The organism is Pantoea sp. B_9 (assembly GCF_008632015.1).
Lineage (GTDB): Bacteria > Pseudomonadota > Gammaproteobacteria > Enterobacterales > Enterobacteriaceae > Pantoea > Pantoea dispersa.
On the sequence record NZ_VWVL01000003.1, the window covers coordinates 565,920 to 623,590 of the forward strand.

A 57,671-nucleotide genomic window follows, 5' to 3' on the forward strand; every position below is an offset into this window, starting at 1 on the left:
CGGAAAAACCAGGTATAGAACCAGCTGACGCCGACCAGCACCGGGTTGGATGACAGGCGCATCAGCGCCAGCACCGTGCCAAAGGCGAAGCCCAGCACCACCGAAATCGCTGTCAGCTGCAGCGTCATCAGCACGCCCTGCAGGATTGACTCGCCAGTGAAGTTTTCCGCAATCACGCCCCATTCGAAGCGCGGATTGTTGATCATCGAATGCGCCATCGCCACCACGCACAACAGTACCACCAGCGCACTGAGCCAGCGTCCATAGTAGCGTTTGCCGACGATTTTCAGATCGTCGGTGTGGTCGTGAAAGTCACTCATTGAAAGATATCCTGATTACGTTTTGACTCTTTAACCGCGCCAAAGCCGATGCCCCAGTTATCCAGGATCTTCTGGTAGCTGCCATCTTTAATCAGCGAGTTCAGCGCTGCCTGTACCGCAGGTTCAAGCGCGGAATCTTTCGGGAAGGCGACCGATACCGGCGCATCATGCACGGTGATTTCGCCGCTCATGGTCAGCGGTTTGATCACTTTCACCTGCCACAGCAGGCCTTCGTACGGACCGAGGAACATCGGCACACGCCCGCTGACCACGGCCTGAACACCCGCCGGGCGATCCGGGAACACTGACACTTTAATCGGTTTTTTCCCGGCCGCTTCACAGGCTTTGCTGGCCTCTTCCAGACGGGTCACCTGAGTGGTGCCGGAACCGGCGCCGACTTCTTTACCGCACACCTCGTCGAGGGTTTTGAACGGCGCGACGTTGGCGTCTTTCCGCGAAATAATGCCGAGACGGCTGGCGTCGTAGTAACTCACGAAGTCGATAATTTTGGCGCGCGCCGGCGTGGCGTTGATGTTGGACAAGGCCACATCGTAGCGGCCGGTTTTCAGTCCCGGAATGATGTTGTCGAAGCCGCCGGTGTCACGCCACTGCACCTGAATGCCGAGACGCTCACCGACCGCGTTCATGATGTCAATTTCACGGCCGGCCAGCGTTTTATTGTCTTCTTTATAGAAGGTGGTGGGCGGCGTGTTGGGGTTGGTTCCTGCCACAATATAGCCGCGCTTCGCCACGTCGGCGGGCACCAGGCTTTTCAGCGCGGCATCAGCCTGAACATGCAGTGAGCTGTCGGTTGGGACGGATTGTTCGGCGGCAAACGCGGTGTGCGCACTGAGAGCGAGTGCGAAAAGGGTGATACCTTTTGCGAATTTCACTGGAACCTTTCTCCTGATATTTAAAATGTTTCCCGGCAGGGAAAAGGCGTCGAGGTAGCGATGTATTTTTCCCTTTGCCCATGTCGCGTAAAGCCGCGCGGCGCAAAGGATTGTCATCCTCTAAACGTCCCGCAGCCATTCTCTGGAAGATAGGCAGCGATCACAAATGCGAAAAACAGATATCTATTGCCGAAATCCGGCAATAGGGTTCTTTGCTGGCCTGAACGCGGCCCTGTCGTCGCGCAAAAATCAGATTGTTACCGCAAATCAGGCACCTGCTTATCCTGCCACGCTGGATGATTTGCTTATTAGCCATAACGTTACCGTCTAAGCATCTACGTTGCCCTCCTGACAAAAACTGACAAAAAAGCGGCCCGTCGAGGCGATTTGCGCAGGAATGTAAAGAAGTTGCACACCAATATACAATGCAAACCATTCTCATTATCATGCGCATTTGCTTACAAATGTTAACGCATCAGGGAGATGATATAAGTGAATGTAACTGTATGTGGCAAAAAACGTCCGGTCGCACTGTGCCTGGCGGGCCTGTTAACCTCACCGGTGTTTGCCGCTGAACCCACGGAGAAGCTGGCCGACGATGAGTCGATGATTGTGACGGCAGAGCAGGAGCTGAAGCAGCAGCCGGGAGTTTCCACCATTACCGCTGAAGACATCAAAAAAAGTCCGCCCGTTAACGACCTCGCGGACATCATCCGCAAAATGCCCGGCGTTAACCTCACCGGTAACGGCGCCAGCGGCAGCCGCGGTAACAACCGCCAGATCGACATTCGCGGCATGGGCCCGGAAAACACTTTGGTGCTGATCGATGGCGTGCCGGTCACCTCCCGTAACTCGGTGCGCTACAGCTGGCGCGGTGAGCGCGACTCACGCGGAGATACCAACTGGGTGCCGCCGGAAATGGTGGAACGCATTGAGGTGATACGCGGTCCGGCCGCTGCCCGTTATGGCTCCGGTGCCGCTGGCGGTGTGGTCAACATTATTACCAAACGCCCCACCAATGACTGGCACGGCTCGCTGTCGCTGTTCACCAACCAGCCAGAAGATGACAAGGAAGGCGCCACCCGCCGCGCGAACTTCAACCTCAGCGGTCCGCTGGCCGGTGAGGCACTCACCATGCGGCTGTACGGCAACCTGAACAAAACGGATGCCGACGCCTTCGACATCAATACCGCGCAAAATGGCGCTTACGCCGCCGGACGCGAAGGGGTGCGTAACAAAGACATTAATGGCGTGCTGTCGTGGAAAATCACCCCGACGCAGATTGTCGATTTCAGCTATGGCTACAGTCGCCAGGGCAATATTTATGCCGGCGACACGCAAAACAGCAACAGCAATGCCAGCGCCAACGGACTGGTTGAAGCGCTGTACGGCAGCGAAACCAACCGCCTGTATCGCCAGAACTACGGAGTGGTGCACAACGGCATCTGGGACTGGGGCACCTCTAAGCTTAACTTTAGCTATGAGAAAACCAACAACACCCGCCTGAAAGAAGGCTCCGGCGGCAGCACCGAAGGGATGATCAACAGCGATACGTACGCTACCAGCCGGCTGGAGAGCTATCGCGCCGGCGGCGAGATCAATTTCCCGCTGCAGCTGCTGGTCGATCAAACCGTTACGCTGGGCGCTGAGTGGAATCGCGATGAGCTTAACGATCCGGCATCGGTACAGGCCACCAGCGCACCGGGCGTCGATTTCGGCGGCGTTTCCAGCGACGGTTCGCAGCGTGACAGTAAAAACAGCGCCACCATCAGCTCGCTCTATTTCGAAGACAACATCGCCGCCACCGACTCCACCGAAGTGATCCCCGGCCTGCGCTTCGACTATCACGATCAGTTTGGCGCTAACTGGAGCCCGAGCCTCAACCTGTCGCAGGGCCTCGGTGATTACTTCACGCTGAAAGCCGGTATTGCGCGTGCCTTTAAAGCGCCAAACCTGTATCAGTCCACTGAGGGCTACATCCTGTCGACGCGCGGCAACGGTTGTCCGATTGGCCTGTCACGCTGTTACCTGCTGGGCAGCAAAGACCTTGATCCCGAGATCAGTGTGAATAAAGAAGTGGGCATTGAATTCAGTCATCAGGGCTATGTCGCGGGCATCACCTGGTTCCGCAATGATTACAAAAACAAAATCATCTCCGGCACCACGCCGGTGGCTTCAACCGGCTCGTATAACCTGCTGCGCTGGGAAAACGGCGGCAAAGCGATCGTCGAAGGGCTGGAAGGCAATCTGAGCATCCCGCTGATCGCCGACACGCTGGAGTGGCGCACCAATGCCACCTATATGTTCCGCTCGGAGAGCAAAAAAACCGGCAACCCGCTGACGGTAATTCCGGAATTCACCATCAATTCGCAGCTGGAATGGCAGGCGACCGAGGCGCTCAGCGCCAACATCAACTGGACGCAATACGGGCGGCAGAAGCCACGTCAGTATGCGGAAACCAGCCTCGAGGCCAGCCGTGGACTGTCGCAGCGTGAAATCAGCCCGTATTCCATTGTCGGACTGAACCTCAACTACGACATCACTAAAAACCTGAGCGCCAACGCCGGTATCAACAACCTGTTTGACAAGCGCGTTTATCGCGAAAATGCCGGGGCATCGACCTATAACGAACCGGGCCGCGCCTGGTACGCCGGTGTCACGATGTCGTTCTGAGGAATGGACGCCATCGGGTAAAGTGATGGGGGTGATCACACCCAGTCTTCAACCATCAGTCCCGCAACGCGTTGGAACTCCCGCGTGTTTTAAGCACCGCCGTCTGTGCGGCAGGCCTGCGCGCTAGCCGGATGCTCAGCAGCGCGCCGGCCGCCAGGCAGAACGACATACACACTATCGCCACGATGAAGGCATGGGTAATCTCTCCCGGCCCCTTGCCCGTGCCCAGCACGGCATAAAAGATCCCGCCGATAATGGCCACGCTCAGCGCCGTGCTCAGTTGCAAGGTGGAGCTGGCGATACCGGCAATCATCCCGGCCCAGGCGGGTGCCACGCGTCCGGTGACGATGTGCATCAGCGTCGGCAGCGCCAGCCCCTGGCCAAACCCCACCACAAACAGTCCCAGAGCCAGCGGCAGCGCCGCTGGTGACATCCCAACCGGCGTGCTGGCCATCAGCCACGCCAGGCCCAGCAGGCCAGCCACTTCCAGCACCATCCCAGTGGCGTTAACGTAAGGCCCAATCAGCCGTCGCGCAGCGGGCGTGGACAACGGCCCCAGCAGAAAACCCGCACCAAAGGGCAGAAAGATCAGCCCGGCGCTCAGTACGCCCTGATGCAGCGCGCCCTGTAAATAGATCGAGAACAGCAGGAAGAATACGCCAATCGAGTAGAACAGCAGCGCCAGCAGCAGGGACAGCCCCAGCCCCGGCACGCTGAAAATCGCCGGATCGATCAGCGGATCGCCGCCCTGCTTTGCCAGCCGGCTTTCATAGCGCCAGAACAGAGTGCCCAGCACCGGCACCAGCAGCAGCGATAGCCACGCCCACAGCGGCCAGCCCGCTTCCCGTCCTTCAATCAGCGGGACGATCAGCAGACCCAGCGTCATCATCGACAGTCCCATTCCGCCAAAATCCAGCTTGCGCGCGTGCTGAGCTCGCGTCTCTTTAATCAACGGGATGCCAAACAGCACCACCAGCAGCGCCACCGGCAGATTGACCAGGAAAATGGCGCGCCAGCCGCTATTAAACAGGTTGAGTGAGATCAGGATGCCGCCCAGCGCCTGGCCAATCACCGAGGCCAGACCAAATACCGCGCCGTACAGGCTCAGCGCGCGCGATTTCTCCGCCTCCGGGAAAATCGCCTGAATCGAGGCCAGCGCCTGCGGTGCCATAATCGCTGCAGTGATGCCCTGCAGCACGCGGCCAGCGATCAGCGCACCCGGTGACCAGGCAAAGCCACACAGCGCAGAAGCCGCCGCAAAACCGGTCAGGCCAACGAAGAACATGCGCCCGCGGCCAAACAGATCGCCGAGGCGGCCACCGGTGATCAGCGTGACGGCATAAAACCCGGCATAGGACGAGATGACAAATTGCTCCGCCGAGCCGGACGTGGCCAAATCGCTCTGAATCGACGGCAGCGCCACATTGACAATAAAGAAGTCCAGCGGGGGTAAAAATGCGCCTGTCAGCAGGACGATAAACATCGCCCAGCGGCGTGGCTCGGGATTTAACGCGTGCGGATCGGACATCACAACACCTCACTAAGGAACCAATTGGTTCCAATATGGATAAAAAAATTAGTCGAGCAGACGCATTGTGCAGTCCACTACGGCGTTCATTTCTGCTTCCGTTGCCCCGGTTTTACCGAGGATGCGCATCCCTTCAATCTGGCAAACCAGTAAGCGGGCCAGCACCTGCTCATCACGCTCGGGCAGTTCTCCGCTCAGCTGACCGCGCACCAGCGTTGCCGCATACAGTTGCTGCAAACGCCGGAACATGCGCCCCGTGCGTTCGGCAATCTGTTCATCATGCGCGGCCATCTCGGTGGTGAGCGACACCACCAGACAACCGCGCCGCCCTTTCTCACCGCTGGACAGCGCGGCATAACGCAGCAGCGAGGCGCGAATCGCCGCTTTAACCGCGCCGGGCTGCGCCAGAATATCCGAGGTGGCTTTCAGGCCTTCGGTCATGTAGATATCCAGCGCGGCCAGCAGCAGCCCTTTTTTATCGCCGAACGCCTTGTAGAGACTGCCGCGCGATAAACCGGTCCCGGCGATCAAATCCGGTAGCGACGCCGCTTCATAGCCGCGATCCCAGAAAACGTGCATGGCGCTGCGGGCGGCCTCTTCCAGCTCGAACTCGCGCGGGCGACCGATGACGGTCAGGTTCTTCATCACTGCCCTCCCCTGTAATTATAAACCAACTGGTTCCTATCTTAGCCGCAATGCAGTGACTATTGCAAGTCAGCCGCAGCCCCTTCACGGCGCGGTCGCTTACGCATGGATAATCAGGGTTAAGTGATGCGTTACACAAAAAACTGACGTAACGCGTCGGCCAGCGCCTGCGGTTGCTCATCCGGGATAAAGTGACCACAGTGCGCGAGGCGAATCCCGCTGACGTCGGCCGCAAAAGTGCGCAGCGGCTGGGCCATATCGGCAATCGAACCCTGATCGGCGCTCACCGCCAGCAGCGGGATCGCCAGTTTGCCCCGGGTTTGCAACAACTGACGATTCTGCTCCGCCGAGGTGCTGACCTCACGATACGCCGCCATGCCGGCGCGCAGCGCGCCGTTTTGCTGCAGCAGCCGCACATATTCCGCCATCTCTTCGTCACCAAACACCATCGGGCTGGCTGCTTTGCGCTGCAAAAACCACTGTAGATAGAGCGCTTCACGACCGGCGATCAGCGCTTCCGGCAGATCCGGCAACAGGTGAAAAGCAAAGTGCCAGGTTTTCCAGGCTTTGTCCGGCGTCGCAGGCAGCGCATCCGGCAGCGTCACGCCGGGAATGCCGGCATCCAGCAGCGCCAGCTTGCTGATGGCATCACCGTGCAGCATCGCCAGCGGCCAGGCAACCCAGGCACCCACGTCATGCGCGGCCAGGTAGTAACGCTCAACCCCCAACTGCTGCAACAATCCCTGCACGCTGTGCGCCAGTGAGGTGGTGTCATAACCGCTGGCAGGCTTGTCGGAGTCGCCCTGGCCGGGCAGATCCGGCGCAATGATGAAATAGTCTGCCGCCAGCTGCGCCATCACCTTACGCCAGGCAAACCAGCTCTGCGGAAAGCCCGCCAGCAGAACCAGCGTTGGCCCCTGCACATTGCCGCCGCTGACGTAGTGCAGCCGCACGCCCGCGACCGTGGCGTAAGCATGGTTAAATTGCGGCAGGTTATTGACGGGCTGTGACCAGCGCGGCGCGGCGTCCAGGGCAGGCAGTGACATAAGCGTTCTCCGGTTATTTTGGTAAAGAGTGTTTCCTTATTGGATGCGATTCTGCGCTACCGCGCCGTTAACGCGGACTCATTAAGGAAATGTTTATTTCCTTAATATTAACGACAGCCACGCGCGCCTTGCAAGCGAGTCTGTGAAATAGCCCGGAAGCGAACGGCGGAGTGAATCGTCCCGCCGCCGCGCCTGAGTGATGTGCGGTTATCCCGCCTTCTTCGCCGTGGGTTTCAGCGATCGATTGAGATCCTGAATGCGTTTCATGGTTTTAACCGTGCGTGCCGAACTGGCGGAGGCCACCGCCAGAATCAGCATTTCGAGGCACACCAGCACCGTGCCGTGCAGCGGCATGCGGCCATTTTCACCGCCGCGCGGCACGTTAATCACCACATCCGCCTGCTGCGCAAACGCCGAATCCAGCGCGTGGGTCAGCAGAATCACCGGCATACCCAGCCGCTGCGCCTCTTTCAGCGTCGTCATGCCCTCACGGTGCGCCGATTTCTGCGCCATCATGATCAGTACATCGCCGCGCTGTAGCGTTATCAGCTGTTCCGCCAGCGCAATCCCGGCACGGTTAAGCGTTACCGCCGGCAGGCCGATGCGCCGGAACAGTCGCGCGCTGTACTCCGCCAGAATGCCGGAAGCGTTGATGCCAAACAGCGCCACCTGACGCGCTTCCAGCAGCAGTGTCACCGCAGCCGCCACCGCCTGACGGTTGACCGGTTCTGCCAGCACTTCGCAGGCGCGCTGATGGCCGCCCAGCACAAAATCGATGCCGGAGTTGATGTCACACGACAGTTCGCTGATGGTCGCGCTCATCTTCTCTTCCGAGTTTTGCGCCGGACCAAACCACGCGGCCAGCGTGGTTTTCAGATCGCGCAAACCGGCAAAGCCCAGCGCCTGCACGGTGCGTACCACGGTGGCGTCAGAAGTTTGGGTGGCCTGGGCGATATCCAATGCAGTCGCGTCTAATATAGCCTCACGATTTTCGTGGATATATCGCGCCACCGTTTGCAGGCTGGCCGATAATGTCGTGACGCGCGCACGGTAGCGTTCACCGAATACATCCACCCGATTTTTAATGTTATTAGCCGCCATTATGTTGCCTGTTAGTAATATCGCATCGTTGTGAACCGCGTCGGCAGGCCGGCTTGTAGTAAAAATTTGCGCCGCTACCGCTGTCCACTCCCTTCTCGCCTGGCTTAACCCGGCCAGCTTCAAATGCTATAAAATAAATAATAAGCTGATTTAAAATAAGTTTAATGATAATCCCGGTTCAAAAGTTTCTGCCGCGTTCTGCTGTAGTATCCACACCATCATTTACGTTTACTACTACATTTTTTCATGTTTGAATGATTCTCAATTACATCTCAGCCGCCTTTTTCTGCTGACTGATGGCATAACAATGCCGGGCCGCGAATGTCCTGTTCGTCACCGGCAGCATTTTACTGATAGCTTCGTTGCGCGGAATAAATAATCCCGCAATTACACCAGGTTTATATTCGATGCAGAACAACTCACCGCGGGCGGTTAAATTACTGTGCCATCCGGCTATCCTTGCCGCTATTTACGGCGTAACGGCACTCAGCATTACTGACAGCCTTGCCGCTGAACAAAACAGCACCCTCACCGTGACGGCGCAGCAGCAAAACAGTGACGACGGCTTTAGCGCCACCAGCAGTTCGGTCGCCAGTAAAACGCCGGTGTCGCGCCTCAATGAAGCCCAATCGGTGAGCGTGGTGACGCAACAGCAGCTGGAGGATTATCAGGCCGCCAGCCTCGCCGACGCGCTGCGCTTTGTCAGCGGCGTAAGCGAAGGCAATACGCTGGCAGGTACCGAAGATGGCTTTGTACGCCGCGGCTTTGGCAGCAACTCGGATGGTTCCATCTATCGTGATGGCGTGCGCAGCAGCCAGGGGTTGAATTTCGACGCCACCACCGAACGTGTCGAGGTACTGAAGGGCTCGGCTTCGCTGCTGTACGGTATCCAGAATCCCGGTGGCGTGATCAATATTGTGAGCAAAAAGCCGCAATACACCTGGCACACCAAAGTCAGCGGTCGCGCAGCCAGCGAGGGCGGCGGCGCCGGCACGCTGGACGTCACCGGCCCGCTCGGCAACGGTTTTGCTTTCCGCCTGATTGCCGAAAAGCAGAATCAGGATTACTGGCGCAATTTCGGCAGCGATAAACACACCTTAATTGCCCCCTCGCTACAGTGGTATGGCGAGCAGGCCAGCTTCCTCATCAGCTACGAAGATTATCAGTACGATATTCCCTACGATCGCGGCACGGCGTTTGTTAACGGTAAGCCGGTAGCGATTGGCTATAAAGATCGCCTGGACGATAAAGCTAACCATGCGTGGGGCCACAATAAAACCCTGAACGCGCACTACGACTGGCAGTTCAATGAGGCGTGGAGCACGCGCCTGACTTTTGGCTGGAACCAGCGTCAGTACGACAACAACGAAGTGCGGGTTACGGCGATCAACCCCACTACCAGCGTGGTGACGCGCCGCGCCGACGCCAACCGTGGCTTCAACCATAAAACCAAATACGTGGCGTGGGATGTGATCGGTTCGCCGCAGCTGTTTGGCATGACGCATGATGTGGTGTTCGGCACCGATTATGAAATGAATCAGACTTACCGTGCACACCAGTATCAGGGTAAAGCGAACACCGGCTTCAACCTGTACGATCCGCAATACGATATGCTGGCACCGATCACCAACAGCAGCAGTGAAAACAGCGCCAACGCCAACCTGCTTAACCGCCTGCACAGTCGCTCGGTATACGCCAAAGACAGCATTTCGCTCACCGACGACTGGATTGCGGTGCTGGGCGGACGCTATCAGCACTATGAACAGCGCGCATCAAAGGGCTTCGATCCGGTGGTGCAAACGCTGGACAGCGAGGGCAACAAGTTCCTGCCGCAGGCCGGGCTGATTTACAAACTGACGCCGGATGTCTCACTGTATAGCAGCGTGAGCAAATCCTTCACGCCGTCGACTGACGTCGACGATGACGGCAACGTCGGCAAGCCAGAACAGGGCACCACATGGGAAGTGGGCAGCAAGTGGCAGATTTCGCCCCGGCTGTTTGCCAGCGTAGCGCTGTACCGTATCGACGAACGCGATATGTCGCTTAATATCAACGGCACCACGCGCGCCATTAATAAAGCGCGTTCGAGCGGCGCTGAATTTGAGCTCAATGGGGAAGTGCTGCCGGGCTGGGATCTGAGCGCCAACTACAGCTACGATAAGGCCGAAATCGTCGACGATGGCGTCAATCCGGCGAACAATGGCAACCGCCTGCAGAACGCACCGCGTCACGCCGGGGCACTTTACCTGAGCCATAATCTGACGCTGAACGGTATTCCCGGTAACTTCCGCGTCGGCGGCGGTGCGCGCTACGTTGGCTCACGTGCCGGCGATCCGGAGAACAGCTTTACGCTGCCGGATTATGTGGTCGCCGACAGCTTTATCGCCTGGAATAATCAGCTGTTTGGCGAGAAAACCCAGCTGAAGCTTAACCTGAATAACCTGTTCAATAAGCACTACTACACCTCCAGCGGCGGCAACCTGCGCGTGCGCGAAGGGGAAACCCGCAACCTGATGGTCGAGGCCAGCGTTGAATTCTGATCGAGCGAAAAAGCCGCTGACATGGCGTGCCTGGCTGGCTGCCCTCCTGCTGCTGGCGTTCAGCACCAGCACGCTGGCCAGGATGATCATCGATATTGACGGCAATCGGGTAGAGATTCCCGATAATCCGCAGCGCATCGTGCTGGGTGAGAGCCGCATGTTGTATACCCTGGCGCTGCTGGCGCCGGATGACCCGTTCCGCCACATCGTCGGCTGGCCGCGCGATCTGCAAAAGTATGACAGCCAGACGTGGAACAGTTTTGCGCAGCGGTTTCCGCAGATGCTGAACATCCCGACGCTCGGATCGGGCGGCCCTCAGGCGATCAATCCGGAGCAGATTCTCGCCCTGCGGCCGGACGTGGTGATTCTGCCCAGCCTGGCGCGCTACGATGATGCCGATCTGAGGCTGGTCAGCATCCTTAATGCTGCGCATATTCCGGTAGTGAAGATCGATCTGCGCGTACATTTGTTAAAGAACACCCGGCGCAGCGTAGAGATTTTTGGTGAGGTGCTGAATCAGCAGGCGCGCGCGGCGGCGTTCAACCGCTTTTACAGCGCGCATCTGCAGGTGATTGAGGAACGGCTGGCGCGCTATCACGGGCCGAAACCCACGGTGCTGTTGCAGTTGCATCTGGGACGGCGCAACGAGTGCTGCGTGACGGCGATTAACGGCAGTCTGGGCGAGCTGCTCAACGCCGCCGGCGGCGACAATATTGCTGGCAAAACCCAGCACGGCGTGTTTGGCCGTTTGAGTGAGGAGCAGGTGATCGCAGCCCAGCCTGAGTATTACTTTGCCACCGGCTTTGGCGATAACGCCAGCGCAGGCCTGCTGCGCCTCGGGCCGGACGTCGCGCCCGACGCGGTGCTAAGCAGTTTCCGCCAGCTCACCGCGCAGCAGAACGGTTTGCGTGAGCTGAAGGCGATTCGCAACGGTCATGCAGCGGCAATCTGGATGAATTTTTACCTCAGCCCGTGGCATATTGCGGTGACCGAGTTCATGGCAAAAACGCTGTATCCGCAGCTGTTCGCCGACATCGATCCGCAGCAGACGCTGGAAACCCTGTTCCGTGATTTCCTGCCGATCCCCTATCGCGGCACGCTGTTTATGCGCATTTCGGCGGTGGATTCATCCACCCAGCACAAGCCATAGCGGCGCAGCGGTTGGATCAGCGCGATAAATCGCGCCGCTACAAAGCGTGCCAGCGAATAATTCCGTTATTACATACTGCACCAATCGTAGCGGCGCAATTTATTGCGCAAAAACACAGCGGCGCAGAGGTTTGATCAGCGTGATAAATCGCGCCGCTACGAAACGTGCCAGCGACCAGTACCGTCATCACATTCTGCACCAATCGTAGCGGCGCAATTTATTGCGCGAAAACACAGCGGCGCAGAGGTTTGATCAGCGTGATAAATCGCGCCGCTACGAAACGCGCCAGCGAATAATACCGTTATAAACACTTATTTATGCCTGCGGCTGGCGCTTAAACACCCAGAACGCCCAACTGTGATACAGCAGCGTCAGCGGCAACACAATCAGCAAACCCGTCACCACGAACCCCTGCGTCACCGGCGAGGAGGCCTGCTGGTGCATCTCCAGCTGCCATGGCAGCAACCACGGATAAAGCCCGCACGCCAGCGCCGCGACCACCACGCCCGTCTGCACCAGCGTGATCATCAATAACGCCACCATCGCTTCCCGCCACAGCGTAAGCAGCTGCAACAGCCACAGCGCAGGCAACAGGCTCAGCAACACTTTTCCCGGCCAGCGCTGCCAGCTCTGCTGCCACAGCGCCGGCTCCAGCAGCAGCACGGCAATAAAGCAGGCCAGCGTCACCACCCACCACAGCATGGCCAGCGCCCGCGCCCGCTCCACCACCGGCTCGCCAATGCGCCAGCACAGCCAGCAGCAGCCCAGCAGCAGATCAACCGCCACCAGCCCGAGGCCGCACAGCAGCGGCACCAGCGAAAAATCAAACACAATCCCGCTGGGCGGACGCGACACCAGCATCAATCCGCTCATCCAGCCTGGCAGAAACGCCGCCAGCAGCGAGCTGACCATCAGCAGCCGGTCCAGCCAGCGTCGCCCGGTCTCGCCAGGCTGACCGCGATACGCCAGCGCCAGCCCGCGCAAAAACAGCGCCAGCAGGAAGAGAAACAGCGGCACCTTCAGCGTTTGTAACAGCAGACTGTACAGCGGCGGAAACAGCGCCAGCATGCCGCCTGCCAGCAACACCAGCCAGGTTTCATTGGCATCCCACAGCGGCAACAGGCTGTGCACCATCCACTGCCGTTCTTGTGGCTGGTCGAAACTGTACAGCAGCATCCCCACGCCGCTATCCGTGCCATCCAGCGCCAGATACATCAGCAGGGCAAACAGCAGAAGCACAGCAGAAAGTTCGACCAACATCCTCATCCTCCTCAGGCTGGCGTCTGTATGGTTTCCGCTACCGCCGTCGCCTGCGGATCCGGCAGCGGTGCCGCCAGGTGGCGCAGCAGATAACACAGGCCAAAGGCAAAACTCAGTGCGTAAATCACCACCACCGACGCGAAAATGGCGACGCTGCTGCCGAGGGACATTGGCGCCAGGCTGTCGGCGGTACGCAGCATGCCGTATACCGTCCACGGCTGCCGGCCGGCCTCCGTCACCACCCAGCCCGCCAGCAGTGCAATGAAGCCAGCCGGTGACATCAGCGCCAGCAGACGCAGCACGCGCCGCGACTGATCAAGGCGACCGCGCCAGCGCTGCACATTGCCCGCCAGGCTGCTCAGCAGCATCAGCAGCGCCAGTCCCACCATCAGGCGAAAGGCAAAAAACACCGGCAGCACCGGTGGCAGGCTGTCGCGCGGGAATTCACGCAGGCTTTTGATGTGGCCGTTGAGGTTATGGCGCAGGTAGAGCGAGCCGATAGCCGGGACCGCCAGCTCGGCGTGGTTCCGCTGCTGCGCCTGATCGGGCAGCGCAAACAGCCGCAGCGGCTCGCCCTCCCCTGGCGCAGGCGGCTGCCAGCTGCCCTCGATCGCCGCCAGTTTGGCGGGCTGATAGTCACGGGTATTTTCGCCATGCAGATCGCCCACCACCATCTGCAGCGGCAGGATGCACAGCGACACCGTCAGCGCGCTGCGCAGCATCAGCCGGCTGGCGGCCTCGCCAGCATTACGCAGCAGGCGCCATGCCGCGACGCCACCCAGCAAAAACGCCACGCTGATCCACGAGGCCAGCAGCATGTGCGCCAGACGCCAGCCAAATGAGGGCGCGGAAATCAAACTCCAGGCGCTGTCCGGCGTGAACTGGCCGGCGTCATTGAGCGTAAAACCGCGCGGCGTTTGCATCCATGAGTTAGCGGCGAGGATCCAGAAAGCGCTAAAAATCGCGCCGAGCGCCACCAGACAGGTAATGGCGAAATGCACGCCGGGTTTCACCCGATCAATGCCAAACAGCATCACGCCGGTCAGCGCCGACTCGAGGAAAAAAGCGATCAGCACTTCATACAGCATCAGCGGACCGATAATGCCGCCCGCTTTGCTGGCAAACACCGACCAGTGGGTGCCGAACTGAAACTCCATGATCACGCCGGAAACCGTGCCAATCGCCACGGTGAGCGCGAATACCTTGATCCAAAAGTGCAGCGCCTGATGCGCTTCCGGCCGTCTGCCCCACAGCCAGCGCGCTTCAAACCACACCAGAAACGGGGCCAGCCCCAGCGTCAGCGCTGCCAGGGTAATGTGCATGCCCATCGTCAGGGCAAACTGACCGCGCGCGATCAGCAGCACCCACTCCTGGCTACTCACGGCTCGGCTTACCGCTGTAGCGGGTTATCGGCTTCTCCTCGTCACCCTGCATGGCGCGCGCGAAGGTTTCCAGCGCCGCCAGCAGTGGCCGGATGCCCTGCCACAGCGCCTCATCATTCAGCAGTTTGAGCACGCCACTGACGCCCGGCGCGCTTTTTTCCTGCTGCGCCGTGTCGCTGGCCGGCTTCATCGCCAGCAGGGCATCGCGCAGCGCCAGCAGCAAATGGTTGAAACGCTCCGGCGGTACGGTGCTGAGCGTCATAAACAGCAGCGACAGGTTCTGAACCGCATTCTGCGTGCCGGGCCGGTTAAGCCCGGCGGCGACAATTTTGCCGATGTCATTGTTGGCTTTTACCATGTCATTAGCCAGGCGCAGGAAACCGTGCTGATGCAGATTCTCCAGCAATTCGTTCAGCGCTTCCTGCGCGCTGGATTCGGTGCGCGTCGGAGTGGGTTGATAGTGCAGCGGTTCGGCCATTAGCTTTTCTCCGGATGCGAAACGTGTTCAGGCGGCAGCCGGTATTCAGGCTGCTGCCATTTTTGTTCAACGGGCAGATGATCCAGCGGCGTGCGCTGGCCGTGGCGGAAGTTGTGCAGCGGAATCGGGTGCGGCTGTGGCGCATGCGTCAGTTTACGCATCGTCACCGCAATCTCTTTGTAGGCCGGGGTGTTGACGTCGGGATCGTGGTGTTCACCGGTCAGCCCGTTCACCCCCGGTTTGCCGTGGTGGATAGGAATGAACAGCACATTGCCGGCCATCCGTTCGGTCACCACTACCGGCACCTCTACACTGCCCCGGCGTGAACGCAGCTCCACCCAGTCGCCCTGCTGTAATTGCCGCTCCTGCGCCAGCTGCGGCGAAATCTCAACAAACCAGTTGGGCGACAGCGATTTGATGCGCCCGCCCTGCCCGGTCTGATTGGTCGACTGGAAATGCTCCAGCATGCGGCCATTGTTCAGCAGCAGGTCGTACTGCGCATCGGGCGCTTCCATCGGCGGCTGCCACGTTAGCGGGTACAGACGCGCTTTGCCATCAGGAAAGGCGAACGCCTCGGTATACAGCAGCGGCGTGCTGCTGCCGTCGGCGTTTACCGGCCACAGCTGTGACTGCCAGCCGACGAGGTTCTCATAGCTGACCCCGGCAAACAGCGCGGCGATACCCGCAGCTTCTGCCATGATGGCGCCGGGATTTGGGTAGTGCCAGTGATGACCGAGACGCGCCGCGACATCAGTCAGTATCTGCCAGTCAGGCCGGCTGTCGCCGAGCGGCGCAAACGCAGGCGAGAAGTGCTGAATGCGCCGTTCGGTATTCACGAAGGTGCCCTCTTTCTCCAGGCTGGGACAGCCAGGCAGCACCACATCCGCGAACTGCGCGGTGCGACTCATGAAGATGTCCTGCACCACCATGAAATCCAGCCGGCTGAAGGCTTCGTGCACTTTGGTCGAGTCCGCATCAGAAAAGGCGGTCTCTTCGCCGATGATGTACATGGCGCGCACCCGCTGTTTATGCGCGTCTTCCACCATCATGAAGTTATCCAGCCCGGCTTCATCGGAAAGCGCGTCCGGCGCCACGCCCCAGGCGCGCGCCCACTTTTCCCGTACCTGCGCATCGGTCACTTTTTCGTAGCCGGGATAGACATTGCTTAAGCAGCCAAAATCGCTGGCACCCTGCACATTATTGTGACCGCGCATCGGATAGCCGCCGGTGCCGGGCCGGCCGTAGTTGCCGGTCACCAGCAGCAGATTGGAGAGCGCAGTGCTGGTATCCGCACCGTGGCTGTGCTGCGTAATGCCCATCGCCCACAGCAGGCAGGCGCTGCCCGCGTTGCCGATCATCTCGGCGGCCTCAGTCAGCTGCGCCACGCTCAGGCCGGTGACCTCACTGGCCATCTCAAGGGTGAAAGGCGCCAGCGAGGCGCGGTATTCCGCCACCTGATTCACGCGCTCGCGCAGGAATGCTTCATCAGCATAACCGTGGTCAAACATGTAGCGCGCCATCGCCGACGCCCACACCATGTCGGTGCCGGGGCGGATGCGCAGATAACAATCGGCGCGCTCGGCCATTTCGTGACGGCGCGGATCGACCACCAGCAGCTTCTGTCCGCGATGTTTGTGGCTCTGTTTGATATGTGAAGCGAAAACCGGATGATTTTCCGCCAGGTTGCTGCCAACGGTGATGATCAGGTCGGTCTGCTGCAGATCGCGCAGCGTACCGGCATCGCCGCCGTAGCCCACGGTGCGAAACAGCCCTTCCGTCGCCGGGTTCTGGCAATAGCGCGAGGAGTTGTCCACGTTGTTGGTGCCGAGAATCAGACGGGCGATCTTCTGCGTCAGGTAGGCTTCCTCATTGCTGGCTTTACTGGAACCAATAAAACCAATCGCGTTACCGCCGTGCTGGCGTGCCACCGCGCGCAGGCCATCGGCAACCCGCTGCAGCGCTTCATCCCAGCTGGCCGGGCGGAACTGGCCGTTTTCACGAATCAGCGGCGTGGTCAGCCGGTTCGGGCTGTTCACAAAATCCCAGCCAAATTTGCCTTTGACACAGGTTGAGATGCCGTTAACCGGCGCATCGGCCACCGGCTGGATTTTCAGGATATGGCGATCGCGCGTCCAGACTTCAAAACTGCAGCCGACGCCGCAATAGGTGCAGACAGTTTTGGTTTTTTTGATTTCGACTTTGCGCAGCGCATCATCGATCAGCGAAATTCCGGTGATCGGCTCCATGCCGATGCTGTTTTCCAGCGATTTGACGAAATCAATCAGCGGCCGCTTCAGGTCTTCATCCATCGCGGTGAAGGGACCGGCGTCGGGCTGCATGGTTTTTTCCAGCAGCGCGTTGCACGGGCAGACGGTCACGCAGTGGCCGCAGCTGACGCAGCTGGAACCGGCAATCTGCGTCCCGCCGTCCCACAGCACGCGCGGGTGATCGGCGCTGTAATCAATCGACAGCGTCTCATTTACCTCGACATTCTGGCAGGCTTCCACGCAGCGTCCGCACAGAATGCACTGATCCGGATCGTAGGTATAAAACGGATTACTGTGGTCTTTGCTGTCCGGTTTGCGCTGGTAGGGGTAATACTGAATCGGAATGTGCATGTCCGCGACGGTGTTATGCAACGTGCAGTCGCCGGTGTTGTGCTCACACACCGTGCAATAGAGCTCGTGGCGATTGAGGATGCGGTCCATGCCCTCCTGCTGTGCCGCCTGCAGTACCGCACTCTGGCTGACCACGCGCAAGCCCTCGGCGCTGCGTAACGTGCAGCCGCGCACGGCTTCGCCATCCACCTCCACCCAGCAGACATCACAGGTTTGCAGCGGCGGCAGCGCCGGGTGATAACAGACATGAGGCAGTTTTTTTCCCTGCTCCTGCAGAAAATCAATTAACGGTTGATTTGCGGTTCCGCTTAAGCGTTCACCATTAAATATAATGGTACATTGTGCTTCGCTCATTTAACGCCTCGTTTAAGCCATCGCTCATAAATATTCGGGCCGGACAGCGCCGGTTATTATGTAAAGTTATGCATAGAGCTTAGGAACAAATCTTTATCCCGCAAGCAGACCGATTCGCTTAATAATGCGCACAGCTTACGCAGCGCTAAAATAATCATTACGTTAGTGATTTTGTAACTAAAAATATCATTTCAGCCATTGCCGCCACGCTTTAATAAAACGCGACTGCTTATTTTTTGACGTGACAAATATCACATCTCTGCCAGGCTTAATTTACTCGTTCCACTGTACAAGGAGATAGGTATGACTTCATTTACTAACAAAACGCTGATTACCCAGGAATATCCAAAGCCGCCATTCAAAAAGCAGCATCAGCCCATTCCGGGATTAGCCAGTAAGATGGAACCCCGTCCCGATCACGGTGAAACCAGCTATCGCGGCACTGGCCGTTTAACCGGGCGCAAGGCGCTGATTACCGGTGGCGACTCCGGTATTGGTCGCGCGGTAGCCATTGCGTATGCCCGTGAAGGGGCAGACGTGGCGATCAACTACCTGCCGGAAGAGGAGCAGGACGCCGCTGAAGTGGTGCAATTAATCGAAGCGGAAGGCCGTAAAGCGGTGGCGATTCCGGGTGATATTCGCTCAGAATCTTTTTGCCAGCAGCTGGTAAAAGAGGCAGCAGAAAAACTCGACGGTCTGGATATTCTGGTGAATAACGCCGGTCGCCAGCAATTTAATGAGTCTATCCGTACGCTCTCAACGGAAGATTTTGACGCCACCTTTAAGACCAATGTTTATGCGATGTTCTGGATCACCAAAGCGGCACTGGAATATCTGCCTGCCGGATCATCCATAATTAATACCTCGTCGGTTCAGGCATATGAACCGAGCGCCATTCTGCTGGATTATGCGCAAACCAAAGCCGCAATCGCCGCCTTTACAAAAGCGCTGGCGAAGCAGCTGGGCGAGCAGCAAATTCGCGTCAATGCCGTCGCACCAGGACCGTACTGGACCGCGCTGCAAGTGTGCGGCGGTCAGCCGCAGGAAAAAATCGAGCAGTTTGGTGCCAGCGCGCCACTGGGGCGCCCCGGCCAGCCAGCTGAAATCGCGCCGCTGTATGTGACCTTTGCGGAGACCACCAACAGCTTCACCTCAGGCCAGGTATGGTGCTCTGATGGCGGTACCGGCACCCTCTGACATACGGGTGCTCATCCGGATTACGTGGCTGCCGCGGGCGGCCACGTTGCCGTTTCTGCTGACAGGGAAGATCCATGAATAATCAAACGCTGCAGTCGCCGATGCGCGATCAGGGCTTTGCCCGTCTCGGCGACTACGCGGCCATCGGTGAAGGCCGGTCGGTGGCGCTGATCGCGCCCGACGGCGCCATTGACTGGTGGTGCGCACCCAACCTCGACTCAGCCCCGCTGTTTGACCGCCTGCTCGACCCGGAGATTGGCGGTTTTTTCCAGATTGAACCTGACATCCCTTACCGCATTGAGCGCGCTTATCGCGCCGACAGTAACGTGCTGGAAACCCGCTTTTTTACCGATGACGGCAGCGTGCTGCTGACCGAATCGCTGAACAGCACGCTGGCTGGCCGTCTGCCGTGGAGTGAACTGGCGCGGCGCGTGGAAGGCGTAGATGGCGAAGTGACCCTGCGCCTGACGCTGCGCTTTGGCACCGTTGCCGAAACCCGCTCGCCGTGGCAGGACAGCACCGAACAGGGCGACGTGTACCACATCGGCGATCTGATGGCGATGCTGCGCACCAGCGAGGACTGGCAGATCGAACAGCGTGACGATGAGCAAATCAGCGCTACGCTGCAAACGGCTGCGGACAGTCGCTCGCTGGTGGCGTTGCTGGTCACCGAGCGCGAACCGCTGGCGGTGCCGCCGCTGGAGGCGATCGATACCCGGATTGAAACCAGCCATACCGCCTGGTGCGACTGGACCCGCAGCCTGAGCTATCAGGGGCGCTTTGCTGAGCACGTGCGCCGCTCGGCGCTGTCGCTGAAATTTTTATGGTATTCCCCCACCGGTGCGCTGGCGGCGGCAGCCACTACCTCGCTGCCGGAAGGCATTGGCGGGGAAAAGAATTATGACTACCGCTATGCATGGGTACGCGATGCCTGTCTGATTATCAAAGCCTTTGTTTTTCTCGGTGCGCTGGAAGATTGTAAAGCGGCGTTCTCCTGGCTGTCGAAAACCATTATCCGCCACGGTACCGCGCTGCGCACCTGCTACACGCTGGAGGGCAACGAAGTGCCTGCCGAACGCTTTGTGCCGCTGCGTGGCTATCACCATTCTCAGCCGGTACGCGTGGGTAACAACGCGCGCGACCAGCTGCAGCTCAGTATGTATGGCGACATGCTTGCCACCGCCGAGCTGTTTATTCGCGCCGGGCACGTGCTGGACTTAGCCACCTCGCGCATGCTGGGTGCGCTGGCTAATCACTGTGCCGATTTATGGCGTCAGAAAGACAGCGGCATCTGGGAGCTGCCCGAGCAGCAGCACTATACCCATTCAAAGATGGCCTGCTGGCTGGCGCTGGATCGTGCCGTGGCGCTGGCCGAAGCGCGCCACATTGAACCCACGTGGCTGAAACGCTGGCAGCGCGAGCGCGACCGCATCAGCAGCTGGATTGAAGCGCACTGCTGGAATGAAGAGAAACAGGCGTATGAATTTTATCCCGACAGCAACGGCCGGCTGGATGCCGCGCTGGCGCTGGTGCATGCCTACGGCAGCCGGGTTAACCCGACACGCATGCGCGCCACCTACCTGGCCATTGAGCAGGAACTGGGTCACGGTAGCGCCATGCTGTATCGCTACAGCGGCACGGAACAGGAAGAGAGCACTTTTATCGCCTGCTCGTTCTGGCTGGTGGAAGCCTGGGCGGCGCTGGGAGAATGCACGCGCGCCGAGAACGCCATGCAGCAGATTCTCGGCAAACTGTGCCAGCGCGGCAACGTGGAAACTTTCAACGAAATGTTTGATGTGCGCAGTGACGAATGGCGCGGCAATATGCCGCAGGGCCTCAGTCATCTGGCGTTGATTTGCGCCGCACAGGCGTTGACCGATCATGGCTGAAATGCCCCGCCGGCTGGCGGGGCATGATGTTAACGCGAAGGCTGTGGCGCACGAAACACCAGCAGGATACCCGCCAGAATCGCCGCCATGCCCAGCAGGCTCAGCCACGGCAGTCGGTTACCCAGCAGCAGATAGTCGAGCAGCGCGGTAATCACCGGCACCAGATAAAACAGGCTGGTGACGTTAACGATACTGCCCGCGCTCAGTAAGCGATACAGCAGCAGCTGGGCCACCACGGAGATCATCACGCCGAGGAACAGCGCGGCCAGCCAGAAATGCAGCGTGAAGCTGACATGAAACGGTTTAACCGGCAGCAACAGCAGGCACAGCAGTAAACTCACGCCGTACTGCAGCGGCATTACCTGCGCCGGATGCTGCGTCACCCGCTGCTGCATGATGGCACCGAAGGTCATGCACAGCAGCGCGGCCAGCGCAAACAGCACGCCGCTGAGCGGCAGCTGCGACGCCGCCAGACTGCGCCACACCAGCAGTATCAGCCCCGCCAGCGCGACCGTTAAGCCCAGCAATCGCCTGCCCGGCAGACGCCGCTCCACCAGGCACAGCGTCAGAATTGGCTGGATGCCCATGATGGTGGCGATCAGCCCTGGCGTCACGCCCTCCGCCATCGCCTGGAAATAACACAGCGAATAAGCGCCGATCAACACCAGGCCGGTCAGCATTACGCGCGGGCGCGTACCGGGCTGCGGCAGCCAGCGGCGGCGAAACAGTCCCACCAGCAACAGCGCAACCAGCGCGATGCTAAAACGCACCACCAGCAGTGCCAGCGGTGAGGCATTATCCAGCCCGAGACGCGAGAAAATGGCTGCGCTGCCCCACAGCAGCACAAAGCCTGACGTCGCTGCCTGCGAAGTCAGCGAAGAAGAAGAACGCATAGCATTGCTCCTGAAACAAACGTTGTTAGCGCGCTCGCTTAGCGAGGCGCAGGAAGTTCGATACTTAGCGAATCACAACGCGTGCCGGAGGTGGCGGGCAGCAAGGCGCATACAGGCGAAAGTCAGATGACGATGCGGAATCAGCAGAGAGTGTCATAAACGCGCCTGTAGCATGGGGTTGAGGCCAAACGTTAACAGATTGTTTACACCCTGTCATCCATTTAGCCGTTGCGGAAACACCTCACGCAGCCAGTCGATCAGTACCCGCAGGCGCTGGGTGAGATGGCGGCTTTGCGGATAAACCACGTGGAACGGATAGTCGGACGGACGCCAGTCGGCGAGGATCTCCACCAGCCGTCCGGCCTGCAAATCCGCGGCCGCAGCGTAACGGAACGTCTGAATGATGCCCAGACCCGCCACCGCCGCGGCAAGGTGCGCGTTGCTCTCATTGACGCCAACGCGGTGCGCGGTCTTGACCTCGATTCGCTCTTCGCCGTGGCGGAAGCGCAGCGGAAAGGCGCGCCCGCTCTGCGGCGACAGATAGCTGATGATGCGGTGGCCGTTGTTCAGCTCCTGCGGATACGCCGGAATGCCATAGGTCCGCAGATAGCCGGGCGTGGCACAGGTGATCATTTGCGCATTGCCTAAGTGCCGTGCCACCAGTGACGAATCGCTCAGCGGGCCGCCGCGCACTACGCAGTCCACGTTATCACTGATGAGATCCACGGTGCGATCGGACACGCCAAGGTCCAGGGTGATGTCGGGAAACCTGGCGACAAAATCGGGCAGCGCCGGCAGCAGCACATCACGCGCCGTTGAGCCGCCGATATCCATACGCAGCTGACCGTGCGGTTTCGTCGTGACGCTATTGAACGCACAATCGATATCTTCCAGATCGCGCACGATGCGCAGCGCCCGCTCGTAGTAATCGCGCCCTTCTGCCGTCACCGTGACCCGGCGCGTGGTGCGCAGCAACAGGCGTACGCCGAGATGCGCTTCCAGCTCCTGCACCAGCTTACTCAGGGTAGCGTTAGGCATATCCAGTGAATTGGCGGCCCGGGTAAAGTTGCCTGCCTCAACCACGCGGGCGAACGCCCGGATTGCCAGCAATTGATCCATGGTCGCCCCTTACCTGATTATCCATCCAGAGAAATAGTCCTTTCGATTTTACACCATTTATCCGTAAAAGCGGCAGCGCTACAGTGCACTTCAACGACGGCAAGGCCGTCACCACCTAACCTGATCAACTGTGGAGTACATACTATGAACCTGATTCTGCAAGACAAAATCGCTTTAGTGACCGGCGGCACCTCCGGTATTGGCCTCGCCACCGCCCAGGAACTGGCGGCACAGGGCGCACGCGTGTTTATCACCGGTCGTCGTCAGGCTGAGCTGGATGCGGCCGTCGCCAGCATCGGCGCCACCGCCACCGGCATTCGCGCTGATGCGGCACAGTTAAGCGATCTCGACGCCGTCTATGCGCAGATTGCGCGCCAGGCCGGCCGGCTGGATATTCTGTTTGCCAACGCCGGTGGCGGCGACATGCTGCCGCTGGGGGCCATCACAGAAGAACATTTTGATCGTATCTTCAGCACCAACGTCCGCGGCGTGCTGTTCACCGTGCAGAAAGCGCTGCCGCTGCTGAGCGATAAGGCGTCGGTGATTCTCACCGGCTCCACCGCCGCGATTCAGGGTACGCCGGGCTTCAGCGTCTACAGCGCCAGTAAAGCGGCGGTGCGTAACTTTGCCCGCTCGTGGGCGCTGGATGTGAAAGACCGCGGCATCCGCATTAACGTGGTGAGCCCCGGCCCGGTGCAGACGCCAGGCTTAGGCGGACTGGTGCCGGAAGATCAGCGCCAGGGGCTGTTCGATGCGCTGGCCGCACAGGTGCCGCTCGGTCGTCTGGGTGAGCCAGGAGATATTGGCAAGGTGGTGGCGTTTCTCGCCTCCGACGCCGCCAGCTTTATTAATGCAGCCGAGCTGTTTGTCGATGGCGGTATGGCGCAGGTGTAAGCGGGTGTTGTACCGGTGCGCCGCCTGGCGCACCGGCTTTCTGCCTGAAGCATGGCTGCGGTTACCGCAGCGAATGCTCACCTGCTACCGCAGCCGGCTCGCCTGCGGTGAGCTGCTGCTCCAGCTGCTCCAGCGATATGCCTTTGGTCTCCGGCACGCGACGCAGCACAAAGACAAAGCCCGCCGCACAAATCACGCCATACAGCATAAAGCTGCCCGCTGCACCGAGTCCGGCATTGAGGATGGGAAAGGTGTAGGTCAGTACAAAACAGGCAATCCACAGCGCCAGCGTGGCGACCGACATCGCCAGACCGCGAATCCGGTTGGGGAAAATTTCCGCCAGCAGCACCCAGGTGACCGGCGCCAGCGTCAGCGCATAAACCGCAATCGCCGCCAGTACCAGAATCAGCACCGGCCAGCCGGTGATGCCCAGCGTGTAGGCACCGGCAATCAGTGCATAACACAGCGTCAGTCCTCCGGCGCCGATCAGCATCAGTTTGCGGCGGCCGAGTCGGTCCACCAGCGGCAGTGCCAGCACTGTTGCCAGCAAATTGATCAGGCCGGTGGCCACGATCGACTTCAGCGTACCGTTGATATCGAAACCAGCCGAAGCAAAAATCTCCTGCGCATAGTTGAAAATCACGTTGATACCGCACCACTGCTGGAAAATCGCCAGCACGATGCCGGTGATGACAATCGGCAGCGTGCGCGGAGCCAGCAGCGAACCGGCGCGGGCGCGCGTTTGCTGGCGATCCTGTTCCAGCGCGCGGGCAATCTCGCGCTGCGTCTGCTGCGCATAAGCAGGCGAACCAATTTTATTCAGCATCGCCAGCGCGCGCTGCGGCTGGCCCGCCAGCATCAGCCAGCGCGGTGATTCCGGCACCCACATCATCAGCAGCAGAAACGCCAGCGACGGCACGGCGGCCGAGGCGAACATCCAGCGCCAGCCAACCTGACCGTTCCAGGTTTCACGCAGCGCCGCATGGGTTGATGCGCCGACGACCGGATCAGCAATCATCAGGTTGATCAGCTGCGCCGCCAGCACGCCAATAACGATTGTCAGCTGGTTAACCGCGACAAACTTGCCGCGCTTGTCTGCCGGGCTGATCTCCGCGATGTACATCGGGCTGAGCGCCGAGGCGATACCAATGCCGACGCCGCCGAGAATGCGCCACCAGACAAACAGCGTAAAGCTGCTGGCCAGCGCGGTGCCGATCGCCGACACCACAAACAGCAGTGCGGCGACAATCAGCGGCAGCCGTCGCCCCAGCTTGTCCGCTGACCAGCCGGACACCAGCGCGCCAAACACGCAGCCCACCAGCGCCGAACTCATCGCCCAGCCGGATGCCGCCGGATCGGTGACGTTGAACCAGGCCTCATAGAAGGGTTTGGCCCCGCCAATCACCACCCAGTCATAGCCAAACAGCAAACCGCCGCAGGCTGCCACCAGACAGATGCTCCACACGTAACGCATATTCAGATGTTTATGATTGTTCACGGCCACTCTCCGCACCAGGGTCAAAGTGCGGCTATCTCACCACCGATACCGCAGGGTGAAAGTTCAGGCCCTCACAGATTTTAGTAACAGGAGTTTAGTAAACTACGCCGTACCGGGATCGGCCTCGACATAGAGATAACCGATGCCGAGGACCTGACGCGCGCGGTCAAGCTGGCCGAAATGCACGTTGGTGGCTTTGCTTTTCAGCGCATCGCGCGGATCGAAGGGATTGAAATCAATCTGGTGCACAATGGTCTGCAGCCAGCTCTCACCAAAAGTACAGCTGCGACCGTACAGCCAGATTTGATTGATATTCAGCGTATTAAGGAAATTGTACAGACTCATGCCGATGGCTTCCGCGCTGCGCTGCGCCCACTCGACAATCCACGGCTCGCCGGCCTGCCAGGCGGCCAGCAGCTGACGGCTGGTGGGCTGCACCGCCTGCGGCGCGCGCTGATGCGCCAGCCGCTTAAGCGTGCTGAGCGAGGCGACCGTCTCCAGGCAGCCCTGCCGTCCGCAGTTACAGCGCTCCCCGTGCGGATCAACAATGGTGTGGCCAATCTGCCCGCTGCCGTACAGGTTGCCGCGAAAGATCTCGCCGTTGATGACAAATGATGAGCCGATGCCGTAATCGACATTGATGACGCAGAATTCGGCCAGCGCATTGCGGTTCAGCCACTTTTCCGCCAGCGCCAGCATCACGCAGTCGTTATCGACGCGGACGTCAACCGCCAGCTTCTCCTCCAGCAGAAACTTCAGCTGCAGCGGGCTGCGCCACGCCGCCTGGGGCATATGCTGCGAGACGCCGGTTACCGGATCGACCTGCCCGTGCACCGCCAGCGCCAGATTAATCTGCCGCTTCGGCCAGCGTTTACAGGTCGCGCGCCACACCGTTTCAATCTCCGCCAGCAGCTGCTCTGGCGTCTGCGCGTTGATGCTGATTTGCTGATAGTCGCCCTGCGCCACCAGCTGCGCATCCGCCAGCTGCAGCTCAATGCTGGTCGGCTTGACGCACAGGCACAGCGTCCACGCGCCTTGCGCTGGCAGCTGAAAACTGCCGTTACTGTTGCCGCGCGTGCTCAGCGTGGCGCTGGAGTGCTGCACGTGGCCCTGCTCCAGCAGCTCCTGCAAAATCTTGCTGGCTGCCGGTATGGTCAGGCCGCTGAGCTGCGCCAGCTGCGATTTGCTCAGACGTTTATGACGCCACATCAGCTGCATAAACAGCGCTTTGTTGTGCTTACGCACCTGGAAATTATTCAGTCCGACGGTTTTCACGCGGCCTCCTTTCGCTTCATCCGCGCTCATCTTACTAAACAGTGTTTACTGACTTCTGTGATGGTTGCGCCATCCTGCGCGCCTGCCGTGCTTTAGAGTCCCTGCTCATAACAACCCGTTCGGGCTATCCCGGTAAAAAACGTTCTGATAATGCCGGGCGAACGCTTTATCTGGCTGTGCTAACACCAACCCTACTGAGAAAACATAATGACAACATCACCTGCAACCCATGCGTGGCTGATCCGCCTCGGCATTCCGCCCGCGCTGGCCTGGGGCTATCTGGCAGTCCTGCTGTTTATGATTGGCGACGGCGTCGAGTCCAACTACCTCGCGCCCTATCTGCACGAAAACGGCTTTTCCCTGAATATCGCTGCCTGGGTAATTGCCTTTTACGGCGTCACCGTCACGCTGGGCTCATGGCTGGCCGGTTCGCTGTCAACGCTGATTGGCCCGCGTAAAGTGATGCTGGCGGGCGGCCTGATCTGGATTGTGTTTGAAGTGCTGTTCCTGGCCGTGGCGCTGCCGTCGCACAGCGTGCTGCTGCTGGCACTAACCTATGGCCTGCGCGGCGTGGCTTATCCGATGTTTGCCTACGCCTTTCTGGTGTGGATTCAGTCGGCGGCCCCGGCGGAGATGCGCGGCTCCGCCACCGGCTGGTTCTGGCTGGCATTTACCGGCGGGCTGCCGACGCTCGGTTCGCTGGTAGCGATCTTCTCTATCCGCCTGGTGGGCGAATACGCCACCTTCTGGCTGTCGCTGGGTCTGGTGGCGATCGGTTTGCTGGTGATGCTGCTGGCGCTGAAAGAGCGCAGCGGTTATCAGTCGCTGCTGGATGCCGAACATCGTCAGCAGGGCACGCTGCGCACGCTGATGGGCGGCATCGATATTCTGTGGCGTGAGCCGCGCATCGCTGCCGCGGCAGTGGTGCGCATCATCAACACCACGCCCTATTTCGGCTTCTTTATTTTTCTGCCGGGCTTTTTCACCGAACAGATTGGCTTTTCCCAGACCGAATACCTCAGCCTGATCACCATCATGGGACTGGTGGGTATGAGCTTTAATCCGATCGTCGGCAAGCTGAGCGACCGCATCGGCTGGCGCAAAGTGCTGACGGTGTTCGGCGGCCTGGGTTCCGGCGTCTCGATGCTGCTGATGTACTTTGTGCCGCAGTGGAGTCACGGCAGCTTTGTGCTCAGCGTGATCTGCGCCTGCCTGTACGGCATCACGCTGTGCGGCTACGTGCCCGCCGCCGCGCTGTTCTCCTCGCTGTGCCAGCCGAAGGATAAAGGTAACGCCATGGCGATTTACTGCTTCGCCGCCGGCTTGTCCACTTTCTTTGGACCGGCGCTGTACGGCGCAATCAATGCGCTGCTCGGCACACTCGGGGTGGTTTGGGGCTACGCCTTCCTGTATCTGGTGAGTGCGTTTATCTCGTGGCGTTATCTGCTCAGTCCGCTCGATCCGGGCGAGCAGCACAACCCGGCGGCGCAGCGCCTGCGCCGGTTAGATTCCATCGCATCGGAGTAAACGGAGCGTTATGAAAGAGTACGATTACATTGTGGTGGGCGGCGGGAGCGCGGGCTGTATCGTTGCCGCGCGCCTGGTCAGCGAAGGAAATGCGCGCGTGTTGCTGCTGGAGGCCGGGCGCGACGAATACCATCCGGTGCTGAAAATGCCCGCCGGCTATATGAAGTTTCTCGCCAGCGACCGGTTTCTGACGATGCATCAAACCGAAGCGCAGCCGCAGCTCAACGGACGCGGCGTGATCGTGCCGCAGGCCAAAGTGCTGGGCGGCGGTTCGACTGTCAACGCCATGGTCTACATGCGCGGCCATAAACAGGATTACGCCGACTGGAACCAGGCGCTGGGCGATCAGGGCATCGACTGGTCGTGGGAGGCGCTGCTGCCGCACTTTACCGCCATCGAAGATAACGATCACCTCGGCGCACCGAATCACGGCGTTGGCGGCCCGATGAAAGTGTCGCATCTCGGCCACTTCAGCCCGCTGAGCCGCGCCTATGTCAAAACCCTGCAGGGGCTGGGTATTCCCTACACGGCGGATTTTAACAGCGGCAATCCGTCTGGCGTCGGCTTCATGCAGCACACCATCGACGGTCAGACGCGGCAGCGCTGCAGCGTGGTCGATGCGTTTATCAACCCGCTGCGCCATGACGCACGGCTGACGCTGGTCACTGGTGCACAGGTTGAAGAGGTGCTGTTTGACGGCACCTGTGCCAGCGGCGTGCGCTATCGTCAGGATGGCCAGCCGCAACAGGCGCGCGCCAGCCGCGAAGTGATTCTGGCTGCCGGTGCCTACCAGACGCCAAAACTGCTGATGCTCTCTGGCATCGGTCCGCAGGAGCAGCTGAAACAGCACGGCATAGCCGTGCGCCATGCCTTGCCGGGCGTGGGTAAAAACCTGCAGGACCATTACGAAGTGCCGGTGGTTGCCAGCACGCGCGGTGCGTTTGGCTACTACGGTCAGGATCGCGGCTGGCCGATGGTCAAAGCCGGACTGCAATATCTGTTGTTCAAAAGCGGCCCGGTGACCACCACCGGCGTGGAAACCTGCGCCTTTTTCGATCCGCTCGATTTCACGGCAACGCCCACCATTCAGATGTTCTGCGTGCCGACGGTCTATCTCGATCGCGATGTAATGGGTGCCGATCCCGGTGACGGTGTCACGGTGAATTCCCTGCTGCTGCGCCCTAAAGCCACCGGTGAAGTCACGCTGCGCGATAACAACGCCAGCAGCCTGCCGGTGATCGATACGCAGATTTTCGGCCATCCGGACGATTTAGCCCGCACCCTCGCCGGCTTTCGCTTTGCGCGTCAGGTGCTGGCCGCCGCGCCCATCCGCGAGATGGTCAATCAGGAGATCTTCCCTGGTGCGGAAGTCACCAGTGATGACGCGATAAGCGCCCATTGCCGGCGCATGGTGAAAACCGGCTATCACCCGGTCGGCACCTGCCGCATGGGACACGATGACGATCCGCTGGCGGTGCTGCACGACGACCTGCGCGTGCGCGGCGTACAGCGGCTGCGCGTGGTGGATGCCTCGATGATGCCGAATATTATCAGTGGCAACACCAATGCGGTGGTGATGGCCGTGGCGCATCGCGCTGCGGAGCTGGTTCTGCAGTCGCAGATTGTTGAGCACAAGGAGGCCGTGTATGAGTGACAAACTGGCGCGCCTGCAACAGGCGCTGGCGCACTGGCAGCTGGATGCGGTATTGCTGACGCGTCGCGATAACATCGCCTGGCTGACCGACGGGGCCAGCTATTATGTGGTAGAGCGTGCCGAGACCGGCGTTGCCAGCCTGCTGATTGGCCGCGACAGCGTGCTGCTGCTGGCACCGGACAATGAGCTACCGCGCATTCTGGCCGAAGAGCCGCTGCCGTTCAGCTGTGCGACCCGGCACTATCCGTGGTACAAGTCGCTGAGCAGCGTGCTGCCGGCGGGCAATATCGGCAGCGATACGCCCATGGCAGGATTGAGCGATATCCAGCCGCAGATGATCACGCTGCGCCAGGGGCTGAGCGCAGCGGAACAGCAGCGCTTTCGCACGCTGGGACAGGAGACGGCGCAGGTTGTCGAAACGGTGGCGCGCCAGCTGCGCGCGGGCGTTAGCGAATGGCAGGTCGAAGCCGACATTGCCGCCGGCTGTCTGGCGCGCGGCATTCGCCCGATGTGCACGCTGGTGGCCGCCGATGAGCGCATCGCCGCATTTAAACATCCGGTGCCGACGCACAAAACGCTGCAGCGCATGATGCTGATCACCCTCGGTGCCGAACGGCACGGTTTGCATGTCAGCCTGACGCGCCTGGTGCATCTCGGCGAACCCGACCCGGCGCTGCGCCAGCGCATTTTGACGCTGGCGGAGATCCACGCCGATATGCTGTATGCCACTCAGGCGCAGCGCAGCTGGTCAGCGGTTTTTGCCGACATCACTCAGGCTTATCAACGCCACGGTCACGCTGAGGCGTGGCGCGATCATCATCAGGGCGGTCCGGCCGGTTACGGCTGCCGCGACTGGATTATCACCCCGGAGAGTCGAGGCGAGGTGCAGCCCGACATCGCCGTGGCGTGGAACCCGACGCTGAGCGGCGTGAAAAGCGAAGACACTTTTTTGCTCAGCCGCAGCGGACTGTCGCCGCTCACGCGCAGCGACAGCTGGCCGCTGATTCGCCTGCAGCGCGGTGATAATACCTTAGAGCTGGCCGACTGGCTGATTCTCCCGACATCCTCATAAGGAAGCGACTATGTCCCCACGTTTAGCCAATAAAACCGCCATCATTACCGGTGCCGGCAGCGGCATCGGCAGCGCCATCGCCACCCTGTTTGCACGCGAAGGCGCCCGCCTGGCGCTGTTCGATCGCGACGCACACAGCAGCGAAGCGCTGGCGGCGCAGCTGCAGCAGCAGTCCGGCCAGCGCTGTCTGGCCTGCGCAGCCGATGTCACGCAGCCGCAGCAGGTTAGCCGCGCGGTACAGCAGGCGCAGCAGGCGCTGGGGGATATTGATATCCTGATCAACTGCGCTGGCGTAAACGTTTTTCGCGATCCGCTGACGCTGGACGAGGATGACTGGCAGCGCTGCATGGACACCAATCTGAAAGGACCTTACAACCTGATACGCAGCGTCCTGCCGGCGATGCTGGCCCGTCAGTACGGCAACATCGTTAACGTTGCCTCGGTGCACGGGCACAAAATCATTCCAGGCGCGTTCCCTTATCCGGTGGCTAAACACGGGCTGATCGGCCTGACGCGATCCCTGGGCGTGGAGTACGCCGCGCAGGGCATCCGCGTAAACAGTATTTCGCCCGGTTTGATCATGACGCCAGCCGCTGAAGCCTGGCTGGCGAGCTGTCCGGATCCGCAGGCCGAGCGCGCGCATCAGGCGGCGCTGTTACCGTGTAAACGCATTGGCGAGCCGGATGAAGTGGCCTACACCGCGCTGTTTCTCGCCAGCGACGAGGCGCGTTTTATCAATGCCACCGATATCCTGATCGACGGCGGCCGCAGCCAGATGTATCACGAGTAAAGCGGAAGCACGGGTTACGGATGCACGCGCCGGCAATGATCGGCACCGGCCGCCACCGGATGGGCGGCGATATCAGCGCGGTCGGCGCGGATTGTCGCAGTATCGACGTCAAAGCGCTTGTCGCGGTCAGCCAGCAGCGCCGGATTGAGCTGGCCGTCGGCGGTAAAGCCCATCATCAGCGTCGGCGCGCCCAGCGGCAGCGTTTTATCGCGGTCGGTATGCCAGGTGTGCCAGGTTTTTCCGTAGGTGTTGACGATTTTGCTCATCAGCGCGTGCTCCGCGGCCGGCGGCAGGCCGGGCGCAATCAGCGTACCGGATTTCACTTCATAGCGATGGCTGTGCCAGTACTGCTTTTCCTGCGCCGGCAGCTGCTTAAATAAACGTTCGCTGATGATATATTCCACGCCCATTAATTTGGCGTCTTTTTTGTTACCGTCAAAAATAACCGCCTGCATCACATCATCATTAAGAATGGTGACGTAGTGATGGGCCTCCATCTGCCCCTGCTGATTTCCGCAGTAATAATGAAAACCATCCAGATACGTATTGATCGCCTCAATCGGCGGCCGCGACTGCAACGCCGCCGCCCCGCTCTCCAGCAGCGCGGTTTTCCCCGCTTCCGGCGCACCAGGTGCCGTAACCGGCGAGGCGCTGTTATTCGCGCCACAGCCGGATAATAACAATAACGCCAGCGCGCTAAATACACGGTTTCGCATTTCATCACCCCATTCTTATATTGAGTGATAAACATAGTTAATCAGCGTCAGGACGCGAGCGCAGCGGGAAACATATCAGGCGGCGGATTAAAACCGCCACGCGGTAAATAACCAACCATTCAGCTGGCCGCCGATTCAGTGATAAATGTGTCGGCCACTGTTAGCAAAGTGACAGGCTGTGAGGCGAAGCTGGAGGGTGGGTGAATAAGTTTCGTGAGTGAACAGACGATTCCGCTATCATGAGTGAACGCTCATAAAACAAGGCTGCACCGATGAGAGAGTTACCGCCTACCGCCATGCTGCGCGCGTTTGAAGTGGCGACGCGCCATCCGACCTTTACCGCCGCCGCTGAAGAGCTGTTTATCACCCAAAGCGCCGTCAGCCATCAGCTCAAAAACCTGGAAGAGATCTGGGGCGTGCAGCTCTTTCAGCGCGGCAAAACGCTGAGTCTGACGCCGGCCGGCGCGGCGCTGGCACCGATTGTGCGCGAGTTTTTCAGTAATCTGGAAACCACCTTAGCCGACTTACGCGAGCAGAAAGGCCGCGTGCGGCTGCGCGTGAATACCACCTACTCGTTTGCGCTGAAGTGGCTGTTGCCACGCCTGCCGGGCCTGACGCGCCAGCACCCGGAAATTCTGGTAACGCTGGAAAGCACCGATGATGCCATCACCTTCTCGCGCCAGGATTCTGATGTGGCGATCCGCTTTGGCCATGGCAATTATCCGGCGCTGCACAGCGAATTTATGTTTCGTGAACAGCTGTTTCCGGTTGCCAGTCCGGCGCTGCTGCAGCGCTTTGGCACGCCACAGGAACCGGCAGAACTGCTGCGCTACCCGCTGTTGATGCGTGATGGCGCCGATCTGGTGCCAAAGTGGGAAATCTGGTTCAAACAGGTCGGCCTGACGCTGGATGCCTTACAGGAGAGCGTACGTTTTGCCGATACCAATATGACGCTGGAAGCCGCGCTGCTGGGGCAAGGCGTGGCGCTGGCGCGCAGCGGTCACGTTGAAAAAGAGCTGCGCGACGGCAGCCTGGTGCGGCTGTTCAGCGTCGCGTTTTCCTCGCCCGCCGCCTACTATTTTGTCTGTCCGCAGGGCATCGAAAGCCAGCCGCACATCGTTGATTTTCGTCGCTGGCTGCTCGCCGAATCACGTCAGGCGCAGCAGGATTATCAGTGAAGCATGAGCATTTACTCATAGCGTAATGATAAATCTTCGCTTTCCAATCCATTTGCGGCTGCATAGCATCAGCCTATGCCTGATTACATTATTGTCTTAACGCTGTGCGCCGCGCTGCTGCACGCCAGCTGGAACACCTTACTGCGCGGCGGGTCCGATCGCCTGTGGTCCATGACCATTATGTGCGTGGCGATCGCGCTGGTGTGTGCGCTCAGTACGCTGTTTCTGCCGCTGCCGGCGCGCGCCAGCTGGAAATATGCGCTGCTGTCGGCGCTGCTGCACGTCGGCTATAACCTGTGCCTGGTGCGCAGCTACCAGAGCGGCGATCTCGGCCAGACCTATCCGATTGCGCGCGGATCGTCGCCGCTGCTGGTGACCTGCGCCGCCGCGCTGTTTGCCGGCGAGCACATCGCCTTTACTACGCTGTGCGGCATCGTGCTGGTGTCCGCTGGCATTGTGTCGCTGGCGCTGCGCGGCGGCAAACTGGCGCTGCCGGGCCTGCGCTACACGCTGGCGACCGGTGCCTTTATCGCCGCGTACAGCGTGGTGGACGGCATGGGCGTGCGCGTTGCCGGCAATGCATTTGCGTATACCGCGTGGATGTGCAGCTTGTGGGGCATATTAATGCCGGCGGTCTACATCGCGCTGCGCGACAGCAAAAGCCTGCTGCAGTGGCGACCGGGCGTGCTGAGCGCCGCGGCGGGTGGCCTGGTTTCGCTGCTTGCCTACGGCATCATCATTTACGCCATGACGGCAGCGCCGATGGGCGCGGTGTCGGCGCTGCGTGAAACCAGCGTGCTGTTTGCCGCCGTGCTGGGCGCGCTGTTTCTCGGTGAAGCATTAACGGTAAGAAAAATGCTGGCGTGTGCGGTGATTGCACTCGGCACGCTGATGATCGGTTAAGCGATGAGGAGATGGCAGCATGTCTGAACGTTGTAAAATCGCCCTGCTGGGCCCCGGTGCAATTGGTACCACCGTCGCGGCGGTACTGCATGAAGCCGGGCGCACCCCGCTGCTGTGCGGCCGCACGGCCCATGCCCAGTTAACGCTGCGCCACGATGCGGGCGAAATCAGCGTGCCTGGTCCGGTATTGCATGATGCCTCGCAGGTTACTCAACGCTGCGATTTGCTGTTCGTGGCGGTTAAAACCACCCAGGTCGCGGACAGCGCCGCGTGGCTGGCCACCCTGTGTGATGAAAAAACCGTGGTGTGCGCGCTGCAAAATGGCGTCGAGCAGCAGAGCCAGCTGGCGCCTTATGTCAACGGCGCCACGGTATTACCTTCGGTGGTGTGGTTCCCGGCGCAGCGCGAGCCGGATGCGTCAGTCTGGCTGCGCGCCCAGCCTCGCCTGACCTTGCCGGATGTGCCGCAGGCCGCGCGCGTGGTGGATGCGCTGCGTGACACGCGCTGCGAGGTGGCACTGGCCGCGGATTTTCTCTCCATCGCCTGGCGCAAGCTGTTACAAAATGCCGCCGCCGGTTTGATGGTGCTGGCCAACCGTCGCGCCGGCATGTTTAGCCGCGGCGATATCACGCAGCTGGGATTAGCCTATTTACAGGAGTGCCTGACGGTGGCGCGCGCGGCCGGTGCGGTGCTGGACGACAGCGTGCCGCAGGAAATTATCGATGGCTTTCACCGCGCGCCGCCCGATCTGAGCACCTCGATCCTCGCCGATCGCCAGGCCAACCGCCCGCTGGAGTGGGATACCCGCAATGGTGTGGTACAGCGCTATGGGCGTCAGCATGCTATTGCTACGCCGATTAGCGATGTCGTGGTGCCGCTGCTGGCAGCGGGCAGCGAAGGGCCGGGCTGATAAAATAGGTTGCCTGTCGCGTGTGGAAAAACAGCTATGCTGCGAATTGTTTATACAACGGCCAGGTTTTGATCGCGGCGCAATGTGTTGCGCGATAAATAGGATGCGATGTTTAGCTGATTTAAACCATCGCCTTCCCGGCATAATCACGATGACGGCAACGGGACGCACTTATGACAGATTACGTTTTTTATCGCAAACAACAGGTTATCGCCACGCTGGAACGATCGGATTCGGAACGTGCCCGGCTGTTGATGGCGGACGGTTACAGCAAGATGGATGAAGAAATTAATGCAGCCAGCGCGCAGGCGGCGCTGCGGCGGCTGGCTGATATTCGCCATGAGGAGCACATGACCGAACACGCTTTTGCCACCGGTTCGGTATTCAGCGCGGTGGTCAGCGCCCTGTTCAGACACTGACGTTATGCGCCAAACGCCCCATCAATGGTGTGCATGGCGCCGGTGACGAAACCGGCTTCGGGTCCTGCCAGCCATGCCACCATGCCCGCCACCTCTTCAGAACGGCCATGGCGTTTGATGGCCATGAAGCTGTGCATCAGATCTTTCATCGGACCATTTTCCGGATTGGCATCGGTATCAATCGGGCCCGGTTGCACCACGTTGATGGTGATGCCGCGCGGGCCGAAATCCCGCGCCAGGCCGCGCGCCATCCCCTGTAAAGCGGATTTACTTAGCGCATAAGACGCCATACCGGGAATCGGCATGCGGTCGCCATTGACCGAACCGATGATGATGATGCGGCCGCCGGCTGGCATCTGTCGGGCGGCTTCAACCGCAGCATGATACGGCGCGTGAATGTTAATGCGAAACAGGCGATCGACCGCGTCCGGATCCTGTTCCAGCGCATCGCCAAACAGGGCGATACCAGCATTAACCACCAGCACATCCAGCGGTCCACTGTCGCGCACGGTGGCAATCACCGCATCGCGCTCTGAGCTGTCGGTATGAACGGCAGCCGAACCGGTTTCGTGCGCCAGTTTTTCGGCGGCCTCGGGCGAACCTGAGAAAGTGAAGGTCACGCTGGCCCCCTCATCAGCAAAGCGACGCACGATAGCCGCACCAATACCGCGACTGCCGCCCAGAACCAGAACCTGCTTATCTTTAAATACGCTCATTTGCATCTCCACGTGTGATTTCTTAGTATGCATTACAAAATGAGCCCGATTTAATGTCAATGCAATTTTGTAGCGAGCACTATAAAATATGAAATCACCTGGTCGTCCCCGCAACTTTGACCCCGAACACGCCGTAGCGGTCGCGCAGGGGTTATTCCATGCCAAAGGTTATGACGCCGTCAGCGTCGCCGATGTCACTGACGCGCTGGGCATCAATCCGCCGAGCTTTTACAGCGCCTTCGGTAATAAGGCCGGATTGTATGCCCGCGTTCTCGATCGCTACGCCGCTACCGGCTCGATTCCCCTGGCTGAGATACTGCGCGACGACCGCCCGGTGGCCGAAGCCCTGGATGCATTACTGAAAGCGGCGGCGCTGCATTATGCCCGGGATGAGGTGTGTGCGGGTTGTCTGGTGCTGGAAGGGATTCGCTGTCAGGATCAGCAGGCGCGTGAGGCGGCCAGGGTGTTTCATCGCGCCGCTGAGGATACCATCCGGCGCTATATCGCGGCCCGCTACCCACAGGACGCGCAGCGCCTGACCGATTTTGTCAGTACCGTGATGTCCGGACTTTCTGCCAGAGCGCGTCAGGGCCACAGCGTTGAGCAACTGCTGGCCAGCGCGGAGCTGGCGGGTCTGGCGGTGGTTGCAGCGCTTGAGACTTGATCACTTTTCAGCGATGTTCTGACTGCGAAGTGATGCCGGTTAACTGGCTGAGTCGGTGTCCGCCACCGACCGCTGGAACATGCGCATAATGCCGCCAAGATGCCAGTGCAGAAGTTCCAGCGCCTGTTCATCCTCGTAATTAGTTAACCGCGCCACGATCGCTTCATGATCGTTTTGCGAACCCTGAAACTCATCCGGCGTGCGCGTCAGGTGATTGAGAAAGGCGCGAATGCGGTTGATGCTGGTTTTGTAAAAACCGACCAGCTCGCTGTTCTGGCTGGCTTCAATCAGTGCCATATGAAACGCCGCATCGGTTTCGCGGTAGGTCTCCGGCGCGTTTTGTAATGCATCGCGTCCACGCGCCAGCTGTTCGTTCAGGCGCGCGATCAGCGCCTGACGATCGTGTTGCAGCGCCAGCTTTAATGCGCCTGATTCCAGAATCTGCCGCATCTCACAGGTTTCGCGCATCTCCCGCTCATTAAACGAAAACACAAAAGTGCCGCGCTGCGGGATAATTTGCACCAGACGCTCCATCTCCAGCTTTTGCAGCGCCGCTCTTACCGGCGTCCGGCTCACGTTAAGCTGGGTGGCAATGTCGTTCTCGGAAATTAATGCACCGGGTGCAATCTGGCAATTCACGATCAGGTCCCGAATATGATCGGCCAGAATGCTGCTCAATGACTGCGGGCGGAGAATGTTTTTCGATGACCAGTCAATGATGAGTTTATCGGCGGGCATAGCGTGGCGAGCGTCCTTTAAACAGCGAGCATTTAGGGGGTCAGAATGACGATGAGCACTGTGTTTTGTAGTATACAAGAGACAGATCCCCCAAACAATAACAGGCCTGTTTGAGGGAGCGTTGGGTTATGATGTGAACAAGTATGTCTGCTGCTGGATATGCGCTGGATTAAGTGCCATGCCCATGCCGGGTCCCTGCGGTACCGGGATTAACCCGTTTTGTGGCACCAGCGGATCGCGCAGGAAGTACTGATGAATATCGTTCCATTTCACCAGAAACTCCTGATAAGGCGTGTGGATCGGCGATTGCGTGGTGCTGAAATGGGCCGTTGCGATGCTGGAATGACCGTGCGGAATCACCTGCAGATCGTACAGGGTGGCGATAGCGGCAATTTTTAGCGTTTCTGAAAGCCCACCGCACCAGTAAATATCAGGCTGAATCACATCCAGCGCCCCGGATTCAAAGAAGCGCTTGAAACCCCAGCGCGTGTACTCATGTTCGCCTCCCGCCATCGGGATGGACAGTTTATCTTTGAGTCGTTGCATACTGCTGATTCTGTCGGCCATCACGCACTCTTCCAGCCAGCGCGGGCGATACGGCTCGATGCCCTTTGCCAGTTCGAGCAGATACGTCACATCCATCGACTGCCAGCAATCAAACATCAGATCGTAATCATCCCCCACGGCTTCGCGCAGCGTTTTTGCCAGTTCGATGTTTTTCTTCAGCCCTTCTCTGCCGCTCATCGGGCCGTGGCGGAAAAACCATTTTTGTCCGCGATATCCCAGCGCCTTATACTCCAGCGCCCGCTCGTGCACTCGTGCCATATCCTGCACCGCAAAGCCCAGCATCGATGCGTACGCCGGTATTTCTTCCTGTAGCGAACCGCCCAGCAGGCGAAACACCGGTTGCTGCATCCATTTGGCACGCAAATCCCACAAGGCACAATCCACCGCGCTGATCGCCAGCATGCCATCGCCCTGACGCCCATGAATCTGCGCCCGGTACATCTGATCCCACAAACGCTCAGTGTCGCGCGGATCCTGACCCAGCAACAACGGTCGCAGCTGGCCATGAATGATTGATGCAACGGCATGCGGCACCGGCCCTGCCAGCCCGTCCACGCCCTCATCAGAAACGATCTCAAGAAACACAGTGGTAATGGCAAAACCGTCTTCCAGCTGAACGCCACCGTCATGATTATTCACGGTACGAAACTGCGCATAGACATCGGTGGGACGCGCGAGACGCTCCTCCCAGAAATCACCCTCTCCCGGCATCACACCTTTCACCTGAAGTAACCGGACATCAATAATCTTCATACTACTGCCCCTCACGTTGTTCATTGCTGGCCTGGTAAGCCGGTAAACGCTGGCGACGAAAGATGAGGCTAAGGGTAATGATCGAGAGCATGGCCATCGCCGCCAGCCAGTAAAATCCGCCGTTATAACTGCCGCTGCGGTCGCGTATTACGCCGATGACCCACGGATTCACCACACTGGCAATACTGCCCAGCGCATTGATCAGGGCGAGGCCACCCGCCACCACCGACGCCGGGATAAACTGCGCGGGTAATCCCCAGAACACCGGCATCGCGCCGAAAAAGCCAAATGCCGAACAGCACAAAAACATCATTTTAATCAGCGAGTTATCGAACCATGCGACGCATAACAGCCCGACAAAGGAGAAGATCAGCGCCAGATAATTGGCCAGCAGCCGTGACCCGGGACGATCGGCTATGCGTCCCAGCACCAGCATGCCGGCCAGACCAAATACGTAAGGAATGATGGTGATGAATCCGGTCTGAACATGACTTAAGCCGGTTTCGCTGATGATCAGCGGCAGGAAGGTGCTCACCGCGCCGTTGAGGTTCGCCAGTCCGTAATAGGTGAGGCTGAACAACAACACCAGCGGGCTGAACAGCGCTTTCAGCAGACCGCCGTGGCCGCGCGACGGCAATTTTTGCCGCTCAGCAGCCAGCGTTGTCACCAGCCAGTGCTGCTCATCTGCGCTGAGGAAGCGGGCATCTTCCGGCCGATCGGGCAACGCAAAGGGGACGATCAATCCCAGCACAATCGCCGGAATGGCCTCCAGCAGAAACATCAGCTGCCAGCCGCGCAGCCCCAGCCATCCGTGCAGCTCTAACAACAGGCTGGAAACCGGCGTGCCGATAATCAGCGCAATCGGAATGCCGGTCATAAACGAGGCGATAATGCGTCCGCGCCACGCCACCGGAAACCACAGGGTGAGATAAAACACGATGCCGGGAAAGAAACCGGCTTCAGCGGCACCCAGCAGCGCGCGCATCACATAGAGGCTGTTTTCACTCCACACAAACATATGTGCACCGGAGATGATGCCCCAGGTCACCATAATGCGGGCGATCCACCAGCGCGCGCCCACCCTTTCCATCAGCAGATTGGAGGGCAGTTCAAGGATGGCGTAAGGCAGGAAAAACAGACCGGCGGCGAGGCCAAAACTGGCGGCGCTGATGCCGAGATCGGCATTCATGGTGAGGGCGGCCACGCCGATATTGGCGCGATCGATCACCGCAATCACATAGCAGCCAATCAGGAGCGGAATCAGTCGCCACGACAGTTTACGGATCACCCGCTTTTCAATTTCAGTATCTGTACTTTGCATGGTCTTTCCCGATGTTGGTGTCATGGATAAAAAATGCACTTGTATACAAGTTCTGTTGTATACATTCGCTGACCACTCTTCAATGGGCTGAGTAAGGAAATGAGATATGAAACGTTTCAGCGAGAAGCCGCAAATAAACGTTTATAAGAGGATTGAGCCGGGCGAAGATGAATTAAAAACGTGGTGATTATTCGATGTGAACAGAGTGCGCTGACACACTCCGGGCAGGGTTATTTTATGCGCAGCCATTGTATAAACGCGCGCATGGCAGGTGACATGGCTTTACCTGCTATCCAGCAAAGTGAATAACCTGGGAATTCCATCTCCCAGGGTTGCAGAAGGCGACAAAGCTTGCCGGAGGCCAGCGATGCACTGACCCGTTCCGCCGTTAACTGGGCAATCCCTGCGCCAGCAATAGCAGCCTGCCGCTGCCTTTCGCGATCGTCTACCACCAGATTTCCATGCACGGGAATATCAAAAATTTCCCCCTCATTTAAAAACTGCCAGGGCTCTACCCTGCTACTTCCCGGCCAGCGCCAGCCGATGCAATTGTGATTGAGCAGATCTTCCGGGACTTCAACCGCACCATGCTTTGCCAGATATGCTGGCGCAGCGACCACAATCTGATGGAGCGGCTTGCCTAATGGAATAGCAACAAATCCCGGTTCCAGCACCTCGCCTAAGCGCAGTGATAAATCATAGCCGCCGCGGCTCAGATCGACCGGCGCATCGCTGGTTGTGATATCCAGCTGCACGTTGGGATAATCAGTAAGAAACCCGGCAATATTGTGATCAAGAAACATTTCAGCACCCGACCGAAAAGCATGAACGCGAATCAGCCCCTTAATATCCTGGCTTCTGGCGTGTGCCTGCTGCAGGGTCTCATGCAGATTAGTCATAATGGGTGCAGTCTGAAGAAACAGGGACTTGCCATCATCGGTAAGATATACCGCCCGGGTGGTCCGGTTCAGCAAACGTTGCCCGAGTTGTGCTTCCAGCGCGGTGATTTGCTGACTGACGGCTGACGCGGATACCCCGAGTATTTCCGCAGCGGCTCTGAAATTCAGTTGCTGAGCAACCACGACAAAAGCCCGTAAAGCCAGATACTCCGCGCTGTTAATCATTATTTATGTCCTTTATTAATCGCTACTTAACACACCATTAAGATACAGGAACTTCACGCCTGTAAGTATCTCGTTATAATCACTCAAATCATAATTAATAAATAATATCAGGAGCGCTTTATGCTGCAGGAAAACCTTGAATTAGCGCAGAGATTACAAATTATCGAAGACAAACTGGCTATTTATGAATTGATTGCGTCACATCCTCCCAGCGCAGATACTGCAATGGCGGAATATACATTATCGGTTTATCTGGAAAAGAGTGAATTCAATCGCGGCCCTCATCTTGATGGCGCGGAGGGTGCAGAGGCGATAGCCGCCTTTATTTTGCGGCCTGAGCATGAGGAAGCACTGGCTAGCGGATTAGCACATTTTACCGGATTACCCCTGATTGATCTGCGCGGAGACAGCGCGGTAGTGACCTCTTATTTACAGTTAATTTATCTGGATGATAAAGGCGAATCACGTATGCTGGCCAATCACGGCAGCTCTCCTGGGTATCGCATACACCGTGTTGTCGTGAATCGCTGGGAGTTAAAACGCATTGCGGATCAATGGAAAATTCATCGCAGGACGTTGATTCCTGTGGACGGTAGCGGTTTATCACGCGCATTGCTTTCCCAGGGTCTGAAAGATGTATTCAGCCGACAATCACGATAATTAACGCGACAAGACAGCTATTGAGCCAGACCACGATGTGCAGCTACGTCATGAACGACAATCCGCTACGAGACTGGCGGCGCAGGTTGGTGTCCAGCATGGCAACGGTCTGGCTATTCCTTTCAGCCAAATCCTTTGGTGATGTACTTGCCAGTAACGTATGAAATTTATCAAAGCCGACATTCTTATCCTGTAGCAACGCAGCATATTTCCCTGTAAATCATCGCCTCACCAAAGAATATCATGTGCAGAATGCTATCAGCTTTAAGCATCAGCATAATGGGTTATTTCAGCCGCTGCGCCTTTTGACAGTCTCATACTCTAACGCTACGCTTAATTGCAAGGATATATGTCGCAAACTTGCGTAAAGATAAAATATTTCCTAAGGTGACCGCCTTTCAGCCTCTTATAGCTTTCATTTCCCTTTGTGAAGTGCCGGCTGCGAAAGCTATAAGATCGCTCCAATTTTACTCATGGGGAGTTTATGAGCACCGGAACGATGACCAATAAACCTGATTTGACCGTTGACGATATTACCGTCATTGACAACAAATTATTGAAACGCGCCGTCAGCGCTGCAGCGCTGGGTAATACCATGGAGTGGTTTGATTTCGGCGTTTATAGTTACCTTGCCGTGATTATCGGCCAGGTATTTTTCCCGGATGCCAGTAATACCGCGCAGCTTATTGCGTCGTTTGGTACTTTTGCGGCCGCGTTTTTAGTGCGCCCGATTGGCGGCATGGTATTTGGTCCACTCGGCGATCGCTTTGGCCGGCAGAAAGTGCTGGCCTTTACCATGATTATGATGTCGATTGGCACCTTCTGTATTGGCCTGATTCCCAGCTATGCCAGTATCGGTATTGCCGCGCCGATCCTGCTGTTGCTGGCGCGTCTGGTGCAGGGCTTTTCCACCGGCGGTGAATATGGCGGTGCCGCCACCTTTATTGCGGAATACTCAACCGACAAACGCCGCGGCTTTATGGGCAGCTTCCTGGAGTTTGGTACACTGGCAGGTTATCTGCTGGGTGCCAGCCTGGTGACCGGTATGATTGCGCTGCTGCCGCATCAGGCGATGATGGACTGGGGCTGGCGCATTCCGTTCTTCCTGGCCGCGCCGCTGGGGCTGTTTGGCCTGTATATCCGCCTGAAGCTGGAAGAGACACCCGCGTTTAAAGAGCACATGGATAAGCGTGAAGAGGCCGAACATAACAAGCCGCAGCTCACGCTGTGGCAAATGCTGCGCACGCAGAGTAAGCCGCTATTGAAGTGTATTGGTCTGGTGCTGCTGTTTAACGTGTCTAATTATATGCTGACCGCCTATATGCCAAGTTATTTAACCGGCATTCTGGGGCTGAGCGAAATATCCGGTCTGCTGCTGGTGATGGTAGTGATGTTTATCATGATGCCACTGACCCTAATGTGGGGCCATTTTACCGACCGCATCGGCCGTAAACCGGTGATTGGTTTCGGCGCACTGGGATTATTAGTGCTGGCGATCCCGGCGTTCATGCTGATTGGTTCTGGCAACATGCTATGGGTATTTGCCGGTCTGGCCGTGCTGGGCTTACTGCATACCTGCTTTAGCGGCACCATGCCAGCGACATTACCGGCACTGTTTGTCACCGATATTCGTTACAGCGCGCTGGCTATCGGCTTTAATTTGTCAGTCTCGCTGTTCGGTGGTACCACACCGTTAATTACCGCATGGCTGGTCGACACCACGCACAATACCATGATGCCGGCGTATTACATGATGGGTGCCGGCGTGATTGGTTTGTTAACGGTATTGACGCTGAGTGAGACAGCACGTAAGCCACTGAAAGGTTCATCCCCTGCGGTGGCGACTAAAGCCGAGGCGCATAAACTGATTGATAAACTGCGTAAACAGCGCAGCCGTAAAAAACAGCAGCCAGCATAATCCTCGCTGATATTCACATCAGGTGCGCTCAATGCGCACCTTTTTTTGTGCCCTGCGTCAGACTTATAGCTCAGATAATCGCCCCGGGCTGCGGTAGACTGACCCTCTCTGACTGTTTTTTACTCATTAAGGGATAATGATGTCATCTGCAGAAGCTCCCGCCGTTAATCAAAAGCGCGTACTGATTGCCGGATCCGTCGGCAATTTTATCGAGTGGTATGAATTCGCCGTATACGGTTTCATGGCCACGCTAATCGCTAAACATTTCTTCCAGCTGGAAGGAGAAAGCGCCCTCACCAGCCTGATCCTCACCTATGCGGCCTTTGCGGTGGCGTTCTTTTTTCGCCCGTTAGGGGCGGTGCTGTTTGGCCGCCTGGGCGATCGCTATGGCCGTAAACCGGTGCTGATCGCGGTGCTGGTATTGATGACACTGGCCACCGTCGCCATCGGTCTGGTCCCGGTTTATGCCAGCATTGGCGTGGCTGCGCCGCTGCTGATTACACTGCTACGCATTTTGCAGGGACTGTTTGCCGGCGGAGAATACGGCGGCGCGGTCTCGCTGATGACCGAATCGGCGCCGCCCGGCAAGCGCGGATTTTATGGCGCGTGGCAGTCGCTGACGGTGGCGCTCGGACTGCTGGCGGGCGCGGGCGTGGTGGCAATACTGCCGCTGTTGCTGGGCGATGCCGCCATGAACGCCTGGGGCTGGCGCATTCCCTTCCTGCTGGCGCTGCCGCTCGGCGCAGTGGCGCTGTGGCTGCGCAGCGGACTCGACGAATCACCGCAGTTCAGCCAGACACCGGCGGCACCACAACAGCAGGCATCGCTGGGTGTCACGCTGCGCGCTATCGGGCTGGGCATTGGGCGGTTAATGGTATGGTCGGCCGCCGGTTATACCTACCTGGTGATCATGCCTACCTATCTGCAGGCCGCGCTGCACACCGGCTTCAACCAGGCGCTGCTGATTGCGGTGATCTCTAACCTCGGCTTTGCCGCCACCATCCTGCCGGCCGGCATACTCAGCGATCGCTATGGCCGCCGCACATTAATGCTGCTGGCGACGTTTTTGCTGCTGGTGCTGGCTTTCCCGCTGCTGAAAGTGTTGCAGCATCCGGAAAGCGGTATGGCGATCAAAGCGCTGGTGGTATTTATCGCCGGTGCGCTGGTGGGCATGCTGGCCGGACCGGGACCGGCGATGCTGGCCGAGATGTTCCCTACCCGCGTGCGTTACACCGGGCTGGGGCTGGCCTATTCGCTCTCCAACGCGCTGTTTTCCGGCTGCGCAGGTCTGATCATTACCGGCCTGATGAAGCAAACCGGCAACGCCGACATTCCCGCCTGGTATGTGATGGCCACCGCCGTAGTGAGTTTTGTCGCGCTGCTTTCGCTTAATAAGGACGATCACCGCAGACCCCTTTGAGAAAAAGCGTTTGTGCAGGTAAGTACCTGTCATTGGTCGCCATCAATGGCGACCCTACAGGGGCCGAAAGATTTTTTACAGGAGTGATGAATACATAAGCTTATTTATGTCTTAAATAACATAGAAAATAAAGCAAGATATGCCTGATATTTTATCCGACTCGAAAACAGTGCCATTATAAATAACAAAACCCCGGCACATCAGTGTGCCGGGGATAACCAACACTACCAGTTAAATTTATTACTATCTTCCCACTCTTTGACTTCTTTCTCTGCTTGATCTTTACCGTAGCCGTAGCGCTCCTGAATGCGGCCGACTAATTGATCGCGTTTCCCTTCGGCTACGTCTAAATCGTCATCTGTAAGCTGGCCCCATTTCTCTTTCACTTTTCCTTTGAACTGCTTCCAGTTTCCGCTGATACGATCTTCGTTCATCAGTGTTCTCCTCATTTAGGTGACAGTGCCGCCTGGCATTATTTCGCGCAGCGGTTAACTGCGCAGAGATAAGCGTAGCCTATGACTGAGATTAAAAGGTGCTTAAGCGAACAAATCGGAAAATTTACGTAACGGTACTGTTTAAAGCGCAGCGGGAATTAAATCTGAAAATATAGGCTATGATTTTTCAGGGTACTCAGTGATTTATCTGCGTACCCGTTTGCTACCAGGGCATTTAGTCTTTTGTATTCAGAGAGTAAATGGTTTTAAGAAACGCGAATCGCTTGATGTCGTCCATTCCCCGTGCGGGGCTTAACGAGGCAATAGAATGGAATCCACAACGTTGGAAAAATCCTGGGGTGCTGAAATCCTTGCTGACGGCAGCGTGCGGTTTCGCCTTTGGGCACCCGGTCAGCAGCAAATTACCCTTCACGCCGATGGTCAGCAGCATGCCATGCAGCCGCAGCAGGATGGCTGGTTCAGCCTGACGCTGCGCGGGCCTGGTCACGGCAGCGAATATCACTACGAGCTGGCCGATGGCAGCACGGTGCCCGATCCGGCCGCGCGGGCACAACGCGCCGATGTCAACGGCCCTTCTCTGGTTATCGACCCTCACCATTACGACTGGCAACAGCGCGACTGGCAGGGACGGCCCTGGCATGAAACGGTGGTCTACGAGCTGCACATCGGCACCTTTACCGCCGAAGGCACCTTCCGCGCGGCTATCGAAAAACTCCCCGCGCTGGCCGACCTCGGTATCACCATGATCGAAGTACTGCCGGTGTCGCAGTTTGGCGGCACGCGCGGCTGGGGCTATGACGGCGTTCTGCTGTATGCGCCGCACGCGGCGTATGGCTCACCGGATGATTTCAAAGCCTTTGTCGATGCCGCGCACGCATTGGGACTGTCGATGGTGCTGGATATTGTGCTCAACCACTTTGGTCCGGAAGGCAATTACCTGCCGCTACTGGCGCCGGCCTTTTTCCACGAAGAGCGCATGACGCCGTGGGGCGCCGGGATTGCTTACGATGTCGATGCCGCGCGGCGTTATATCGTCGAAGCGCCGCTCTACTGGCTGAAGGAGTTTAACCTCGACGGCCTGCGCTTCGATGCCATCGACCAGATTGAGGACACGTCCAGCAAGCATGTGCTGATTGAGATTGCCGAACGCATTCGCAGCGAAATCCACTCTCGCCCGATCCATCTCACCACCGAAGACAGCCGCAACGTGATCTTCCTGCATCCGCGCGATGCGGACGGTAACGCGCCACTGTTCAGCGGTGAATGGAACGACGATTTTCATAATGCCATTCACGTCTTTGCCACTGGCGAGACGCACGCGTATTACCAGGATTTCGCCGACGTACCGGAGAAATTAATCGCGCGCATTCTCACCGAGGGCTTTGCTTATCAGGGCGAGCTGTCGCCACAGAGCGGCCAGCGGCGCGGCGTACCCAGCGCAGGCCAGCCGCCGGTCGCGTTTGTCGATTTCATCCAGAATCACGATCAGGTGGGCAATCGCGCCCAGGGCGAACGCCTGATTAGCCTGGCCGGTGTCGATCGCACCAAAGTGCTGCTCGCCACCCTGCTGCTGTCACCGCATATTCCGCTGCTGTTTATGGGCGAAGAGTACGGTGAAACCAACCCGTTCCTGTTCTTTACCGATTTCCACGGCGATCTGGCGAAAGCGGTGCGCGAAGGACGTGCGCGCGAATTTACCGGTCACGCCGGTCATGACGATACGGTACCGGATCCCAATTCTGAAGAGACCTTCACGCGTTCGAAACTGGACTGGAGCAAAGTGGAAAATCCCGCAGGCAAGGCGTGGCTGACGCTTACGCGCCAGTTGCTGGCGTTGCGCCAGCAGCACATCGTGCCGCTGCTGCCGGATGCCCGCAGGCATAACGGCCAGGTGCTGCGCACCGCACCAGGCTTTGTCGCCGTCAGCTGGCAGTTCCCGCAGGGCCAGCTGTCGCTGGCGCTGAATATTGGACAGCAGAGCCAGCCGCTGCCCGCGATGCCCGGCGAGACGCTCTTTGCGTGGCCACAGGAAAGCGGCGAGCTGCCGCAGCACTCCCTCATCGTGCGTCTGGCAAAAGGAGCAGCGCAATGAGCATTCCAACCGCGACTTACCGCATCCAGTTCCGTAACGGCATGACCTTTGACCGTGCGGCGCAGCTGGTGCCCTATCTGCAGCAGCTGGGTATCAGCCATCTTTATGCCTCGCCGATCTTTACCGCCACGCGCGACTCGACGCACGGCTATGACGTCACCGATGCCAATGAGATTGACCCGGCGATTGGCGGACGCGCCGGTTTTGACCGCCTCAGCGCGGCGCTGCAGCAGGCCGGGATTGGCCTGATCCTCGATATTGTGCCTAACCACATGGCGGCGTCGCTGGAAAATGCCTGGTGGCGCGATGTGATTGAACACGGGGAGGCCAGCCGCTTCGCGCGCTACTTTGATATCGACTGGTCGCGCAGGCTGACGCTACCGTTCCTCGGCGATGATTTTGACCGCGTGCTGGCCAATGATGAACTCAGCATCAAGGCCGATCCGCACAGCGGCAATCCGTCGCTGGTCTATTACGACAGTTACTATCCGCTGACGCCCGCCAGCTGGCAGCAGCGTAAAGACGAGGTGCTGGCGTTGCGCGATCGCGCGGCCATCGCGGAACTGCATGCGCAACAGCCGTGGCAGCTGATGAACTGGCGTGAGGCGCGCAGCGCGCTCTCCTACCGCCGCTTCTTTGAAATTACCGGGCTAGTCGGCGTGCGGGTCGAAGATGAAGAGGTGTTCGCGGCGTCGCATCGCCTGATTCTCGAACTGGTACACAGCGGTGTGGTGAGCGGGCTGCGCGTCGATCACGTTGACGGGCTGGCCGATCCGCTCGGCTATCTGCAACAGCTGCGTCAGGCCGCAGGCGACGCGTGCTATATCACGGTGGAGAAGATTCTCGCAGACGGTGAGCAACTGCCCGCCGACTGGCCAGTGTCCGGCACCACCGGTTACGAGTTTATCGCCGCGCTGTCACATGCGCTGATTGATGATAATCAGATCGATATGCTGCATCTGGCCTATGAAGCGGTATCCGCTGAACGTAACGACGTGGCGGCTGGCCTGCGTGCGGCACGTGAACTGATGGTCGATCGCAACTTTGCCGGGGAATTCAGCCGCCTGCTGGCGCTGGCTACCGAGGCAGCCGATCTGGTGCATCGCAACTTCAGCGAGGCTGAGCTGCACGTGGCGCTGCGCGAACTGCTGATCGCCTTCCCGGTGTATCGCACCTACGGCCGCAAAGCCGGTATGCCGCTGGAAGGCGAAGCGTTGCTATTACAGGTGCTGGAGCAGGTTAAACACAGCGCCTCGCCTGCGGCGCTGAGCTTTTTACAGGCATTACTGCTGGGGGCGATCACTGAACAGGGCGAGCAGGATGCGGCGGAATTCCGCGCCCGCTTCCAGCAGCTGACCGGCCCGCTGATGGCGAAATCGGTCGAAGACACGCTGTTTTTCCGCAATCACGTAGCGCTGGCGATCAACGAAGTGGGTGCCGAACCACTGCCACACGCGTTTTCGCTCGAACGCTTCCACAGCGAAATGCAAACCCGACTGCAGCATCAGCCGGATGGGCTGTCCGGCACCTCCACGCACGACACCAAGCGCGGCGAAGATGCGCGCGCGCGGCTGTATACCCTGAGCGAAGCGCCGGCGCTGTGGGCGGAGAACGTGACGCGCTGGCGCCAGATGAATCAGCCGCACGTGGTTGCGCTGGCGGACGGCCCGGCGCCCGAACCGCCGGTCGAGTGGATGCTGTATCAGGCGCTGGCGGGCGTCTGGCCCACCACGCTGCAGCCGGAGGACACGGCGGCACTGGACGCGCTGCGCGAGCGCTTTTTGCCGTTTGTGGAAAAAGCCCTGCGCGAAGCGAAGTTACGCACCGACTGGGCGGACAGCAACGAAGCTTATGAAAATGCCGTGCTGGAGTACGCCCGCCAGTTGCTGTCACCCACCAATCCGGCGTTTCTGCAGGACTTCAGCCACGCACTGCAGCCGTTCATCCGGGCCGGACTGGTTAACAGCCTGAGCCAGACGGTGATCAAACTGACCGCGCCGGGCGTGCCGGATATCTATCAGGGCTGCGAAGCGCTGGATTTCAGCCTGGTCGATCCGGATAACCGACGCGAGCCGGATTTCGCTCAGCTGACGGCGCAGCTGGATGTCCACGCCGCGCCGGACTTCGCCAGCCAGCAGGACTGGCTGAGCGGCCGCCTGAAGCAGCAGATGGTAGCGCGCCTGCTGCATCTGCGCCGCGACCATGCGCAGCTGTTCCGCTTTGGTGATTATCAACCGCTCAGTGCATCGGGCGAACATGCGGAAAAAGTGATCGCCTTTGCCCGTCAGGACAGCGACTACGCGCTGCTGGTGATTACGCCACGGCTGATTTTCAATGGTGCACAGTGGAGTCATACCCGACTGGCACTGCCGGAATCGCTGGCGCATCGCCACTATCGCAATGTGCTGACCGGCGAGACCGTAGTGATTAATGACGATGTTACGCTGGACAATGTGAGCTATAGCGCGCCGCTGGTGCTGATTAGCCAGTAGTGTCCCCGATAAACCTGTTGTTTTACATGACTATCTATTCACTGGATGGAGAGGATTGAATGTCTAACGGTAAACCTTTAGAAATCACCGCTGGATCGGGGCACCAGCTCGGCGCCAACTTTGATGGGGACGGCGTAAATTTTGCGCTGTTTTCAGCACACGCGGAACGGGTCGAACTCTGTCTGTACGATGAGAGCGGTCAGCATGAAATTGCCCGCTTCGATCTGCCGGAATATACCCACGAAATCTGGCACGGCTACGTGCCCGGGCTGAAACCCGGCGCGCTGTATGGTTATCGCGTTCACGGACCGTTCGATCCGGAAAACGGTCACCGTTTTAACCCGAGCAAATTACTGATTGATCCCTACGCCCGCGAGTTGCAGGGCAACATCGACTGGAATGAAGCGCACTTCGCTTACGATTTACTGCACGAAGATAAAGATCTGACGCTGGATACCCGTGACAGCGCGCCGTTTACCCCCAAGTGTCGGGTAATTGATACCAATGAGTTTGACTGGCAGGACCATAACCGCCCCAGCATTCCGTGGTCCAACACGGTGATTTATGAAACCCACGTCAAAGGTTTCACCCAGCTTAATCCGGCCATTCCGGCAGAGATGCGCGGCACCTATGACGGCATGAGCCACAAATCCACCGTCGATTACATCAAAAGCCTTGGCGTGACCTCAGTGGAATTGCTGCCGGTGCACTGGTTCCCGGACGATCAGCATCTGCTGGATCGCGGACTGAAAAACTTCTGGGGCTATAACTCGCTGGCCTTTTTCGCGCCTGCCAGCCGCTATTTTGGCCCGCGCGGTATTCAGGGCTTTCGCGATATGGTGCGTGCTTTCCACGATGCCGGCATCGAAGTGATTCTCGACGTGGTGTATAACCACACCGCAGAAGGCAACGAACTGGGGCCGACGCTGTCGTTTAAAGGGATTGATAACTTCTCTTATTACCGCACGCTGCCAGATCAGCACCGTTATTACATCAACGATACCGGCACTGGCAACACGGTGAATACCTCCCATCCGCGCGTGCTGCAGCTGGTGACGGATTCGCTGCGCTACTGGGCAGAATCGATGCATATCGACGGTTTTCGCTTCGACCTCGGCACTATTCTCGGCCGCGAGCCGGAAGGGTTCGATCAGCGCGGCGGCTTCTTTGATGCCATGACGCAGGATCCGGTGTTGTCAAAGCTGAAGCTGATCGGCGAACCCTGGGACATCGGCCCTGGTGGCTATCAGGTGGGTGGTTTCCCGCCCGGCTGGGCTGAGTGGAACGACAAATATCGCGACACGGTGCGTGAGTACTGGAAAGGCGACAACGTCTCAACCGACTTTGCCGCGCGCCTGCTTGGTTCCGGCGATCTGTACGATCAACGCGGCCGCCGCCCGTGGGCCAGCGTCAATTTTATCACCGCGCACGATGGCTTTACGCTGAACGATCTGGTCTCGTACAACGACAAGCACAACGATGCCAACGGGGAAGATAACAACGACGGCCATAACGATAACCGTTCATACAACTACGGTGCCGAAGGCCCCACCGACGACGAAGGCATCAACGCGGTGCGCGAGCGGCAGAAGCGTAACTTCCTCGCCACGCTGTTTTTCTCTCACGGCACACCGATGCTGCTGGCGGGCGATGAGTTTGGCCGCAGCCAGATGGGCAACAACAACGGCTATTGTCAGGACAGCGAGATTTCCTGGCTGCACTGGGAAGATCTGCCGGCTTCCGCTGATGCGTTACGCGATTTCACCCGTCAAATCATCGCACTGCGCGCGCAGCAGCCGCTGCTGCGACGTGAAAGCTGGCGCGACGGCATGGAGATCAAATGGTTTAACGCCGGCGGCGGTTTTCAGCAGGCGGAACAGTGGGACGAGGGCTCGACGCTCGGCGTGTACATTGGGCGTCCGGATCTGCAAACCGAAGAGGGTATCTGGCACGATGTGCTGATGCTGTTCAATCCGTTTGAAGGCAATGTGCCGTTCCGCATCCCGCAGTTTGGTGAAGGCGGCTGGGTGCTGGAGCTGACCACCTCCGACAGCGCCAGTAAGGGATTGGTGATTACCAAAGAGAAGGATTTTGAGCTGGAGGGCCGCAGCCTGGCGCTGTTCCGCCGGCCGTGAGTGAAACGCAAGGTGCCGGTTTCCAGGTGCTCATGAATGCGCACCCTACAGAAACAACGGGACATGCACTCCCGGTTTCCAGGTGCGCATGAATGCGCACCCTACGGAAACAACGGGACATGCACCCCCGCTTTCCAGGTGCGCATGAATGCGCACCCTACGGAAATAACGGGACATGCACTCCCGGTATCCAGGTGCGCATGAATGCGCACCCTACGGAAATAACGGGACATGCACCGTAGGGTCGCCGTTCACGGCGACCGGCTCCACTTTTAACCCGCCAGACTCTTCTGCTACCCGGCACTAAAATTTCATTAACTAAAAACCACAATCTGCCGATGTTCTTTAATCTGCCCTTGTACCCGCCGCGTCAGGCGTCGGGGTGCGTTTAGATTAAGGATAATAAGATGAACATCTCCCAACGATTGTTACTGACCTTTACCATGCTGTTTGGCGCCATCATTCTGCAAGCCGTGCTCGCCATCTCACTGCTTTCCGGCTTCCAGGAGCGCTTTGAATATGTGCAAACCAATGCCATCCCTTCGATCAAAGACCTCAACACGTTAATTGATCGCAGCAATCAGCTGGCGCTGACGCTGTACAAACACCAGACCCAGTTGCAGGACAGCAACATGCCCGCCGTCGAAGCGGACATTGATAAACAGATCGGCGGGCTGAAATCGCTCACCGATTACTACATGAAGCATGATATCTCCAGCGAGGAAGATAAGCGCCTGACTGAGGTGGCCTTTAGCAATATTCAGCGCGTGAGCGAGCGGCTGCCGGCGTTTCTCACTGCCTCGCGCGCGCATCAGAACGCCATCAGCCTTGATCTGATCGAGGGGCAGAACGGCATTGGTGCCGCCATTCGCCAGCTGGTCACCAATTACCAGCAGCAGCTGATGCTGAATATTTCTATCGGCGATGAGTTACGCGCCACCAACCTCAGCACCTTCCATGAAGTGCTGTGGACCACCATTACCGGCGTGATAGCCACAGTGATTATTTTTGGCCTGTTCGCCCTGTTCACCGTGCTGCGCATTCGTCGCAGTCTGTCCGATGTCGGCAAAGTCATGATGCACGCCAGCGAAAATCTCGACCTGACGCTCAGCGCAGACGAAAGCCGTCGCGATGAGGTGGGCAATATGGCGCGCTCCTTTAATCAGCTGATGCGCAGCGTGGCCGGTTCGCTGAGTGCCGTGCGCAGCGCGTCGCATTCGGTGAGCAGCGCATCGGTGCAAATCGCCGCCGGCAATGAAGATCTCTCTGCGCGTACCGAACAGCAGGCCGCCTCGCTGGAGCAGACTGCGGCCAGCATGACTGAACTGAGTGAAACCGTACGTCAGACTGCCGATAACACGCGTCAGGCCAGCCAGCTGGCGGCTAACGCCAGTTCGCTGTCAGAAAAAAGTGGTACCTCGCTCAGCACCATGCTCTCGACCATGGATGATATTCGTGGCAGCTCGCGCAAGGTCACGGACATCGTCTCAATGATCGAAGGCATCGCTTTCCAGACCAATATCCTGGCGCTCAACGCCGCAGTCGAAGCGGCACGCGCAGGTGAGCACGGCAAGGGCTTTGCGGTGGTGGCGGGTGAAGTACGCAGCCTGTCGCAGCGATCAACCTCGGCCGCACGCGAAATCAAAGGACTGATTGAAGAGTCGCATCGACTGACCGAAGCCGGGGCCGCCCAGGCCAGCGACGTCAGCAGCAACATGCAGGTGATGAATGACGCTATCCATCAGGTCAGCGAACTGATGAGCGAAATCGCCGCAGCCGCGGTTGAGCAGAGTCAGGGCATTAGCCAGGTGCAGCAGGCGGTGAATCAGATGGATGATGTGACGCAGCAGAACGCCGCGCTGGTGGAACAGGCCTCAGCCGCGTCGCAATCGCTGCAGGAGCAGGCCCAGACGCTCAACCAGCTGGTGACCCGCTTCGTGCTGGCGGAATCCGGCACAACGCCGATCATCAAGCCTGCGCCGGCGAGCCATAAAGCGCCACAGCCGGGACGCCTGGCACTGGCCAGCGATGCCGACTGGCAGAGTTTCTAATCCCTTTGCCCTCCGCGTCGTCGCGCGGAGGGGCTTTATCCCAATGACGAATTCCCCCCGGCGCGCTGGCGCGAGCGACATTGCCTCAACGAGCGTCAGCAAAACTGCTATTCTGTGAACCATGCTAACGGTCATCAGCAACGAAAGCGTTTCACCTCCGCATGCCCGCCGCTCCCTAAAGGAATCTTATGCACTCTCAGCAACAGACACGCGGTAAATGGGCCATCTTTGGCCTGATGTTTATTCCTGGCTTTACCTGGGCTTCCTGGGTTAGCCGCACCCCCTTTATGCGCGATGTGCTGCACGCCTCGACGGAAATGATGGGCCTGATTCTGTTTGGCTTCTCCTGTGGCTCCATGCTGGGCGTGCTGCTGGCCGGTAAGCTGGTCGCGCACTTTGGCACCAGCCGGGTGATGCGCACGGGTTACCTGATCCTGCTCGGTGGCCTGGTGCTGATGGCCGTCGCGTTAACGCTCGCCAGTAGCGGGCTGGTGTTTACCAGTCTGGTGTTGCTGGGCGGCGGAACCGCGCTGATGGATGTGGTGGTTAATGTCGAAGGAGCAGCGTTTGAGCGGCGCATCGGCAAGTCAATCATGACCATCATTCACGGCTTCTTCAGTTTCGGCACGCTGATCGGCGCACTGGCGGGGCTGGCCATGACCGCAGCCGATATCAGCACCCACTGGCACTTTAGCGTGGTGCTGCTGGTTAACCTGCTGATTGCCGCCCTGGCGCTGCGCCATCTGCCCGCCACCAGCGACAGCGAACGCAGCGAACAGCCGCATCACGGCGGCTTTCTGGCCCAGGTTGGACGTGAACTGCGTGACCGCCAGCTGCTGGTGCTCGGCGTGGTGATTCTGGCGATGGCGCTGGCGGAAGGCTCGGCTAACGACTGGCTGCCGTTACTGATGATCGACGGCCATAACCTCAATCATACCCAAAGCACGCTGGTCTACGCGGGCTTCACCGCTGGCATGACGCTGGGGCGCTTTCTCGGTGGGCTGGTGGTTGATCGTCTGGGCCGCGTCTGGGTACTGCGCGCCAGCGCTTTCTCCGCCGCGCTGGGGCTGACGCTGGTGATTTTCTCCGATAACCCATGGCTGGCGGCGGCGGCCGTGCTGTTCTGGGGCGTCGGCGCGTCGCTCGGCTTCCCGCTAACGGTCTCGGCGGCGGGCGATGGCCATAACAGCGCGGTGCGCGTCACGATTGCCGCCACGCTGGGCTATCTGGCGTTTCTGGTCGGCCCGCCCGGACTGGGCTTTATCGGCGAACATGCCGGATTGCGCATGGCGATGCTGCCGGTACTGATCATGGTGCTGCTGGCGCTGGTGTGCGCCGGTGCGGCTGGCCGCCCGCGTCAGGCAAAAACACCGGCGGAACAATAAATCTCAGGGCACGCGCCAGCTGCCCTGCCAGCCATCCGCAGTGGCCTCAAATCGCGCGCGTTGATGGGGCTCGCGGCTGACATCCAGCCACTCCACGCTATGCAAGGTGATCTGCACCAGCGCGAAGTGCTCGTCGGGCCCGGTGCCCGCCTTTTGCGCGCTGGCAGGCAGTGCGTCATCAGGATGAGCAATCACGCTGCCCGGCCTGACCGGTGACTGAAACAACGCGTGCGAATGCGGGCGCAATGCATGCCAGGCTGCGGCACGCTGTTGTGCATCGTCAACGCGCTGAGCCGTGCCTGCCAGCCTGAGCTGAACGCGCCTGGCGGCATCATAAGCCAGTAACGCCACCTGCGGCTGGGCTGCAATATCCTGCATTTTGGCGCTGCGCCGATCGGCGGTAAAACGCAGGGCCGGCAGCGCGGGCAAAAACTGCCGTATCACCACGGTGCGCATGCTGGGCTGGCCGTCAGCGGTCACCGTTGCCAGCTGCATCAGGGTGAAAGCCGAACGCGATGTGGTGGCTGTGCTAAGCAGCTGCCAGATGGCTTGCAGGCGGTCGTCGAGCGAGATCATGATTCCCTTCCTTAGCGGGCGTGAAGCGGGTTGCTGCCCGCACGTTTCAGCGCCGACAGCGCCAGCGCGCTGAGCAGTAACCCAATGACGATCAGCAGCGCGTAGCTTAGCCACTGCAGCAGCAGAATGCCCAGCACGCCGCCAGCGAGAAACGCCAGCACGGTGTAGCAATGCAGTTTTAGCCGCTCAATGTACAGCGGCGCGTCTTTTGGTGACTCTTTGCGACGCAGCACGTCGAAGAGCATCGCCAGCTCAATGCCGATATCGGTTGACGTGCCGGAAACGTGCGTCGTGCGCACGCGGGCATTGGAGATGCGCGTTACCACCGCATTTTGCAGGCCCATCAGAAAGCTCAGGCTGAGAATCAGTAACACGCCGCCCTCGCTGAAATGAAAGCCGCTTTCGACAATCCCCAGTACCAGCAACGCTATGCCCTCCAGCAGAATATTGATGGCGTAGATGCCGCGTATCTGCCGCCTGCGGCCGGAATTGATGATCAGCGTCGAGACCGACGAACCGGCGATGAATAACAGCACAATCAGCAGGAAGAACAGCCCGATATGCAGATTGGCTTTCGCCAGATGATCGGACAGGGATGAGACGTTACCGGTCATGTTGGCGGAGAAGAAACCAACCGTTTCGAACGCCGCAGTGTTCAGTGCGCCCGCCACGGCGGCCAGCG

46 protein-coding genes (2 of these 46 cut by a window edge) are annotated in these 57,671 nt (G+C 59.0%); 23 read left to right on the forward strand and 23 right to left on the reverse strand.

Annotation, left to right across the window (positions count from 1 at the left end; all coding sequences use genetic code 11):
• Both F3I21_RS12850 and F3I21_RS12855 read right to left on the reverse strand, forming a co-directional pair.
• Nucleotides 1-320 carry the 5' end (the start) of an amino acid ABC transporter permease gene (locus tag F3I21_RS12850; protein WP_021509533.1) on the reverse strand. Its footprint begins 604 nt before the window's first position, so only the first 320 of its 924 coding nucleotides appear in the window; it begins with the start codon at nt 318-320; its stop codon lies off the left edge, out of view.
• A complete protein-coding gene (locus F3I21_RS12855; protein ID WP_021509534.1) occupies nt 317-1,213 on the reverse strand; it encodes an ABC transporter substrate-binding protein in 897 nt (298 codons plus the stop codon). Before F3I21_RS12855 ends, F3I21_RS12850 begins: the two co-directional genes overlap by 4 nt.
• 492 nt (nt 1,214-1,705) lie before the next feature.
• Between F3I21_RS12855 and F3I21_RS12860 the strand changes: the two genes are divergently transcribed.
• Nucleotides 1,706-3,886 carry a TonB-dependent siderophore receptor gene (locus F3I21_RS12860; RefSeq protein ID WP_150059075.1) on the forward strand — a complete coding sequence of 727 codons (2,181 nt, stop codon included), beginning with the start codon at nt 1,706-1,708 and terminating at the stop codon, nt 3,884-3,886.
• Nucleotides 3,887-3,941: 55 nt separating this feature from the next.
• Here F3I21_RS12860 and F3I21_RS12865 read toward each other — a convergent pair whose 3' ends face one another.
• The 4 genes from F3I21_RS12865 to F3I21_RS12880 all read right to left on the reverse strand — a co-directional run bounded on the left by F3I21_RS12865 (nt 3,942) and on the right by F3I21_RS12880 (nt 8,206).
• The gene (locus tag F3I21_RS12865; protein WP_223815678.1) at nt 3,942-5,414 is read right to left on the reverse strand and encodes an MFS transporter; all 1,473 of its coding nucleotides are present in this window, start codon (nt 5,412-5,414) and stop codon (nt 3,942-3,944) included.
• A 48-nt stretch (nt 5,415-5,462) separates the two neighbouring features.
• Nucleotides 5,463-6,059 (reverse strand): TetR/AcrR family transcriptional regulator, encoded by a 597-nt coding sequence (locus F3I21_RS12870; protein WP_058770527.1) that lies wholly within the window; start codon nt 6,057-6,059, stop codon nt 5,463-5,465.
• Between the two features lie 131 nt (nt 6,060-6,190).
• Nucleotides 6,191-7,105 (reverse strand): alpha/beta fold hydrolase, encoded by a 915-nt coding sequence (locus F3I21_RS12875; protein WP_150059076.1) that lies wholly within the window; start codon nt 7,103-7,105, stop codon nt 6,191-6,193.
• Between the two features lie 207 nt (nt 7,106-7,312).
• Nucleotides 7,313-8,206, reverse strand: coding sequence for a MurR/RpiR family transcriptional regulator (locus F3I21_RS12880; protein WP_150059077.1), 894 nt, complete (start codon nt 8,204-8,206; stop codon nt 7,313-7,315).
• A gap of 407 nt (nt 8,207-8,613) precedes the next feature.
• Here F3I21_RS12880 and F3I21_RS12885 point away from each other — a divergent pair, with 407 nt between their 5' ends.
• On the forward strand, nt 8,614-10,746 hold the full coding sequence (locus F3I21_RS12885; protein WP_150059078.1) for a TonB-dependent siderophore receptor: 2,133 nt from the start codon (nt 8,614-8,616) through the stop codon (nt 10,744-10,746).
• Nucleotides 10,736-11,896, forward strand: coding sequence for an ABC transporter substrate-binding protein (locus F3I21_RS12890; protein ID WP_370515582.1), 1,161 nt, complete (start codon nt 10,736-10,738; stop codon nt 11,894-11,896). The genes F3I21_RS12885 and F3I21_RS12890 overlap by 11 nt, the downstream gene beginning before the upstream one ends.
• Before the next feature lie 315 nt (nt 11,897-12,211).
• Here F3I21_RS12890 and F3I21_RS12895 read toward each other — a convergent pair whose 3' ends face one another.
• From F3I21_RS12895 to fdhF, 4 genes are read right to left on the reverse strand one after another with little or no spacing between them, the layout of a single operon-like run.
• Nucleotides 12,212-13,156 (reverse strand): cytochrome d ubiquinol oxidase subunit II, encoded by a 945-nt coding sequence (locus F3I21_RS12895; protein ID WP_190286094.1) that lies wholly within the window; start codon nt 13,154-13,156, stop codon nt 12,212-12,214.
• A gap of 11 nt (nt 13,157-13,167) precedes the next feature.
• Nucleotides 13,168-14,538, reverse strand: coding sequence for a cytochrome ubiquinol oxidase subunit I (locus tag F3I21_RS12900; RefSeq protein ID WP_150059080.1), 1,371 nt, complete (start codon nt 14,536-14,538; stop codon nt 13,168-13,170).
• The gene (locus F3I21_RS12905; protein WP_150059081.1) at nt 14,531-15,016 is read right to left on the reverse strand and encodes a DUF1641 domain-containing protein; all 486 of its coding nucleotides are present in this window, start codon (nt 15,014-15,016) and stop codon (nt 14,531-14,533) included. Before F3I21_RS12905 ends, F3I21_RS12900 begins: the two co-directional genes overlap by 8 nt.
• Nucleotides 15,016-17,988 (reverse strand): formate dehydrogenase subunit alpha, encoded by a 2,973-nt coding sequence (gene fdhF, locus F3I21_RS12910; RefSeq protein ID WP_150059082.1) that lies wholly within the window; start codon nt 17,986-17,988, stop codon nt 15,016-15,018. The genes F3I21_RS12905 and fdhF overlap by 1 nt, the downstream gene beginning before the upstream one ends.
• Nucleotides 17,989-18,291: 303 nt before the next feature.
• On the opposite strand from fdhF, the gene F3I21_RS12915 reads away from it, so the two are divergent.
• Complete coding sequence (locus tag F3I21_RS12915) at nt 18,292-19,185, forward strand: SDR family oxidoreductase (protein WP_150059083.1); 894 nt, start codon at nt 18,292-18,294, stop codon at nt 19,183-19,185.
• Nucleotides 19,186-19,259: 74 nt separating this feature from the next.
• The gene (locus F3I21_RS12920) at nt 19,260-21,074 is read left to right on the forward strand and encodes a glycoside hydrolase family 15 protein (RefSeq protein WP_150059084.1); all 1,815 of its coding nucleotides are present in this window, start codon (nt 19,260-19,262) and stop codon (nt 21,072-21,074) included.
• A 29-nt stretch (nt 21,075-21,103) separates the two neighbouring features.
• Here the strand turns inward: F3I21_RS12920 and F3I21_RS12925 are convergent, their stop codons facing one another.
• Both F3I21_RS12925 and F3I21_RS12930 read right to left on the reverse strand, forming a co-directional pair.
• Entirely contained in the window at nt 21,104-21,967 is an 864-nt protein-coding gene (locus F3I21_RS12925; protein ID WP_150059085.1) for a DMT family transporter, read from the reverse strand.
• Between the two features lie 213 nt (nt 21,968-22,180).
• Nucleotides 22,181-23,086: a LysR family transcriptional regulator gene (locus tag F3I21_RS12930; RefSeq protein ID WP_141496065.1), complete on the reverse strand. Its 906-nt coding sequence runs from the start codon at nt 23,084-23,086 to the stop codon at nt 22,181-22,183.
• A 144-nt stretch (nt 23,087-23,230) separates the two neighbouring features.
• Here F3I21_RS12930 and F3I21_RS12935 point away from each other — a divergent pair, with 144 nt between their 5' ends.
• Nucleotides 23,231-23,980: an SDR family oxidoreductase gene (locus F3I21_RS12935; protein ID WP_150059086.1), complete on the forward strand. Its 750-nt coding sequence runs from the start codon at nt 23,231-23,233 to the stop codon at nt 23,978-23,980.
• Between the two features lie 61 nt (nt 23,981-24,041).
• On the opposite strand, the gene F3I21_RS12940 is transcribed toward F3I21_RS12935, so the two are convergent.
• Nucleotides 24,042-25,478, reverse strand: coding sequence for a sugar porter family MFS transporter (locus F3I21_RS12940; RefSeq protein WP_141496067.1), 1,437 nt, complete (start codon nt 25,476-25,478; stop codon nt 24,042-24,044).
• Nucleotides 25,479-25,580: 102 nt separating this feature from the next.
• The gene (locus F3I21_RS12945; RefSeq protein WP_141496068.1) at nt 25,581-26,753 is read right to left on the reverse strand and encodes an ROK family protein; all 1,173 of its coding nucleotides are present in this window, start codon (nt 26,751-26,753) and stop codon (nt 25,581-25,583) included.
• A gap of 207 nt (nt 26,754-26,960) precedes the next feature.
• Here F3I21_RS12945 and F3I21_RS12950 point away from each other — a divergent pair, with 207 nt between their 5' ends.
• Genes F3I21_RS12950 through F3I21_RS12965 form a run of 4 tightly spaced genes read left to right on the forward strand, consistent with a single transcriptional unit; the run spans nt 26,961 to nt 31,796 of the window.
• Nucleotides 26,961-28,280 (forward strand): MFS transporter, encoded by a 1,320-nt coding sequence (locus F3I21_RS12950; protein WP_141496069.1) that lies wholly within the window; start codon nt 26,961-26,963, stop codon nt 28,278-28,280.
• A gap of 10 nt (nt 28,281-28,290) precedes the next feature.
• Nucleotides 28,291-29,934: a GMC family oxidoreductase gene (locus F3I21_RS12955; protein ID WP_150059087.1), complete on the forward strand. Its 1,644-nt coding sequence runs from the start codon at nt 28,291-28,293 to the stop codon at nt 29,932-29,934.
• Entirely contained in the window at nt 29,927-31,006 is a 1,080-nt protein-coding gene (locus F3I21_RS12960) for a Xaa-Pro peptidase family protein (RefSeq protein ID WP_141496071.1), read from the forward strand. Before F3I21_RS12955 ends, F3I21_RS12960 begins: the two co-directional genes overlap by 8 nt.
• A 10-nt stretch (nt 31,007-31,016) precedes the next feature.
• The gene (locus F3I21_RS12965) at nt 31,017-31,796 is read left to right on the forward strand and encodes an SDR family oxidoreductase (protein WP_141496072.1); all 780 of its coding nucleotides are present in this window, start codon (nt 31,017-31,019) and stop codon (nt 31,794-31,796) included.
• Between the two features lie 14 nt (nt 31,797-31,810).
• Here F3I21_RS12965 and F3I21_RS12970 read toward each other — a convergent pair whose 3' ends face one another.
• Nucleotides 31,811-32,512, reverse strand: coding sequence for an OBAP family protein (locus F3I21_RS12970; protein WP_136548303.1), 702 nt, complete (start codon nt 32,510-32,512; stop codon nt 31,811-31,813).
• Between the two features lie 272 nt (nt 32,513-32,784).
• Here F3I21_RS12970 and gcvA point away from each other — a divergent pair, with 272 nt between their 5' ends.
• From gcvA to F3I21_RS12990, 4 genes are all read left to right on the forward strand, one after another.
• Complete coding sequence (gcvA, locus tag F3I21_RS12975) at nt 32,785-33,690, forward strand: transcriptional regulator GcvA (RefSeq protein ID WP_141496073.1); 906 nt, start codon at nt 32,785-32,787, stop codon at nt 33,688-33,690.
• Nucleotides 33,691-33,765: 75 nt separating this feature from the next.
• Nucleotides 33,766-34,593, forward strand: coding sequence for a DMT family transporter (locus F3I21_RS12980; protein WP_104093550.1), 828 nt, complete (start codon nt 33,766-33,768; stop codon nt 34,591-34,593).
• A 19-nt stretch (nt 34,594-34,612) separates the two neighbouring features.
• Nucleotides 34,613-35,503, forward strand: coding sequence for an oxidoreductase (locus F3I21_RS12985; RefSeq protein ID WP_150059088.1), 891 nt, complete (start codon nt 34,613-34,615; stop codon nt 35,501-35,503).
• Between the two features lie 173 nt (nt 35,504-35,676).
• Complete coding sequence (locus F3I21_RS12990; RefSeq protein ID WP_058775103.1) at nt 35,677-35,922, forward strand: hypothetical protein; 246 nt, start codon at nt 35,677-35,679, stop codon at nt 35,920-35,922.
• Nucleotides 35,923-35,924: 2 nt separating this feature from the next.
• Here the strand turns inward: F3I21_RS12990 and bdcA are convergent, their stop codons facing one another.
• Entirely contained in the window at nt 35,925-36,638 is a 714-nt protein-coding gene (bdcA, locus tag F3I21_RS12995; RefSeq protein WP_150059089.1) for an SDR family oxidoreductase, read from the reverse strand.
• Nucleotides 36,639-36,726: 88 nt separating this feature from the next.
• On the opposite strand from bdcA, the gene F3I21_RS13000 reads away from it, so the two are divergent.
• On the forward strand, nt 36,727-37,302 hold the full coding sequence (locus tag F3I21_RS13000) for a TetR/AcrR family transcriptional regulator (protein ID WP_150059090.1): 576 nt from the start codon (nt 36,727-36,729) through the stop codon (nt 37,300-37,302).
• Nucleotides 37,303-37,341: 39 nt separating this feature from the next.
• On the opposite strand, the gene F3I21_RS13005 is transcribed toward F3I21_RS13000, so the two are convergent.
• The 4 genes from F3I21_RS13005 to F3I21_RS13020 form a co-directional block, all read right to left on the reverse strand.
• A complete protein-coding gene (locus F3I21_RS13005; RefSeq protein WP_058758854.1) occupies nt 37,342-38,040 on the reverse strand; it encodes a GntR family transcriptional regulator in 699 nt (232 codons plus the stop codon).
• 126 nt (nt 38,041-38,166) lie between these two features.
• The gene (locus F3I21_RS13010) at nt 38,167-39,360 is read right to left on the reverse strand and encodes an enolase C-terminal domain-like protein (protein ID WP_190286095.1); all 1,194 of its coding nucleotides are present in this window, start codon (nt 39,358-39,360) and stop codon (nt 38,167-38,169) included.
• Nucleotide 39,361: 1 nt separating this feature from the next.
• Nucleotides 39,362-40,681, reverse strand: coding sequence for an MFS transporter (locus F3I21_RS13015; RefSeq protein ID WP_190286096.1), 1,320 nt, complete (start codon nt 40,679-40,681; stop codon nt 39,362-39,364).
• Between the two features lie 230 nt (nt 40,682-40,911).
• Complete coding sequence (locus F3I21_RS13020; RefSeq protein ID WP_058758857.1) at nt 40,912-41,805, reverse strand: LysR family transcriptional regulator; 894 nt, start codon at nt 41,803-41,805, stop codon at nt 40,912-40,914.
• Between the two features lie 120 nt (nt 41,806-41,925).
• On the opposite strand from F3I21_RS13020, the gene F3I21_RS13025 reads away from it, so the two are divergent.
• The 3 genes from F3I21_RS13025 (at nt 41,926) to F3I21_RS13035 (ending at nt 45,803) form a co-directional block, all read left to right on the forward strand.
• Nucleotides 41,926-42,465 (forward strand): nuclear transport factor 2 family protein, encoded by a 540-nt coding sequence (locus F3I21_RS13025; protein WP_150059093.1) that lies wholly within the window; start codon nt 41,926-41,928, stop codon nt 42,463-42,465.
• Between the two features lie 484 nt (nt 42,466-42,949).
• Entirely contained in the window at nt 42,950-44,383 is a 1,434-nt protein-coding gene (proP, locus tag F3I21_RS13030; RefSeq protein ID WP_031280122.1) for a glycine betaine/L-proline transporter ProP, read from the forward strand.
• Between the two features lie 136 nt (nt 44,384-44,519).
• Nucleotides 44,520-45,803, forward strand: coding sequence for an MFS transporter (locus F3I21_RS13035; protein ID WP_150059094.1), 1,284 nt, complete (start codon nt 44,520-44,522; stop codon nt 45,801-45,803).
• 224 nt (nt 45,804-46,027) lie between these two features.
• Here the strand turns inward: F3I21_RS13035 and F3I21_RS13040 are convergent, their stop codons facing one another.
• Nucleotides 46,028-46,237, reverse strand: a complete 210-nt coding sequence (locus F3I21_RS13040; RefSeq protein ID WP_021509571.1) for a CsbD family protein — start codon at nt 46,235-46,237, stop codon at nt 46,028-46,030.
• Nucleotides 46,238-46,565: 328 nt separating this feature from the next.
• Between F3I21_RS13040 and treZ the strand changes: the two genes are divergently transcribed.
• From treZ to F3I21_RS13065, 5 genes are all read left to right on the forward strand, one after another.
• Entirely contained in the window at nt 46,566-48,350 is a 1,785-nt protein-coding gene (gene treZ / locus F3I21_RS13045; RefSeq protein ID WP_150059095.1) for a malto-oligosyltrehalose trehalohydrolase, read from the forward strand.
• Complete coding sequence (gene treY, locus F3I21_RS13050) at nt 48,347-50,842, forward strand: malto-oligosyltrehalose synthase (RefSeq protein ID WP_150059096.1); 2,496 nt, start codon at nt 48,347-48,349, stop codon at nt 50,840-50,842. The genes treZ and treY overlap by 4 nt, the downstream gene beginning before the upstream one ends.
• A 59-nt stretch (nt 50,843-50,901) precedes the next feature.
• Nucleotides 50,902-52,977 carry a glycogen debranching protein GlgX gene (gene glgX / locus F3I21_RS13055; protein WP_058770500.1) on the forward strand — a complete coding sequence of 692 codons (2,076 nt, stop codon included), beginning with the start codon at nt 50,902-50,904 and terminating at the stop codon, nt 52,975-52,977.
• A 407-nt stretch (nt 52,978-53,384) separates the two neighbouring features.
• Nucleotides 53,385-55,028, forward strand: coding sequence for a methyl-accepting chemotaxis protein (locus F3I21_RS13060; RefSeq protein ID WP_150059097.1), 1,644 nt, complete (start codon nt 53,385-53,387; stop codon nt 55,026-55,028).
• A 188-nt stretch (nt 55,029-55,216) separates the two neighbouring features.
• Entirely contained in the window at nt 55,217-56,413 is a 1,197-nt protein-coding gene (locus tag F3I21_RS13065) for an MFS transporter (protein WP_150059098.1), read from the forward strand.
• 3 nt (nt 56,414-56,416) lie between these two features.
• Here F3I21_RS13065 and F3I21_RS13070 read toward each other — a convergent pair whose 3' ends face one another.
• Together F3I21_RS13070 and F3I21_RS13075 are read right to left on the reverse strand one after the other, a co-directional pair.
• Complete coding sequence (locus F3I21_RS13070; protein WP_150059099.1) at nt 56,417-56,989, reverse strand: pyridoxamine 5'-phosphate oxidase family protein; 573 nt, start codon at nt 56,987-56,989, stop codon at nt 56,417-56,419.
• Between the two features lie 11 nt (nt 56,990-57,000).
• Nucleotides 57,001-57,671: the 3' portion of a YoaK family protein gene (locus F3I21_RS13075; RefSeq protein WP_010615793.1), read on the reverse strand. It continues 58 nt past the right edge of the window; only the last 671 of its 729 coding nucleotides appear in the window; the start codon falls outside the window, past its right edge; it ends in the stop codon at nt 57,001-57,003.

Bases quoted from the DNA above. Each gene is read 5' to 3' on its own strand.
- F3I21_RS12885 (WP_150059078.1), top strand. From the start codon at position 8,614: ATGCAGAACAACTCACCGCGGGCGGTTAAATTACTGTGCCATCCGGCT.
- F3I21_RS13000 (WP_150059090.1), top strand. From the start codon at position 36,727: ATGAAATCACCTGGTCGTCCCCGCAACTTTGACCCCGAACACGCCGTA.
- F3I21_RS12930 (WP_141496065.1), bottom strand. From the start codon at position 23,086: ATGGATCAATTGCTGGCAATCCGGGCGTTCGCCCGCGTGGTTGAGGCA.
- F3I21_RS12960 (WP_141496071.1), top strand. From the start codon at position 29,927: ATGAGTGACAAACTGGCGCGCCTGCAACAGGCGCTGGCGCACTGGCAG.
- F3I21_RS12880 (WP_150059077.1), bottom strand. From the start codon at position 8,206: ATGGCGGCTAATAACATTAAAAATCGGGTGGATGTATTCGGTGAACGC.
- F3I21_RS13015 (WP_190286096.1), bottom strand. From the start codon at position 40,681: ATGCAAAGTACAGATACTGAAATTGAAAAGCGGGTGATCCGTAAACTG.
- F3I21_RS12865 (WP_223815678.1), bottom strand. From the start codon at position 5,414: ATGTCCGATCCGCACGCGTTAAATCCCGAGCCACGCCGCTGGGCGATG.
- F3I21_RS12870 (WP_058770527.1), bottom strand. From the start codon at position 6,059: ATGAAGAACCTGACCGTCATCGGTCGCCCGCGCGAGTTCGAGCTGGAA.
- F3I21_RS12985 (WP_150059088.1), top strand. From the start codon at position 34,613: ATGTCTGAACGTTGTAAAATCGCCCTGCTGGGCCCCGGTGCAATTGGT.
- bdcA (WP_150059089.1), bottom strand. From the start codon at position 36,638: ATGAGCGTATTTAAAGATAAGCAGGTTCTGGTTCTGGGCGGCAGTCGC.
- F3I21_RS12990 (WP_058775103.1), top strand. From the start codon at position 35,677: ATGACAGATTACGTTTTTTATCGCAAACAACAGGTTATCGCCACGCTG.
- F3I21_RS12905 (WP_150059081.1), bottom strand. From the start codon at position 15,016: ATGGCCGAACCGCTGCACTATCAACCCACTCCGACGCGCACCGAATCC.
- F3I21_RS13070 (WP_150059099.1), bottom strand. From the start codon at position 56,989: ATGATCTCGCTCGACGACCGCCTGCAAGCCATCTGGCAGCTGCTTAGC.
- F3I21_RS13020 (WP_058758857.1), bottom strand. From the start codon at position 41,805: ATGATTAACAGCGCGGAGTATCTGGCTTTACGGGCTTTTGTCGTGGTT.
- F3I21_RS12965 (WP_141496072.1), top strand. From the start codon at position 31,017: ATGTCCCCACGTTTAGCCAATAAAACCGCCATCATTACCGGTGCCGGC.
- F3I21_RS12950 (WP_141496069.1), top strand. From the start codon at position 26,961: ATGACAACATCACCTGCAACCCATGCGTGGCTGATCCGCCTCGGCATT.
- F3I21_RS13060 (WP_150059097.1), top strand. From the start codon at position 53,385: ATGAACATCTCCCAACGATTGTTACTGACCTTTACCATGCTGTTTGGC.
- F3I21_RS12920 (WP_150059084.1), top strand. From the start codon at position 19,260: ATGAATAATCAAACGCTGCAGTCGCCGATGCGCGATCAGGGCTTTGCC.
- F3I21_RS13010 (WP_190286095.1), bottom strand. From the start codon at position 39,360: ATGAAGATTATTGATGTCCGGTTACTTCAGGTGAAAGGTGTGATGCCG.
- F3I21_RS12915 (WP_150059083.1), top strand. From the start codon at position 18,292: ATGACTTCATTTACTAACAAAACGCTGATTACCCAGGAATATCCAAAG.
- glgX (WP_058770500.1), top strand. From the start codon at position 50,902: ATGTCTAACGGTAAACCTTTAGAAATCACCGCTGGATCGGGGCACCAG.
- treY (WP_150059096.1), top strand. From the start codon at position 48,347: ATGAGCATTCCAACCGCGACTTACCGCATCCAGTTCCGTAACGGCATG.
- F3I21_RS13065 (WP_150059098.1), top strand. From the start codon at position 55,217: ATGCACTCTCAGCAACAGACACGCGGTAAATGGGCCATCTTTGGCCTG.
- fdhF (WP_150059082.1), bottom strand. From the start codon at position 17,988: ATGAGCGAAGCACAATGTACCATTATATTTAATGGTGAACGCTTAAGC.
- F3I21_RS12925 (WP_150059085.1), bottom strand. From the start codon at position 21,967: ATGCGTTCTTCTTCTTCGCTGACTTCGCAGGCAGCGACGTCAGGCTTT.
- F3I21_RS12935 (WP_150059086.1), top strand. From the start codon at position 23,231: ATGAACCTGATTCTGCAAGACAAAATCGCTTTAGTGACCGGCGGCACC.
- F3I21_RS12955 (WP_150059087.1), top strand. From the start codon at position 28,291: ATGAAAGAGTACGATTACATTGTGGTGGGCGGCGGGAGCGCGGGCTGT.
- F3I21_RS13040 (WP_021509571.1), bottom strand. From the start codon at position 46,237: ATGAACGAAGATCGTATCAGCGGAAACTGGAAGCAGTTCAAAGGAAAA.
- treZ (WP_150059095.1), top strand. From the start codon at position 46,566: ATGGAATCCACAACGTTGGAAAAATCCTGGGGTGCTGAAATCCTTGCT.
- F3I21_RS12980 (WP_104093550.1), top strand. From the start codon at position 33,766: ATGCCTGATTACATTATTGTCTTAACGCTGTGCGCCGCGCTGCTGCAC.
- F3I21_RS12970 (WP_136548303.1), bottom strand. From the start codon at position 32,512: ATGCGAAACCGTGTATTTAGCGCGCTGGCGTTATTGTTATTATCCGGC.
- proP (WP_031280122.1), top strand. From the start codon at position 42,950: ATGAGCACCGGAACGATGACCAATAAACCTGATTTGACCGTTGACGAT.
- F3I21_RS12895 (WP_190286094.1), bottom strand. From the start codon at position 13,156: ATGTTGGTCGAACTTTCTGCTGTGCTTCTGCTGTTTGCCCTGCTGATG.
- F3I21_RS13035 (WP_150059094.1), top strand. From the start codon at position 44,520: ATGATGTCATCTGCAGAAGCTCCCGCCGTTAATCAAAAGCGCGTACTG.
- F3I21_RS13025 (WP_150059093.1), top strand. From the start codon at position 41,926: ATGCTGCAGGAAAACCTTGAATTAGCGCAGAGATTACAAATTATCGAA.
- F3I21_RS12875 (WP_150059076.1), bottom strand. From the start codon at position 7,105: ATGTCACTGCCTGCCCTGGACGCCGCGCCGCGCTGGTCACAGCCCGTC.
- F3I21_RS13005 (WP_058758854.1), bottom strand. From the start codon at position 38,040: ATGCCCGCCGATAAACTCATCATTGACTGGTCATCGAAAAACATTCTC.
- gcvA (WP_141496073.1), top strand. From the start codon at position 32,785: ATGAGAGAGTTACCGCCTACCGCCATGCTGCGCGCGTTTGAAGTGGCG.